General features: G+C 67.7%; 36 protein-coding genes. 25 read left to right on the forward strand and 11 right to left on the reverse strand.

What is annotated here, in order from left to right:
* The first annotated feature begins 68 nt into the window (after positions 1-68).
* Entirely contained in the window at positions 69-866 is a 798-nt protein-coding gene (locus ABW137_RS31175; RefSeq protein ID WP_526405999.1) for an SDR family oxidoreductase, read from the forward strand.
* A 20-nt stretch (positions 867-886) separates the two neighbouring features.
* On the opposite strand, the gene ABW137_RS31180 is transcribed toward ABW137_RS31175, so the two are convergent.
* On the reverse strand, positions 887-1,144 hold the full coding sequence (locus ABW137_RS31180) for a deoxyribodipyrimidine photolyase (protein ID WP_526406001.1): 258 nt from the start codon (positions 1,142-1,144) through the stop codon (positions 887-889).
* Between the two features lie 179 nt (positions 1,145-1,323).
* Between ABW137_RS31180 and ABW137_RS31185 the strand changes: the two genes are divergently transcribed.
* From ABW137_RS31185 to ABW137_RS31235, 11 genes are all read left to right on the forward strand, one after another.
* The gene (locus ABW137_RS31185) at positions 1,324-2,418 is read left to right on the forward strand and encodes a phenylacetate--CoA ligase family protein (protein WP_526406003.1); all 1,095 of its coding nucleotides are present in this window, start codon (positions 1,324-1,326) and stop codon (positions 2,416-2,418) included.
* 2 nt (positions 2,419-2,420) lie between these two features.
* A complete protein-coding gene (locus tag ABW137_RS31190) occupies positions 2,421-3,845 on the forward strand; it encodes an aldehyde dehydrogenase family protein (RefSeq protein WP_526406005.1) in 1,425 nt (474 codons plus the stop codon).
* Positions 3,846-3,921: 76 nt separating this feature from the next.
* The gene (locus ABW137_RS31195) at positions 3,922-4,551 is read left to right on the forward strand and encodes a hypothetical protein (protein ID WP_526406006.1); all 630 of its coding nucleotides are present in this window, start codon (positions 3,922-3,924) and stop codon (positions 4,549-4,551) included.
* 132 nt (positions 4,552-4,683) lie between these two features.
* Positions 4,684-5,802, forward strand: a complete 1,119-nt coding sequence (locus ABW137_RS31200) for a putative sulfate exporter family transporter (protein WP_526406008.1) — start codon at positions 4,684-4,686, stop codon at positions 5,800-5,802.
* Positions 5,803-5,818: 16 nt separating this feature from the next.
* On the forward strand, positions 5,819-6,799 hold the full coding sequence (locus ABW137_RS31205; protein ID WP_526406010.1) for an ABC transporter substrate-binding protein: 981 nt from the start codon (positions 5,819-5,821) through the stop codon (positions 6,797-6,799).
* A 38-nt stretch (positions 6,800-6,837) separates the two neighbouring features.
* Positions 6,838-7,530 carry a queuosine precursor transporter gene (locus ABW137_RS31210; protein ID WP_526406012.1) on the forward strand — a complete coding sequence of 231 codons (693 nt, stop codon included), beginning with the start codon at positions 6,838-6,840 and terminating at the stop codon, positions 7,528-7,530.
* Between the two features lie 74 nt (positions 7,531-7,604).
* Positions 7,605-8,288, forward strand: a complete 684-nt coding sequence (locus ABW137_RS31215) for a 5-oxoprolinase subunit B family protein (RefSeq protein ID WP_526406014.1) — start codon at positions 7,605-7,607, stop codon at positions 8,286-8,288.
* Between the two features lie 5 nt (positions 8,289-8,293).
* Positions 8,294-9,169 (forward strand): 5-oxoprolinase/urea amidolyase family protein, encoded by an 876-nt coding sequence (locus ABW137_RS31220; RefSeq protein ID WP_526406016.1) that lies wholly within the window; start codon positions 8,294-8,296, stop codon positions 9,167-9,169.
* A gap of 37 nt (positions 9,170-9,206) precedes the next feature.
* The gene (locus tag ABW137_RS31225; protein ID WP_526406018.1) at positions 9,207-9,752 is read left to right on the forward strand and encodes a GNAT family N-acetyltransferase; all 546 of its coding nucleotides are present in this window, start codon (positions 9,207-9,209) and stop codon (positions 9,750-9,752) included.
* 140 nt (positions 9,753-9,892) lie between these two features.
* A complete protein-coding gene (locus ABW137_RS31230) occupies positions 9,893-11,038 on the forward strand; it encodes a uroporphyrinogen-III synthase (RefSeq protein WP_526406020.1) in 1,146 nt (381 codons plus the stop codon).
* On the forward strand, positions 11,035-11,718 hold the full coding sequence (locus ABW137_RS31235; RefSeq protein WP_526406022.1) for a sirohydrochlorin chelatase: 684 nt from the start codon (positions 11,035-11,037) through the stop codon (positions 11,716-11,718). The genes ABW137_RS31230 and ABW137_RS31235 overlap by 4 nt, the downstream gene beginning before the upstream one ends.
* Before the next feature lie 59 nt (positions 11,719-11,777).
* On the opposite strand, the gene nirD is transcribed toward ABW137_RS31235, so the two are convergent.
* The 3 genes from nirD to ABW137_RS31250 all read right to left on the reverse strand — a co-directional run bounded on the left by nirD (position 11,778) and on the right by ABW137_RS31250 (position 15,545).
* Positions 11,778-12,131, reverse strand: coding sequence for a nitrite reductase small subunit NirD (gene nirD / locus ABW137_RS31240; RefSeq protein ID WP_526406024.1), 354 nt, complete (start codon positions 12,129-12,131; stop codon positions 11,778-11,780).
* Between the two features lie 11 nt (positions 12,132-12,142).
* Positions 12,143-14,674, reverse strand: a complete 2,532-nt coding sequence (gene nirB / locus ABW137_RS31245) for a nitrite reductase large subunit NirB (protein WP_526406026.1) — start codon at positions 14,672-14,674, stop codon at positions 12,143-12,145.
* Between the two features lie 112 nt (positions 14,675-14,786).
* Positions 14,787-15,545, reverse strand: a complete 759-nt coding sequence (locus ABW137_RS31250; RefSeq protein WP_526406028.1) for an isocitrate lyase/PEP mutase family protein — start codon at positions 15,543-15,545, stop codon at positions 14,787-14,789.
* Between the two features lie 113 nt (positions 15,546-15,658).
* Between ABW137_RS31250 and ABW137_RS31255 the strand changes: the two genes are divergently transcribed.
* The 5 genes from ABW137_RS31255 (at position 15,659) to ABW137_RS31275 (ending at position 19,824) form a co-directional block, all read left to right on the forward strand.
* Positions 15,659-15,964: an Rv0250c family protein gene (locus ABW137_RS31255; RefSeq protein ID WP_526406030.1), complete on the forward strand. Its 306-nt coding sequence runs from the start codon at positions 15,659-15,661 to the stop codon at positions 15,962-15,964.
* A 46-nt stretch (positions 15,965-16,010) separates the two neighbouring features.
* The gene (gene sdhC, locus ABW137_RS31260; protein WP_526406032.1) at positions 16,011-16,832 is read left to right on the forward strand and encodes a succinate dehydrogenase subunit SdhC; all 822 of its coding nucleotides are present in this window, start codon (positions 16,011-16,013) and stop codon (positions 16,830-16,832) included.
* Between the two features lie 32 nt (positions 16,833-16,864).
* Positions 16,865-18,838, forward strand: a complete 1,974-nt coding sequence (locus ABW137_RS31265) for a fumarate reductase/succinate dehydrogenase flavoprotein subunit (protein WP_526406034.1) — start codon at positions 16,865-16,867, stop codon at positions 18,836-18,838.
* Positions 18,835-19,584, forward strand: coding sequence for a succinate dehydrogenase/fumarate reductase iron-sulfur subunit (locus ABW137_RS31270; protein WP_526406036.1), 750 nt, complete (start codon positions 18,835-18,837; stop codon positions 19,582-19,584). Before ABW137_RS31265 ends, ABW137_RS31270 begins: the two co-directional genes overlap by 4 nt.
* 78 nt (positions 19,585-19,662) lie before the next feature.
* Positions 19,663-19,824 carry a hypothetical protein gene (locus ABW137_RS31275; protein WP_526406038.1) on the forward strand — a complete coding sequence of 54 codons (162 nt, stop codon included), beginning with the start codon at positions 19,663-19,665 and terminating at the stop codon, positions 19,822-19,824.
* Between the two features lie 89 nt (positions 19,825-19,913).
* On the opposite strand, the gene ABW137_RS31280 is transcribed toward ABW137_RS31275, so the two are convergent.
* Positions 19,914-20,399, reverse strand: coding sequence for a flavin reductase family protein (locus ABW137_RS31280; RefSeq protein WP_526406040.1), 486 nt, complete (start codon positions 20,397-20,399; stop codon positions 19,914-19,916).
* Between the two features lie 128 nt (positions 20,400-20,527).
* A complete protein-coding gene (locus ABW137_RS31285; RefSeq protein WP_526406042.1) occupies positions 20,528-21,517 on the reverse strand; it encodes an isopenicillin N synthase family dioxygenase in 990 nt (329 codons plus the stop codon).
* 175 nt (positions 21,518-21,692) lie between these two features.
* Here ABW137_RS31285 and ABW137_RS31290 point away from each other — a divergent pair, with 175 nt between their 5' ends.
* The 3 genes from ABW137_RS31290 (at position 21,693) to ABW137_RS31300 (ending at position 25,316) form a co-directional block, all read left to right on the forward strand.
* The gene (locus ABW137_RS31290; RefSeq protein ID WP_526406044.1) at positions 21,693-23,426 is read left to right on the forward strand and encodes a fatty-acid--AMP ligase; all 1,734 of its coding nucleotides are present in this window, start codon (positions 21,693-21,695) and stop codon (positions 23,424-23,426) included.
* 28 nt (positions 23,427-23,454) lie between these two features.
* Positions 23,455-24,105, forward strand: coding sequence for a GAP family protein (locus tag ABW137_RS31295; RefSeq protein ID WP_526406046.1), 651 nt, complete (start codon positions 23,455-23,457; stop codon positions 24,103-24,105).
* 128 nt (positions 24,106-24,233) lie between these two features.
* Positions 24,234-25,316, forward strand: coding sequence for a PE-PPE domain-containing protein (locus tag ABW137_RS31300; RefSeq protein ID WP_526406048.1), 1,083 nt, complete (start codon positions 24,234-24,236; stop codon positions 25,314-25,316).
* A 105-nt stretch (positions 25,317-25,421) separates the two neighbouring features.
* On the opposite strand, the gene ABW137_RS31305 is transcribed toward ABW137_RS31300, so the two are convergent.
* The 4 genes from ABW137_RS31305 to ABW137_RS31320 form a co-directional block, all read right to left on the reverse strand.
* Positions 25,422-28,451 (reverse strand): MMPL/RND family transporter, encoded by a 3,030-nt coding sequence (locus ABW137_RS31305; protein WP_526406050.1) that lies wholly within the window; start codon positions 28,449-28,451, stop codon positions 25,422-25,424.
* 27 nt (positions 28,452-28,478) lie between these two features.
* The gene (locus ABW137_RS31310) at positions 28,479-29,894 is read right to left on the reverse strand and encodes a condensation domain-containing protein (RefSeq protein ID WP_526406052.1); all 1,416 of its coding nucleotides are present in this window, start codon (positions 29,892-29,894) and stop codon (positions 28,479-28,481) included.
* A 64-nt stretch (positions 29,895-29,958) separates the two neighbouring features.
* Entirely contained in the window at positions 29,959-36,282 is a 6,324-nt protein-coding gene (gene pks2 / locus ABW137_RS31315) for a sulfolipid-1 biosynthesis phthioceranic/hydroxyphthioceranic acid synthase (protein WP_526406054.1), read from the reverse strand.
* A 320-nt stretch (positions 36,283-36,602) separates the two neighbouring features.
* Entirely contained in the window at positions 36,603-37,688 is a 1,086-nt protein-coding gene (locus tag ABW137_RS31320; protein WP_526406055.1) for an NAD(P)H-dependent amine dehydrogenase family protein, read from the reverse strand.
* 248 nt (positions 37,689-37,936) lie between these two features.
* On the opposite strand from ABW137_RS31320, the gene ABW137_RS31325 reads away from it, so the two are divergent.
* The 3 genes from ABW137_RS31325 to ABW137_RS31335 all read left to right on the forward strand — a co-directional run bounded on the left by ABW137_RS31325 (position 37,937) and on the right by ABW137_RS31335 (position 42,629).
* Positions 37,937-39,772 (forward strand): acyl-CoA dehydrogenase C-terminal domain-containing protein, encoded by a 1,836-nt coding sequence (locus ABW137_RS31325; RefSeq protein ID WP_526406057.1) that lies wholly within the window; start codon positions 37,937-37,939, stop codon positions 39,770-39,772.
* Between the two features lie 588 nt (positions 39,773-40,360).
* A complete protein-coding gene (locus ABW137_RS31330; protein WP_526406064.1) occupies positions 40,361-41,299 on the forward strand; it encodes an alpha/beta hydrolase in 939 nt (312 codons plus the stop codon).
* Positions 41,300-41,495: 196 nt separating this feature from the next.
* Positions 41,496-42,629, forward strand: coding sequence for a TDT family transporter (locus ABW137_RS31335; RefSeq protein ID WP_526406059.1), 1,134 nt, complete (start codon positions 41,496-41,498; stop codon positions 42,627-42,629).
* Between the two features lie 113 nt (positions 42,630-42,742).
* Here ABW137_RS31335 and ABW137_RS31340 read toward each other — a convergent pair whose 3' ends face one another.
* Positions 42,743-44,041, reverse strand: a complete 1,299-nt coding sequence (locus ABW137_RS31340; RefSeq protein WP_526406061.1) for an acetyl-CoA C-acetyltransferase — start codon at positions 44,039-44,041, stop codon at positions 42,743-42,745.
* A 172-nt stretch (positions 44,042-44,213) separates the two neighbouring features.
* Between ABW137_RS31340 and ABW137_RS31345 the strand changes: the two genes are divergently transcribed.
* Positions 44,214-45,578, forward strand: coding sequence for a 3-oxoacyl-ACP reductase (locus ABW137_RS31345; RefSeq protein WP_526406062.1), 1,365 nt, complete (start codon positions 44,214-44,216; stop codon positions 45,576-45,578).
* Positions 45,579-45,580: 2 nt separating this feature from the next.
* On the forward strand, positions 45,581-46,413 hold an 833-nt coding region (locus tag ABW137_RS31350; RefSeq protein ID WP_526406066.1), incomplete at its 3' end, for a MaoC/PaaZ C-terminal domain-containing protein.

The following is a 46,413-nucleotide window of genomic DNA, read 5'->3' on the forward strand; positions in this document are numbered from 1 at the left end:
TTGAGTCGCATGGTCACTCCTAAGTGGTGCACACCAAGCATGCACCTGGACAAGACATCATTGCCACTATGAACAAACCCAAGTCGGTATTCATTACCGGCGGCGCGGCAGGCATCGGGCGGGCGACCGCACTGTCCTTTGCGAAGAAGGGCTACCTCGTCGGCGCTTACGACGTCGACGAGGTTGGCTTGTCGTCCCTCGCCGACGCGATCGAGGACCTTGGCGCGACGGCGGTGACCGGCCACCTCGACGTCACCGACGCCGACGAGACGTCCAACCGGGTGGCCGAGTTCGCCGAAGCCGCAGGAGGGCGCCTCGACGTGATGGTCAACAATGCGGGCATCCTGGTCGCCGGCCGGTTCGAGGACATCCCCGTGGCGACGCACCACGCGGAAATCGACGTCAACGCCAAGGGCGTGGTCAACGGACTGCACGCGGCGTTCCCGTTCCTGAGGTCGACGCCCGGCTCCGTCGTGGTGAACCTCGCGTCGGCCTCCGCCATCTACGGCCAAGCCGAACTCGCGAACTACAGCGCCACCAAGTTCTTCGTCCGCGCCATCACCGAGGCACTCGACATCGAATGGAGCCGCTACGACATCCGTGTCATCGCGATGTGGCCCCTGTACGTGCAGACCGCCATGACCGACGACATCAAGACGGGCACCACCGAGTCACTCGGCATCCGGCTCACGGCACAGGACATCGCCGACGACATCGTCAAGGCCGTCGAGCCGTCGTTGCCGCGGCGACTGATTCACCAGGTGCACTTCCCCGTTGGGCAGCAGGCGAAGACCATGGCTCTTGGCGCCAGGTTCTCCCCGGCCTGGTTGACGCGACTGGTCAACAAGCGACTCGCCCACCCCTGACGCGGAAGCGGGGCAATCGATCAGCTCTTCTTGCTGGGAATCACGATCACGACGATGAGTGTGATGATGCTGAAGAACAATCCCAGGATGCCCCAGCCGATGGCACTGCGGCCCTTCGTCGCGGCTATCACCCCGCAGATGACGGCCGCGATGACGCTGCCGATCGCCACGAAGATGCCCTTGATGCCGCGCAGGATGAAACCGGCAGCCACGGTGTTGTCCGAAGCCATGAGTACGACGTTGTGCAGCATGGGACTGCCACCTCCGCGTTGAGACATCCGGCGACGTTCGCCGATCGTGGTCAATTACCCACCGCGTCGCCATCGAACCGCGTATTCAGCTGCCTCACAGAGAATTCGTGTTCACCCGCCAGACAGGCTGCATTCGCCGTTGCGCCGGGCAATGTTTCGCCGTCGCCTGATCTCCACACCCCGCCGATTGCGACAGGATTGGCGTCGTGACCGAGATCGACTTCGCCATCCTGGACGTGCCGCGTGACACCGCGCCCCCCGACGCCGACGCCTACCTGCGCGCAGCGATGGCGTGGCACTTCGGCCAGGACACCGGGTCGCCGTTCTGGCTCCGGGCGGCAGAGCACCTGGACTTCGATCCGTGTTCCGACGTGCGGACGTTCGACGACCTGCGACTCTTCCCGAACGTGGTCGACGAATTGCGCTGCGTGCCTGTGGAAGATCTCATCCCACGCGGCTACGGCACGCCCCTCCCGCTACCGCGGATCTACGAGTCGGGGGGCACGACGGGTGCTCCCAAGCGCACCGCCCAACTGCCCGACTGGGTGGAACAGGTCACCCGGTGGCAGGTCGAGGACTTCACCGCCGGTGGCTTCGTCGCCGGCGGCGGGCTGCTGTGCATGATGCCGAGCGGTCCACACGGCGTCGGACACTTCGACCGGGAGGTCGCCGAACGGCTCGGGTCGACGTTCCACGCCATCGACCTCGATCCCCGCTGGGTCAAGAAGCTGGCCGCTCGCGAGGCCACCGCCGACGTGCAGGCGTATGTGGAGCACCTGGTCACGCAGGCCAGGTTCATCCTCCAAACCCAATCCGTGGTCAACCTGCATGCCACGCCGCCACTACTGGAAGCCCTTGTACGACAGGACGATCTGGTCGAATTGCTGAACGCCAAGATTCGCTACGTGCTGCTGAGCGGCGCGCACGTCGAGCCCGACACCATCGACGTCATCCGTGACGTGTTTCCCGACACCGCCGTCGCCACGGTGTTCGGCAGCACGATGATCCTGTCGCAGGCGGCCACCCGAATCGGCGACGACGGCGACGTCGTGTTCGACCCACGGTCGCCGTACGTCCTGTTCTGGGTGGTCGATCCCGACACCGGTGAGCGCGTACCGTACGGCGACCGTGGCCAGGTGGTGATGAACCACGTCAGCAAGGGGATGTTCATCCCGAACAACCTGGAACGAGACACGGCCGTCAGAATGCGGTCCCCCGCAGGACATCTCGGAGACTCCGTCAGCGAAGTCGCGCCGGTATCGGTGTTCGACGGCGAGCGAGTCATCGAAGGCGTGTACTGACCGTGGACCTCGTTCCGCTCGATGCACTCGGGCCGCGTGGCGAATACCGTACGCGCAAGACCGAATTGATCTTCGATACCCGCAACAGTCCGGTCGCCGAGTTGAGCATGGTGCCGACGATGTTCGTCAGCCGTTCGATCAGCACTCAACGCAAGGCCCGTCCCCTCCCGTTCGCTGAACGGGAGGCAGCGTTGACCCGCGCCGCCGACCACTTCCTGACCTCGACGATCGCCGGACTCGACTTCGACGAGTACGTGGCTTTGACGTGTCGAGTCTCGGGCCTGCCGATGGCGGTGGCCCGAGCAGGCGCCCACGCCGTCGCCGAAGGACTGGCCACCGCCTTCGACGCGCTACGACCGGCACGGCCTGCAGGCGCGGTCCTGGACTGGCGCGACGTCGCGGCGACCGGTGGGGCGGTGTGGACCCGCCGCGGCGAAGTACTCGCGGTGCACGCACCCGGCAACGCGCCGGGCGTGCACGGAGCGTGGCCGCAGGCGCTCGCGCTCGGCTACCGGATTGCGGTCAGGCCGTCGCGCCGGGAACCCTTCACCGCGCACCGGGTGGTCACGGCATTGCGCCACTGTGGCTTTCGCCCCACGGATGCGCTGTTTCTGCCCACCGACCATCACGGTGCGGAGGAGCTGATCCGCGCTGCCGACCTCGCAATGGTGTACGGCGGTCAGGACGTCGCCGACCAGCACGCGGGAGATCCCACCGTGCTACTCAACGGTCCCGGCCGCACCAAGATCCTCATCACAGCCGAATGCGACTGGCGCGACCATCTCGACGTCATCGTCGAATCCATTGCCGGGCTGGGCGGCATGGCCTGCGTGAACGCCACCGCGGTCCTGTACGAGGGCGATCCGGAACCGCTCGCCGATGCCATCGCCGAACGTCTGGCGGTGTTGCCTTCGCTGCCGAACACCGATGAGGCGGCCGTCCTTCCGACAACGACGGTCGCGACCGCGCACGCGATCGCCGCACACCTCACCCGTGCTGCGGCGAAGGCCCGACCGATACTCGGTGCCGATCAGGTCGTTGCCGATCTCCTCGACGGCAACGCCGTACTTCGGCCTGCCGTCCACCTTCTCCGCGAGGTGGACGTGGACACCATCAACGTCGAGTTGCCGTTCCCCTGCGTGTGGGTGTCGGCGTGGTCCAGGTCCGACGGCCTCGCCCCGCTTCGGAAGTCGTTGGTCGTCAATGCGATCACGACCGACGACGACCTGATCGAGGACCTCGTCCACGACGCGTCGATCACCAACGTCTACCGCGGCCACTGCCCAACCCAGTTTGCGGCGCCCCACGTCCCACACGAGGGGTACCTGGCGGACTTCCTGATGCGCAATAAGGGCTTCGTCCACCGGGGGCAGTCCCTTCCCTCGGCGAGCACGGCTGACCGCAACGTCGGGTTCATCCGCACCTAACCTCCGCGCCCGCCGCGAGTCGCCCGGGGCATGTGGACTGGCGGCAGTCCGAAGATCCCGCCGGAAGGAACCCGACATGCCAGAGCAGGACACCACCACCGTCGACCGCGGGGCCACCGTCGGCGAAGCCGGCGAGACCAGCACCGTCGGCGTCGTCGAAGTCGTCCAGTCCGAGGTCGACGACCTCGTCGAGGAAGCCACGGCGGGCGGGCTCGTCATCCGGCACGTCCTGGGGCGGCAGCTCGTCGCAGGCCACGGCCTCAGCGCCCAACTCCTCGACGCTGCCACCGAGGTGTCCGTCGCCGTCGCCCATGCACCCGCCACGGTCGTTGCCGAGATCCGGGGCGGAGCCACCCTGCCTGCGGCGCTCACACACTCCGGCACCGAGGTTCGCGGCGTCGTCGCGCATGCGGGCAGCCGCGTCCGCACCGCCGTCGGCGAATACGTCGGAAACCAGGCGGTCCTGCCCAACGCCTTCGTCGTCGGAGCCGTCGACGTCGTCGAATCGGTACTGCGCGCACAGGGTTCGGTCGCCGCCTGCACCGTCGACGCGGTGTTCACCGTCGCCGCGGCGACCACCAACGGCACCGACGTCCGCGCGACCATCGCCGGTGAACGCGCGGAGATCGGCAATCGCGTAGACGCGTCTCGCGACGAGATCGGCGAAGCCTGGGCCCGCGCCATCGACGAGTTACGTTCGCGCTGATCACAACCGGCGTGACGGCGCCGGACCGACGGTAGCGTCGCGAGCCGTGAATGAGGACTGGCTCGCCGTCATCGTCGGCCTGGCATTGCTCGCGCTCGTGCTCGTCGGTGTCATCCCCGGCAGCGTGATTCCGTGACCGAGCAGAGCACCGACGCCGAGGAACACGCAGAGCTGTCGCGCCCCGGCCTCGGCTACGCGATCGCGGGCGTCCTCGTCGTCGTGGTGCTCGGCGCCGGGACTCGCTACCTCGAGGCGCAGGTCCCGCAGTGGGCGGCGGGCACGCCGCTGGCCAAGGTCGCCAAGTCGATCGAATTCCCGATCTACGCAATCGCTCTCGGCCTTCTAGGCAACTTCGTGTTGACCAAGCTGGCGATCCGCGACGCGCTCTCGCGCGGCTTCCGCACCGAGTTCTTCATCAAGACGGGGCTGGTGCTCCTCGGCGCCTCGATCAATCTCAAGGTGCTCGCGACCGCCGCCGTGCCCGCGATCATCCAGGCGCTGTTGCTGATCACGATCGTGTTCGGCTTCACCTGGTGGCTCGGCGGGCGCCTCGGACTCGACGACAAACTCCGCGCCCTGCTCGCTTCGGCGGTATCGATCTGCGGCGTGAGCGCCGCCATCGCCGCCGCCGGTGCCGTGCAGGCCAAGCGAGAGCAACTGGCGTACGCCGCGTCCCTCGTCATCGCATTCGCGCTGCCCTCGATATTCCTGCTGCCATGGCTCGCAGGCGTCTTCGGCCTCTCCGATGCGGTCGCGGGCGCATGGATCGGCGGCAACATCGACACCACCGCCGCCGTGGCGGCGTCCGGCGCCATCGCCGGCGAGGACGCATTGGCGATCGCCACCATCGTCAAGACCACCCAGAACGCCCTCATCGGCTTCGTCGCCATCGCACTGACGGCGTACTTTGCGCTGAAGGTGGAGCGCAAGGATGCATCGGAGGCCCGGCCGACCATCGGCCAGTTCTGGGAGCGGTTCCCGAAGTTCGTCCTCGGGTTCATCGCCGCCTCCGTCATCGGCACCCTCTACCTGCAGTGGGGCGGCGACAAGGACGCCATCACGACCGTCAACGACCTGCGCACCTGGTTCTTGATCTTCGCGTTCGTCGCGATCGGGCTGGAGTTCAGCCTCAAGGGTCTCCGCGAGGCTGGCTGGCGACCGGTCGCACTGTTTGCGTCGGCCACGGTCGTCAACGTCGTCGTCGCCCTCGGTCTGGCCCTGCTCCTATTCGGTCACTTCACAATCGACTAGCCACTACGCTCGCGTCGTGCCATCTACCTGGTCCCGACGGAGTTTCCTGGCGATCACCGCGGGTCTGGCGGTCACCGCCGCGTCCTGCAGTTCGGACGAGCCGGGCACCGTGGCCGACGACGGGTCGGTCACCGTCACCCACGTGTTCGGCGAGACCAAGATTCCCGCACCGCCCAAGCGCGTCGTCAGTGCCGGGTTCACCGAGCAAGACGACCTGCTCGCCGCCGGCGTCGTGCCCATCGCGATCACCCAGTGGTTCGGTGACCAGCCGTTCGGCGTATGGCCTTGGGCGCAAGCCAAACTCGGCGGCGCGCAACCCCAGGTGCTCAATCTGTACGACGGCGTTCAGGTCGACGCGATCGCCGCGCTCAAGCCCGATCTCATCGTCGCCACCAATGCAGGCCTCGACGCCGACACCTACGCACGACTCGCCGCCATCGCTCCGACCATCGCGCAGTCCGGGCAGGCGACGTTCTTCGAGCCGTGGAAGGACCAGGCCACCATCATCGGCCAGGCGGTGTTCAAGGACGCCGACATGCAGAAGCTGATCGCCGACGTCGACGCCAAGTTCACCGACATCGGCAAGAACAACCAGCAGTTCAATGGCAAGAAGGTGGTCATCACCAGCGCGACCTTCTTTCAGGACAAGGCCGACGTCACCCCGCCCGGGTGGCGCACTGAGTTCCTCACCCAGATGGGCTTCGTCATCCCCGACGGCGTCACCGAGTTCGTCAAGGACGACCGGGCGCAGGTGCCCCGCGACCAGCTCGCCGCCCTTCTCGACTCCGCCGACGTCGTCGTCTGGAAGACCGAGAACGACGCGGAACAAGCCAGCCTGACCGCCGACCCCCTCTTCGCGGGACTCAAGTCGACCCGCGCCGACAAGAACGTCTTCACCGGCAACGAACTCGCCGGCGCGCTCGCGTTCGGCACAGTACTGTCCTACCCCGTGGTGGCCGACCAGCTGACGCCGCTGCTGACGAAGGTGCTTTCCTGAGATTGGGATGCACCGAGCCCGGGTGACAAGATGTCCGGGTGACGAGGACGGACCAGGACGAACAGGACTTGCTGACCGGGTTTGCTCGGGTGGGCTCGGCCTACTATCCGATTCTCGTCGCGGTGTTCACCGCACTGGTCATCATCTCGAACGTCACCGCCACCAAGGGCGTGGCCTTCGGGCCGATCATCACCGACGGCGGCTTCATCGTCTTTCCGCTGACCTACGTCATCGGGGACGTGCTGTCCGAGGTCTACGGCTTCAAGGCCGCCCGGCGCGCGATCCTCCTCGGCTTCTCGATGAACGTGCTGGCGGCCGCGGCCTTCTGGGTGACCATCTACCTTCCCGCCGCCGACTTCTACGAGAACCAGGCGGCGTTCGAGAACGTCGTGCACGCCTACACCCAGCTCATCGTGGCCGGGCTGGCCGGCTTCATCGTCGGCCAGACCATCAACGCGTGGGTCGTCGTGGCGATCAAGGAGCGCACCAAGGAGAAACACCTGTGGGCGCGCCTGGTGGGGTCGACGTTCGCCGGCCAGCTCGGCGACACCCTGGTGTTCTGCGCGATCGCCGCCAGCGCCATCGGCATCACCACGTTCCGCGACTTTGCCGTGTACACCGCACTCGGCTGGCTCTACAAGACCGCCGTCGAGGTCGTGCTGCTGCCCGTCACCTATCGGGTCATCGCGGTCATCAAGCGCCGCGAGCCCACGTATCAGCCCGCCGTCTGAAGCATCTCTGAGGCTCTTCTGGCGAGCTCCTAAGGGTCGCGCCAAACGTTGCTACCGATGGGTAGCTTGTGGCAATGACGCTCGCAGCGGAACCGATCGACGCGGTACTGGTGGACCCGGTGGCCCTCGGCCGCATTCACGACTACGGGGACCAGGCCCTGCTACTGGAGTTCGAGGGCACCGGCGAAGTGCTGGCGTGGACCGAGGCGCTGCGGCAGGCTGACCTGCTCGGCGTGCTCGACATCGTGCCCGCGTCGCACACCGTGTTGTTGAAACTCGCCGCCCCCCGATACCGCGACCGCACCAGGGTGCGCCTCGGCAAGCTCCGGGTGGAACGGCCCGCCGTGGACGTCGAGGCGGTGCCGACAGGGCGTCCGGCGGACGTGACGATCGACGTCGTGTACGACGGCGAGGACCTCGCCGAGGTCACCAGGCTGACCGGGCTCTCGACCGACGAGATCGTCGCAGCGCACACCGCGGCCCCGCTCCGCGTCGGGTTCGGCGGGTTCGCGCCCGGCTTCGCCTACCTCGTCGGTGGCGACACCAGACTGCACGTACCGCGCCGAGCCGAGCCTCGCACCAGGGTGCCCGTGGGCTCCGTCGGGCTGGCAGGCGAATTCAGCGGTGTCTATCCGAGGGAATCACCCGGCGGTTGGCAGCTGATCGGGCGAACCGACGCGGTGCTGTGGGACGTGGACCGCGACCCGCCCGCGCTACTGACTCCCGGTGCGACGGTCCAGTTCCTGGCGATCGGATAGCCACCATGACCACCCTGGAAATCCTCAAGACCGGCCCCCTGGCGCTGCTCGAAGATCTGGGCAGGCCCGGGCTGGCGCACATGGGGGTGACGCGTTCCGGCGCCGCCGACCGTCGCTCCCACACCCTGGCCAACCGGCTGGTGGCCAACCCACACGACCGCGCCACCATCGAGGTGATGTTCGGCGGGTTGTCCGCCCGGGTTCACGGTGGTGACGTCGCCATCGCCGTCACCGGCGCGGACGCCGATCCGTCGGTCAACGGACTTCCGTTCGGCACCAACAGCATTCACTACGCACGCGACGGGGCCGTGATCTCACTGGGTGCGCCGCGGTCGGGTCTGCGCAGCTACCTGGCAGTCCGCGGCGGGATCGACGTCACCCAGGTCCTCGGCTCCCGCAGCTACGACGTGATGTCGGCCATCGGACCACAGCCCCTCAAGGCGGGGGACGTCCTGACCGTCGGCGAGCACACCGACGAGTTTCCCGAACTCGACCAGGCACCCGTCGCCTCGATCGCAGACCACCTGCTGGAACTCTCGGTGGTGCCGGGCCCCCGCGACGACTGGTTCGCCGACCCCGATGCCCTGGTGCACACCGACTGGGTGGCATCGGATCGCAGCGACCGCGTCGGCATGCGACTCACGGGACGTCCGCTGAAATACCGCTGGCCCGACCGCCAGCTGCCCAGCGAAGGCGCGACCCGCGGGGCAATACAGGTGCCTCCCAACGGCTTACCCGTCATCCTCGGACCGGATCATCCGGTCACCGGTGGCTACCCGGTGATCGGTGTGGTCGCCGAGAAGGACATCGACAAGGTTGCCCAGGTGCGTCCCGGCCAGCACGTGCGGATGCACTGGTCGCGGCCTCGCCGCCCCATCTAGAGCCCGCAACGCGCCGCACCCTGGTAGGAACTTAGGTGTGCACCACACCGCACGCCTGGTTCACACCTCCGATCTCGACGTCGAGACCCGCGAGGGTGCTCGCCGCATGGTCATCGAGGCGTTCGACAAGGGCGAAGTCGACTTCACCGACGACGATTGGGAGCACGCCCTCGGCGGCATGCACGCCTTGATCGTGGTTCACGGCACGCTCATCGCCCACGGCGCGGTGGTGCAACGCCAGCTGTACCACGGGGCGGGGGCACTGCGGTGCGGTTACCTCGAAGCCGTCGCGGTACGCGAGGAGTGGCGCGGTCGAGGGCTGGCAAGAGCGGTGATGGACGCCCTCGAACAGGTCTTGCGCGGCGCCTACCAGCTGGGCGCCCTGAGCGCCTCCCAGGACGGCCGCCCCCTGTACGAGGCGCGCGGCTGGCTGCCGTGGACGGGCACGACGTCGGTGCTCGCGCCGTCCGGTGTGACCCGCACCCCGGCCGATGACGGGTCGATCTACGTGCTGCCGCTCACGGTCGACCTCGACACCGGCGGCGACCTCGCGTGCGACTGGCGCAACGGTGACGTGTGGTGACCGGCAGATGAGCACCTCACGGGATCGTCGAGCCCGCCGTGAGGCGAAGTTCACGGCAGGGTGACGGTCGCCGCGTTGCGCCATCCCGCGGCAACGCCTGGGTAACCGCCATGCAACACATGAACTCTTCACTAGGTGGTATGCGCGACCCCGATTGGGCACCACTCACTGGTTTCCGGGTGGCGGTGACCTCGGCCCGCCGCGCCGACGAACTCAGCACCCTGTTGTGCCGGCGGGGCGCCACCGTGACCAGCGCCGCTGCGATCGCCATGGTCCCGCTCCCCGACGACGATGAGTTGCACGACCACACGGCGGCGCTGATCGCGTCGCCTCCGGACGTCGTCATCGCGACGACGGGCATCGGCTTGCGCGGCTGGATCGCCGCCGCCGATGGCTGGGGCCTGGCCGGTGACCTGATCACCGCCCTCGGCAAGGCCCGCGTCGTGTCACGAGGCCCCAAGGCCACCGGCGCACTGCGCGCCGCGGGCCTACCCGAGGAGTGGTCCCCCGAGTCCGAGTCGTCCCGCGAGGTCGTGCAGTATCTGCGCGCAGGCGGCATCGCGGGGCTTCGCATCGCCGTCCAGCTGCACGGCGCCACCGAGCAGTGGGATCCGTTCCCCGAGTTCCTCGACGAATTGCGCGGCGCGGGCGCCGAAGTCGTCCCCATCCGCGTGTACCGCTGGCGTCCGGCTCCGCGCGACGGCGGATTCGACGCGCTCGTCGCAGGCATCGCCGAGCACAGGTTCGACGCCGTCAGCTTCACCTCGGCACCAGCGGTGGCCGCGATGCTGATGCGGGCGGTCGAGATGGGCATCGAGGACAAGGTGCTGGCCGCGCTCCGCACCGACGTCCACGCCATGTGCGTCGGCCCTGTCACCGCACGCCCGCTGGTGCGCCTGGGCGTACCCACGTCGGCGCCGGAACGGATGCGTCTCGGCGCCCTGGCCAGGCACATCACCGACGAGCTCCCGCTTCTGCAGTCACGGACCGTCAAGGTGGCGGGCCACGTGCTCGAGATCCGCGGCACCTGCGTCCTGGTCGACGGGGTGGTCAAGGAGCTGCCACCCGCGGGCATGGCGACCATCCGTGCGCTGGCGCACCGGCCCGGCAACGTCGTGTCGCGCAATGATCTGCTCAACGCACTTCCCGGCGGGAGCACCGACACCCACGCGGTCGAGACCGCCGTGCTTCGACTGCGAACGGCGTTGGGCGACAAGCACATCGTCTCGACCGTGGTGAAACGCGGCTACCGCCTCACCGTCGACGAGTACCCGGTCGGCGCGTGAATCCGCTGCTGGTCGCCCACGGCACGCGCAAGACGGACGGCGTCGCGATGATCGCCGACCTCGCCGAACGGGTCGGCGTCGTACTGGGACAGCCGGTGCGCACGTCGTTCGTGGACGTGCTGGGCCCTACGCCTGCGGACGTGCTGACGAGCCTGCCCAACGGACTCGCCGTCGTGGTGCCGGCCTTTCTCGCCAGCGGGTATCACGTCCGGACCGACGTGCCCGCGTTCGTCGAGGCCAGCGGCCACCCCAACGTGGTCGTCACCGAAGCACTCGGACCGTCGACGCACGTAGTCCGGGTCATGGTCGACCGACTCGTCGAATCCGGCTGGCGCCCTTCCGATTCGGTGATCATGGCCGCAGCGGGAACCTCCGACGACCATGCGCGTCGCGACCTGCGGATCACCGCGGCGCTGTTATCGGCCGCAATCGGCAGCCGCGTCGAACTGGCCTACGCCGCCACCGGTGAGCCGCGCGTCGCCGATGCCGTCGCCGCACTGCGCTCTGGCGGCGCCCCGCGGGTGGTCGTCGCGTCATACCTGGTGGCGGACGGGCTGTTTCAGGACCGGCTGCGCACGTCGGGCGCCGACTTGGTCACCGAGCCGCTTGGCACGCACCCCGGCATCGTGCGGCTGATCGCGAGTCGGTTCCGAAGGGCCAGGCTGCCGATCACCGTCTGACGCTCATCGGGACTGCACTTGAATGGCGACCGTGGGCCGAAGAGGCCGAAACCGCCTGACTAGGCGCCGACCTCGACGAGTCCGTCGCCGGTGATCCTGGTCCGGTAGACCTGCAGCGCGACGGCGGGATCGTCGAGACACGTCCCGTCGTCGAAGGCGAAGGCCTGCTTCTTGATCGGGGACTGTATGCATGCGCGTCCCGACCGGTCACCGACGATGCCACGCGACATCACCGCCGCCCCCGAGAACGGATCGACGTTGCCGACCGCGCTCAGCGAGCCGTCAGCGAGCCGGAACAACGCGACCTGCGTACCGTCCGGCAGCAGGACGCCCGCGCCACGGCCTGGGAGCAGACGGTCGTAGGCGCACGCGACCGTCCACACCCCGGTGTCCTTGTCGTCGAGCAGTGTCACTCGTGCTTCTCCTATCTGGGCCGAACGGCGGGGACGCCGAGAGCGGTCGGCACCTTGCGCCCGGACCGTTCGGTGAACTCGACGGTGGGGTCGGCGTCGTCGGGGGCGTTGACGAACGACACGAACCGCGACAGCTTGTCGGGATCCTCGAGCACGCCCTTCCACTCACATGCATAGCCGGCGACGTGGCGCTCGACGGCCTCCTCGAATTCCGCTGCCAGCCCGAGGGAGTCGTTGCAAACCACGTCGCGCAGATGGTCCAGCCCGGTCCGATCCGGTTGGCCGAGGCCCTCCACCCACGGCGCGGTGCGCTGCAGTCGGTCCGCCGTCCGGACGTAGAACATCAGGAACCTGTCCACGTAGCGGACCAGGGTGGCGTCATCGAGATCGCCGGCGAGCAGTTGTGCGTGCTTCGGTGTCGCGCCGCCGTTTCCCCCGACGTAGAGGTTCCAGCCGGTTTCGGTGGCGATGACGCCGACGTCCTTGGCACGCGCTTCCGCGCACTCCCGCGCGCACCCCGAGACGCCCATCTTGATCTTGTGCGGGGCACGCAGCCCGCGGTAGCGCAGTTCCAGGTCGATGGCCATCTGCACCGCGTCCTGTTGGCCGTAGCGGCACCAGTCGCTACCGACGCAGCTCTTCACCGTTCGCAGCGCCTTGCCGTAGGCGTGCCCGGACTCCATGCCCCCGTCGACGAGCCTGCGCCAGATCTCCGGCAACTGGTCGACCGTTGCGCCGAACATGTCTATCCGCTGGCCGCCGGTGATCTTCGTGTACAGGCCGAAGTCGCGGGCGATCTCACCGATCAGGATCAGCTGGTCGGCCGTGATGTCTCCGCCGGGCACCCGCGGCACCACCGAGTAGCTGCCGTTGCGCTGGATGTTGGCGAGGAAGTGGTCGTTGGAGTCCTGCAGCGAGGCCTGCTCACCGTCGAGGATGTGTTCGGAGCTGGTCGACGCCAGGATGGATGCGACGACGGGTTTGCAGATGTCACAACCACTTCCGGTGCCGAATCGCTCGACCAGCCCCGAGAAGGTGCGAATCTCGGTGGCCGAGACGATCTCGAACAGCTGAGCCCTGGACTGGGAGAAGTGCTCGCACAACGCTTTGCTCTGCTCGACGCCCTCGGCCTCCAGCAGCTGCTTGAGCAGGGGCACGCACGACCCGCACGACGTGCCCGCCAGGGTGGCTCCCTTCAAGGCGGCCACGTTCGCGCAGCCGCCCGCGATCGCCTCGGTGAGATCACCCTTGGTGACGTTGTTGCAGGAACAGATTTGGGCTGCGGCGGGAAGTGCGCCGACGCCGAGTTGGGTTGCGCCCGAATCGGATCCGCCCGGCGCGATGATCGCGAGCGGATCTCCTGGGAGTTGTTCACCGACCATCGGGCGGAGCACGCCGTAGGCCGACGCGTCGCCGACGAGGATGCCCCCGAGCAGGGTGGTGGCATCGTCGGACAGCACCAGCTTGGCGTAGGTCCGCTTGACGGCGTCGTTGACGACCACGGCGAGGCTGCCCGGTGTGGTCCCCATCGCGTCGCCGAAGCTGGCCACGTCGACGCCGAGCAGCTTGAGCTTGGTGGACATGTCCGCCTCACCGAATTCGGCCGAGCCGCCCAACAGCCGGTCGGCGACCACCTCGGCGCTGGTGTAGCCGGGGCCGACCAGTCCGTAGCACCGGCCCTCGATCGCCGCGACCTCGCCGATCGCGTACACGTCGGGAACCTCGGTTACGCAGGACGAATCGGTGAGTACCCCGCCCCGCTCGGCGACGGGCAGCCCAGCTGCGCGAGCCAGCTCGTCGCGTGGCCGCACGCCCGCGGCGAAGACCACCACGCCGGCATCGATCGTCGAACCGTCGCTGAGAGAGACGCGGAGGTGTTCGTCGCGGGCTTCGATCGCATCCGTACCCACGTCCAGGTGCACCGCGATACCGAGGTCGGCGACCATCCTCCTCAACAATGCCCCACCGGCCTCGTCGAGTTGCTGACCCATCAGGCGCGGGAATCGTTCGACGATGTGCGGCGCCAAACCGAACTGGCGCAACGCATTCGCGGCCTCCAGGCCCAACAGTCCGCCGCCGATCACCACCCCTGCCGCGCCGTCGCCCGCGCCGAGTGCGGCCTCGCGGATCGCGTCGAGGTCGTCCAGGGTGCGGTAGACCTGGCAGCCGGGCAGGTCGTGGCCGCGCACCGGCGGGACGAACGCGTACGAGCCGGTGGCCAGCACCAACGCGTCATAGGACACGCGGCGACCCAGCCGGGTGCTGACGTACTTCCGCGCGGTGTCGATCCGCGTCACGCGGTCCCGAAGGATCAGCTCGACGTGCTCGTCGCCGGCGTAGTCGTTGCCTGGCAACGCCAGTCGCCCGCGATCCCAGTGCTCGGTGTAAGCAGTCAGCCCGACCCGGTCATAGGCGGCGTCACCCTCTTCGGCGAGGACGGTAACCCACCAGACGCCGTCCCCGTCGCGTGACCGCAGGGCCTCCACGAAGCGGTGCCCGACCATGCCGTGCCCGACGACCACGACACGCTTCTGCGACTGCATGGCCCCAAGCTAGGCAGCCGAGGTTTCGGCCACGTCGCCTCGCGTGAAGCGTCCGTGACGGTGTCCTCACCCGACGGGTGCGCGTCGTGTGAGCCTCAGACGTCCGCCTCGCTCACTTCCAGCGTCCGAGCAACTCCTCCGCGCGGCCAGACAGGGCGCGCTGAAAGAATGGTCCGAAACTGATCCGGCCGACGCCGAGCGGGCCGAACGACGCCGGATCGTCGGTATCGGGCAGGGCAATCGCGTTGACCGGCAACGGAAGTTCCGACGTCAGGCGTCGGGTGGTGTCGGCGTCATGCCGCCCAACGGGGTACAGACTGTCGGCTCCCGCGTCGGCGCACAGCGTCAAGCGCGCGATGGCGCGGTCCACGCGGTCGGCGTCGTCCCCGTCATTGCGGAGGAACAGGTCGGTCCTGGCGTTGATCACCACGTGCACCCCGGCCGCGTCGGAGGCCTTGCGCAACTCGCCGACGAGCGCGGCGTGCTCCTCGGCGGACCGCAGCCGCTTGTCCTCCTTGTGCACCGTGTCCTCGATGTTCAGTCCGACCGCGCCCGCCGCGAGAAGCCCCTCGATCAACCGCTGCGGCGCTTCGCCGTACCCCGACTCGATGTCAACGGACAGCGGTACGTCGACGGCACCGGTGATCTGAGCGACCCGCGTCGTCAGATCGTCGAAGGACATGCCCTCGCCGTCCTCCTTGCCCACCGAATCGGCCACCGGATGGCTCCCGACCGTCAGTGCGGCAAATCCCGCATCGACCGCCAGCTTCGCCGACCACGCGTCCCACACCGTCGGAAGGACGACGGGATCACCGGGCACGTGCAGCGCCTTCAGCGTCGTCGCGCGCTCCTGAAGCACCTCACTGGACACTGCTCAACCTCCATCTTCGACGTGACCTGTGTCACTCTGAACTCGGTCTGTGACTAGCATCGATTGTCGTACTGTGATTCATGACACCCTTCAGCCCAAGGAGGTCAACTCCCTTGTCAACTACCACCGAACTCGACCAGCTACACGAGTTGATTGGCAATCTGCGCCGCTGCGTGACGTCACTCGCCTCACGTTACGGGGACAGCCCCGCGATGCGGCGAGTCGTCAACGACGCCGAACGCATCCAAAACGACCTCGACCGGCTCGACATCGACGCCGAGGACTTGAACCTGGCCCGCGGAGTGAGCCAGCACCACCACCACGCCGTCGAGAAGATCGGCATCCCCGACACCCAATACGCCAGCGACTTCTGGCAGGACGTCGACGACGACGGCCCGATGACGTCACCGTTCGACTGACGGAAACGAACCACCCGACACATCACGACGAAGTGAGGCAAACCCCTTGAGCGCACCCACCGCCGACCGCCCCGGCACAGGTGTCTTCTCTGCAACTCGAGCCCAGATCGAGCAGCGCACGCTGCGTACCGATCAGTGGTGGCGCTCGCCGCTCATCACCGATCTGGGCTTCGCCGCCTTCGTGATCTACGCCACGGTGCGGGCATTCCTCCAGAACAACTACTACGTCGCCGAGTACCACTACCTGACGCCGTTCTACTCGCCGTGCATCAGCACGGGGTGCGTCCCGGAAGCCAGTCACTTCTGGCCGCAGATCCTGCCCAACGTGTGGTGGCTGCCGTACGCAGCGCTGTCGCTGCCGTTCCTCTTGCTGTTCCGGCTGACGTGCTACTACTACCGGGGGGCCTACTACCGGTCGGTGTGGCAATCGCCGACCGCCTGCGCGGTCGCCGAACCCCACGCGAAATACACTGGTGAGACCCGACTTCCACTGATCATTCAGAACACCCACCGGTACTTCTTCTACATCGCGGGGATCATCTCGGTGATCAACACCTACGACGCAATCGTCGCCTTCCAGTCACCGTCGGGCTTCGGATTCGGTTTGGGCAACGTCATTCTCGTCGTCAACGTGGTGATGCTGTGGATCTACACGCTGTCGTGCCATTCGTGCCGTCACGTCGTCGGTGGTCGGCTCAAGCACTTCTCCAAACACCCCGTCCGCTATTGGATGTGGGGCCAGGTGAGCAAGCTGAACACCAGGCACAAGCTGTACGCCTGGATCACGCTCGGCACGCTGATGCTCACCGACTTCTACGTCATGCTGGTCGCAAGCGGCACCATCTCAGACCTCAGATTCATCGGCTGACAACATCATTCACAACGTAGGGGTACGAATTCATGGCTGAACCCGCCGCTCGTCACGCAAGCGGCTCATCGGAGCTGGAGCGTCTCGAGTACGACGTCGTCGTGATCGGGGCCGGCGGCGCCGGACTACGTGCGGTCATCGAAGCACGCCAACGTGGCCTGCGCGTCGCCGTGGTGACCAAGTCGCTGTTCGGCAAGGCACACACGGTGATGGCCGAGGGCGGCTGTGCGGCCTCGATGAAGAACGCCAACGCCAAGGACTCCTGGCAGGTCCACTTCGCCGACACCATGCGCGGCGGAAAGTTTCTCAACAACTGGCGGATGGCCGAACTGCACGCCCAGGAGGCACCCGACCGGGTCTGGGAGCTGGAGACCTACGGCGCACTGTTCGACCGCACCAAGGATGGCCGCATCAGCCAGCGCAATTTCGGCGGCCATACCTACCCGCGGCTGGCCCACGTCGGCGACCGCACCGGGCTGGAGATCATCCGCACCATGCAGCAGAAGATCGTCTCGCTGCAGCAGGAGGACAAGGCCGAACTCGGCGACTACGAGGCCCGCATCAAGGTCTTCCACGAATGCAGCGTGACCGAGCTGATCTTGGACGAGGGGGCAAGCGGAGCAACGGGGGAAGGACAACCCAGGATCGCCGGTGCGCTGGCCTACTGGCGTGAGTCCGGCAACTTCGTCCTGTTCGACGCCCCCGCGGTGGTGCTGGCCACGGGCGGCATCGGCAAGTCGTTCAAGGTGTCGTCGAACTCCTGGGAGTACACCGGCGACGGCCACGCGCTGGCTCTGCGGGCCGGCGCGTCGCTGATCAACATGGAATTCATCCAATTCCACCCGACGGGCATGGTCTGGCCGCTTTCGGTGAAGGGCATCCTCGTCACCGAGGGCGTGCGCGGCGACGGCGGAGTGCTGAAGAACTCCGAGGGCAAGCGCTTCATGTTCGACTACATCCCGGAGGTCTTCAAGGGGCAGTACGCCGAGACCGAGGAAGAAGCCGACCAATGGCTCAAGGACAACGACTCGGCGCGCCGCACCCCTGACCTGCTCCCCCGCGACGAGGTGGCCCGTGCCATCAACTCCGAGGTGAAGGCCGGTCGCGGCAGCCCACACGGCGGCGTCTACCTCGACATCGCCTCGCGCATCCCGGTCGACGAGATCAAACGCCGGCTGCCGTCGATGTACCACCAGTTCATGGAGCTGGCCGAGGTCGACATCACCAAGGACGAGATGGAAGTCGGCCCGACCTGCCACTACGTCATGGGTGGCATCGAGGTCGACCCCGACACCGGGGCGGCCACCACGGCTGGGCTGTTCGCGGCGGGCGAGTGCTCGGGCGGCATGCACGGGTCCAATCGGCTCGGCGGCAACTCGCTGTCGGACCTCTTGGTGTTCGGCCGCCGGGCAGGCGTCGGCGCGTCCGACTACGTCCGGTCGCTGACCGACCGGCCGAAGGTGCTCGAACACGCCGTCGACTCCGCGGTCACGGCAGCTCTGGCCCCCTATGACGACCACCCGAACCCGGAGAACCCGTACACCCTGCACGCCGAGCTTCAGCAATCGATGAACGACCTGGTCGGCATCATCCGCAAGGAAGCCGAGATCCAAGAGGCGCTCGACAAGCTCGAAGAGCTCAAGAAGCGGATGCACAACATCACCGTCGAGGGCGGTCGCCACTTCAACCCCGGCTGGCACCTGGCCATCGACATGCGCAACATGCTGCTGGTCAGCGAATGCGTCGCGAAGGCGGCGCTGATGCGCACCGAGAGCCGGGGCGGCCACACCCGCGACGACTACCCCGACATGGACGCCGAGTGGCGCAACACGCTGCTGGTCTGCCGGTCGGGCGGCGGCGATCCCATCGTCCCGGACATCACGGTCACGCCCGAACCACAGACGCCGATGCGGCCCGACCTACTGGGATGCTTCGAGCTGTCCGAACTCGAGAAGTACTACACCGATGGCGAACTGACCGAGCATCCGGAACGGAGCAGTAAGTGACCAGCTATCAGGCGAGCATGCGGGTCTGGCGCGGCGACGACACGGGTGGCGGACTGCGGGACTACACCGTCGAGGTCAACGAAGGCGAGGTGGTGCTCGACATCATCCACCGCATTCAGCAGACCCAGGCAGGCGACCTTGCGGTGCGATGGAACTGCAAGGCGGGCAAGTGCGGATCGTGCTCGGCGGAGATCAACGGCCGTCCGCGACTGCTGTGCATGACGCGGATGTCCACGTTCGGCGAGGACGAGGTCGTCACCGTCACCCCGATGCGGACGTTCCCCGTGATCCGCGATCTGGTGACCGACGTGTCGTTCAACTACACCAAGGCGCGCGAGATCCCGTCGTTCACCCCGCCGAAGGACCTGCAGCCCGGGGAGTACCGAATGCAGCAGATCGACGTCGAGCGCAGCCAGGAGTTCCGCAAGTGCATCGAGTGCTTCCTGTGCCAGAACACCTGCCACGTGGTGCGCGATCACGAGGAGAACAAGCAAGCGTTCTCGGGCCCCCGCTACCTGATGCGCGTCGCCGAACTCGACATGCACCCGCTCGACGTGGTCGACCGCAAGGACATGGCGCAGGAGGACTTCGGGCTTGGATATTGCAACATCACCAAGTGCTGCACCGAGGTCTGTCCTGAGAACATCAAGATCACCGACAACGCGCTGATTCCGATGAAGGAACGCGTCGCCGACCGCAAGTACGACCCGATCGTGTGGCTGGGCAACAAGCTCTTCAAAAGGTGACCCGTAGACACGTGTGACGCACGCCGCAACGAGCGTAGGCTCGGTGCCAGCAGCCGATCAACGAAGAAGGGCGGCCGTATGAGCACTGGAGAAACCCAGAGCATCAACGACATTCGCACCGCAATCCGCGAACTCACCGCACGCGCCGAGCTGGCCCGCAAAGAGGGCAGGCCGGAGGACGCCGCAGAGATCGACCGGCGGGTGCAGGGCTACCGAGAAGAGCTGGGCGCGCGTCCGTAACGCCGTGAGACCTGCACCAGGGTCGTGACCATGCACGACTGCGCGGCCCGCACGCAGAACTCAGCGAGGCCGGGCCTGCGCACGGCCCGTCAGGCGCCCAACCGCCGGAACGTGCTGCGGTGGAACACGATCGGAGCAACCGCGTCGTTCACCGCGATGTCGTGCACCCGCAACACCACGATCGTGTGATCCCCGGCGAGCACTAGCTGCTCGATGGCGCTCTCCAACCACACGCTGGTGCCGTGAATGAAGACGGCCCCGCGGTCGGTCGAACTCGTCTCCAGACCCGCGAAGCGGTCACCGGTCTTGGCGGCCAGCGTCTTGGCCGCGGCATCGTGGGATTCACCGAGCACGCTGATCCCGAGGAACGGCAGGTCCTTGAGCTTCGGCCACGTCGTGGACGTGTTCTGCACACAGAACGACACCAGCGGCGGATCCAGCGACACCGGCACGAACGTGCTGGCGGCCAACCCCACCCTGACGCCGTCGACTTCGGCGGCGATCGCGATGACGCCGGACGGAAAGTGTCCGAACGCCTCCCGAAGCGAGGTCGGGCTCAAGTCAGTGCCGGTCATGACCACTTCATCTTCACACAGGCTCCATTCATTCCCACCGGGTCATTTCCTTCACGTCATTCCCCATCACGTCATCCCCGTCACGTCGTTCCCCATCACTTAATTCCCCATCACGTCATTCCTGTGCGCTATCCCCGCAGGTACCCATGGGCGGCTGCCACGTCCGGATGCGCCCGCAACCTGCTCTTCCATGCATTACGGCCGTAGGTCGAGAAGATCCGTTCGTTCGACGGGTCGGCGGTGACGCCACGGGCCCGCGCCGCCAGTTCGTCGGGCAGGGTCAGCACCGGGAACTGCGCATCCAGGCGCGGGTTGAAGAAGTACGGCACGGAGATGCGCTCCCGTGCCGACAGTGCCACCCGATGCTCGGTGGCGCGAAGGTAGCCGCCACTCGCGATCTCGAGCATCTTGCCGATGTTCACGATGAACGCGCCGGGCAGCGGGTCCACGTCGATCCACTGCCCGTCCGGCGCGCGTACCTGCAACCCGCGGCTCCCCGGCTCGACGAGCAGCAGCGTCAGCACGCCCGCGTCGCGGTGCGCGCCGACACCTTGGTTTCCCGTCGCTTCGGCCGGATAGCGCACGATCTTGATCAACGTCGCCGGGGATTCGGCGAAGGCCTCGTCAAACGCATCCTCGGGGCTGCCCAGCGATGCGGCCCAGTGCCGCAACAACCTTCGCCCCACGTCGGCCAGCGCGGCGTCCCACTCCGCGATGACGGCGGGGAGCTCGGGAAGTTCGGCGGGCCATTGATTTGGGCCCTGCAGCCGCAGGTGAGGTTCGGCGGCATCGTCCAGCGGCGGGCGCTCCGGCCCGATGTCGATCTGCTCACGCCAATCGACGGCGCCGCCGGTCAGTTCGCCACCGAGCCGGGTGTAGCCACGAAAGTGCGGGCTGTTGACCATCGCCACCGCATCCTTGGCGGCCTGCGGCAGCGCGAACAGCCGTCGGGCCGACGCGAGGACCCGCTCGGTCAGCTCGTCGGGGACGCCGTGACCCGTCAGGTGAAAGAAGCCGACCTCGTGCGCGACGGACCGCAGACGCTCACGCACCGAGTCGGGTTCGTCCCGCAGGTCGACGACGGGCAGTGCGGTCTGGACACTGGGCACGACGTCCATGATCGCCGCCAACCCGTCCCACGGCCAGTGTCTTGATCGTCATGAACGCAAGTCGACACGACGGCCGAGCAATACCCATCAGCTGGTTCCCAGATTTGCTGAGGAACGCCGGGCGCGTCGGCTACCCCGTAGCCACGGAACACGCGCCCGCGCGACGGGCGGTAATCTTTCGCCCATGTCCGCACCGACTCTCCTCACCCTCTTGCGCGAGCGTGCCGGCCTTCAACCCGACGACAAGGCATTCACCTATACCGACTACAACCACGACTGGTCGGGAGTAGCGGAGACCTTGACGTGGTCGCAGGCCTACCGCCGGACGCTCAACGTCGCCCACGAACTCCGTCGCCGCGGCGCGGTCGGCGACCGGGCCGTCATCCTCATCCCCCAGGGCCTCGACTACATCGCGGCGTTCCTCGGGGCCATGCAAGCCGGGTTCATCGCCGTGCCACTTTCGGTTCCGGCGTTCGGCGCGCACGACGAGCGGGTCAGCGCGGTGCTCGCCGACACGTCGCCGACCGCCATCCTCACGACCACCGGGGTGGCCCCCAGCCTCACCGAGTACCTTCCGAAAGGGCCGGACGCGCCGCTGGTCGTCGAGGTCGACGCGCTCGACCTGGACGCCCGGATCAGCGCGGGCGGAAGGCTGCGCAACGCGCCTGAAACCGCCTACTTGCAATACACGTCCGGCTCGACCCGGCTGCCGGCGGGCGTGATGATCTCGCACCGCAACCTTCAGGCGAACTTCGAGCAGCTGATGGCGCACTACTTCGTCGAATACGGCGGCATCGCCCCACCCGACACCACCATCGTGTCGTGGCTGCCGTTCTATCACGACATGGGACTGATCCTCGGAATCTGTGGGCCGATCCTCGGCGGCTACCGCAGCGAGCTCACCAGCCCCGTCGCATTCCTGCAGCGACCGGCGCGCTGGGTCCAGGCGATGGCCTCCAACAGCCACGTCTTCTCGGCAGGCCCCAACTTCGCCTTCGAGCTGGCCGTCCGCAAGACGTCGGACGAGGACATGGCGGGCCTCGACCTGGGCGACGTGCTCAGCGTCGTCAGCGGCGCCGAGCGCGTCCACCCGGCCACGCTCGACCGCTTCTGCGACCGCTTCGCCAAGTTCGGTCTCAAGGAGCACATGATGCGCCCCTCCTACGGCCTGGCCGAGGCCACCGTCTACGTGGCGGCCCGGCCGTCGGGTCAGCCGCCTGAGGTCGTCGACTTCGAATCCGACGAGCTGTCCGAGGGCACCGCAAGGCGCGTCCCGAGCGGCACCGGGACCCCGCTGATCAGCTATGGCGTGCCCCAGTCCCCCCTCGTTCGGATCATCGACACGGAGACCAACCTGGAGTGCCCGGCGGGCGGCATCGGCGAGATCTGGGTTTCGGGTGACAACGTCGCCCAGGGGTACTGGCACAAGCCCGAGGAGACGCAACGGACGTTCGGCGGCGCGATCGCCTCCCCAACTCCCGGCACCCCGGAGGGCCCATGGCTGCGCACGGGCGACCTCGGCTTCATCTCCGAGGATGAACTGTTCATCGTCGGACGCATCAAGGATCTGCTGATCGTCTACGGCCGCAACCACTATCCCGAGGACATCGAGGCGACCGTCCAGGAGATCACCGGCGGCCGCGTCGCCGCGATTTCCGTCTCCGTGGACCACATGGAGAAGCTGGTGACCTTCATCGAACTCAAGAAGCGCGGCGAGACCGCCGAAGAGGTGATGGCCAAGTTCGGTGTCGTCAAGAACGACGTGACGGCCGCGATCTCGGCAGCACACGGCCTCAACGCCGCCGACCTGGTCCTGGTCGCGCCCGGCTCGATCCCGACCACCACCAGCGGCAAGGTGCGTCGCGCCGCGTGCGTCGAGCAGTACCGAAGCGGGCAGTACGCCCGGTTGGACGCGTAGCGAGCGAGGCGAAACCGACAGACCGGCCATGTGGCTGACCCTTCTGGTGATGGCCGTCGCCGTCAGCCTGGAGCCGTTCCGCATCGGCATGGCGGTCCTGATGCTCAACCGACCGCGGCCAATGCTGCAACTGCTCGCGTTCCTCATCGGCGGCTTCGCGATGGGCATCGCCGTCGGCCTTGCCGTCCTCTTCCTGTTCCGGTCGACGTTGCTGGGTTCGCCGCACTTCACCTTGCCCAAGGTGCAGATCGTGATCGGCGCAACCGCCCTGCTGCTGGCGGCCGTGCTGGCCAGCGGCGTGCGGCTGCGCCGCACAGGTGAGCCGGGGAGGGTGTCCTCGCATGCCCGACGTCTGGCAACGGGTGGCTCGTTGTGGGTGGCGGCCGGCGCAGGCCTTGGCCTAGCCCTACCGTCGGTCGACTACCTGGCAGCGCTGGCCGTCATCCTCGCCTCGGGTAGCTCGGCAGCCACGCAGGTTGCGGCCCTGCTGATGTTCAACGTCCTGGCCTTCGCGCTCGTCGAGATCCCGCTGCTGGCCTACCTGGTGGCGCCCGCGCGGACTCGCGTCGCGATGGAGAATCTGGATCGCTGGATTCGGTCGCGTCGACGCCGCGACGTGGCCCTTCTCCTCGGCGTGGTCGGCGTCGTCCTGGTCGTCGCGGGCATGGTCGGTCTGTGACGCGTTTCCCAGCGGGCTCGCAGTGATGCACCGCTTAGCCGACTAAAGTAACGTGGTGACGAAATCCGGCAATTGATCCCGCTTTTCACGTGTCACCGCCAGCGGCCGGACTAGCCAGGAAGAAGTGCATGAGACGTCTACTCGCGGGAGCGATAGCCCTCGGACTCGTCGGCTCGGCGGGTGGACTCGGCACCGGCATCGCAGCCGCCGACCCCGCCAACCCGTGGCTCCCCAGTCCCGCGCCGTCCCCCGTCGGCGAAGCCTCCACCGCGCGGGTGGTCTACGCGCTGGGTGGCGCGCGGCCGCCGGGCATCCCCTGGGTCGACTACACCAACCGGGCTGGCAACCAGTACTTCCCAGGAGCGCAGCGCGACCTCATCGACTACCCCGCGGGCGCCCCGTTCAGCTGGGTGCCGTCGATGCTGCTGCCCGCCGGCTACACGCCCGACCGCGTCTCGATCGGCCACGCGGCCGACGAGGCGACCGCCAGCTTGAACACGGCGATCCGCAACGGCAACCAGCCCGCGGCGGCCGTTGGACTGTCCCAGGGCACGCTCGCACTCGATCAGGAGCAGGTCCGCCTCGCCAACGACCCCAACGCGCCGTCACCGGACAAGCTGCAGTTCACGACGATCGGCGACCCGACCGGCTACCACGCGTTCGGCAAGAGCTTCCTGGCAGGCCTGTTCCCCCCGGGCAGCTACATCCCCTTCATCGACTACACCATGCCGAAGCGGGTGGACAGCCAGTACGACAGCAACCGCGTCGTCGCCACCTACGACGGCCTCGCCGACTTCCCGGACCGGCCGGACAACCTGATCGCAGGCGCCAATGCCTTCGCCGCGTCGGCGATCGTCCACACGCCTGCCGCCTTCACGGGCCCCGGTGACGTGCCGCCGCAGAACATGCGCACCATCGTCAACTCCAGGGGTGCGACCGAGACCACGTACCTGATTCCGGTGAACCACCTCCCGTTGACGCTGCCGCTGCGCTACATCGGCATGTCCCCCGGCTTCGTGGACCAGATCGACAGTGTCTTGCAGCCGATCGTGGACTCCGGTTACTCGCGCTACGACGACCCGGCGAACCGGCCCGTCTCGGTAGATCCGGTGCACGGGATGGATCCGATCGGCATCCTCGATCCGGCGACGCGCGACACCATCGAGGGCACGTTCGCCCAGGTGCGTAGCTTCATGCCGCCGCTGCCCTAGCTTCGCCTCCCCGTTCAGACGGCGGGTGATCGCGACGTCGACGAGAAGTGCGGTCCCACCACGGTTTCGGTGCGAGTTTCGGCGCGCCCCCGCGGGCCAGGCCTGCTAGCTTTCGCTCACCGCGTCGAACACCGTCTTGGGCTCGTCGGGGGTCTCCGATGACGGCTGGAGCCACGGCTTCGACGGCCACCAACTGGCCCTGCCGAGCAGCGCGGCGATCGCGGGCACCGTGATGGTTCGCACCAGGAACGTGTCGACCAGGATGCCGACACCGATGACGAAGCCGCCCTGCACGACGGTGCCGATGCTGGAGAACAACAGACCGAACATCGAGGCGGCGAAGATCAGGCCGGCCGCGGTGATGACGCCGCCCGTCGAACGAACCGTGCGGATCACGCCCGACCGCATGCCGCCAGAGGCCTCCTCCCGCAATCGGGATGCCAGCAGCATGTTGTAGTCGGCACCGACCGCGACCAGCACCACGAACGCCAATCCTGGCACGCTCCAATGCAATTGGTCACCCAGAATGACCTGGAAGAACAGCACGCCGATGCCGACGGCCGACAGGTAGGAGATGATCACCGACCCGACGAGGTACAGCGGCGCGACCACGGCCCGCAGCAACACCATGAGGATCAGCAGCACGACGATCACCGTGATGGTGACGATCAGCTTGATGTCCCGGTCGTAGTAGTCGCGGGTGTCGCGCAGCGTGACCGGGTAGCCGGACATCGAGATCGACGCGTCAGACAGCGTGGTGTTGGGCTGGGCGCCCTTGGCGGTGTCGACGATGGCGTTGACCTGATCCATCGCCTCAGTGCTGAACGGGTTCAGATCGGTCTGTACGAAGTACCGTACGGAGTGCCCGTCCGGTGAGATGAAGAGCTGGGCCATCTTCCTGAAGTCGTTGGTGCCCAACACTTCCGGCGGAATGTTGAAACCCGCCATCGACGGGTCCGACGCGTTCTGACCCATCGCCATCAGGAAGGTCGACGCCTGATCGAGGCCGACGCCCATCCGCTTGGTCTGATCGACGAGCAGGGTCACGCCGTCGGCGATCTGACGACTGGCGCCCGCCAGGTCGTTGGCACCCTTCTGCACCGTGACGATCTGCCCCTGGGCACTCTTCGCATCGACCACGCCCAACTTGCGCAGGGCGCCGGACGCGGTCTCCACCGACCGGCTCAGTCCGTCGATCGTCGTCGAGAGCTTGTCGAGCGGCCCCGTGTTCTGCAACTGCTTGGCAAGCGTGACCAGCCGCTGGAGCGATCCGTCGTCGCGGGCGGCCTGCAGGCGCACGAACTGCCCGCGCGCGGTCACGCACACGGGGTTGACGTTGCAGACGGGGCTGTCGTTCAGGGAGGCGATCACCGGGTCCAGCCAGGCGAAGTCGGCGTTGTACCCCGCGAAGTTCGCCTCCATGATCTGGCCGAGCTGACGAATGCCCGCGATGATCTTGGTGGCATCACCCAGCTGCCCCATCGTCGTGCCGCCGCCGAACTGACTCTGAATGGTCGCCAGAGCGTCGACGAGGCTGCGCACGCTGCCGATCGACTGGTTGATCTGGCCGCGCGCGGTGCCGAGACCCGTGGCGAGCTGGTTGGCGCCCGAAGCCAGCCGGTTGAGGTCGCCGGTGCTGCCGTTGATCAGGTTCGACGCTCCGCCGAGCTGGTTGCCGACCTCGCCTGCCTGGTACGTGGCCCTGGCCTGCTCCAGCGATTCGCCCGTCGGGCGGGTGACGCCACGAACCATCGCGATGCCGGGGAGCTGACTGACGCGCTGCGCCATCTGCTCGAGGTCGGCGAGCGCGCGCGGAGTGCGCAGATCCTGCGGCGACTGAATGAACAGATACTCCGGGATGGTCTGATTCACCGGGAAGTGCCGCTCAAGCGCGGCGTAGCCGATCGAGCTGTCGACGTCGTCGCCCAGCTGCTTGCGGTCGTCGTAGTTGAACTTCACCAGGCCCGCGCAGCTGGCCAGGGCCAGCAGGACCACCAGGCTGGCCACCAGGTGCCTGGCGGGCCTGCGGACGATTCGCACGCCCATCGCACCCCACAGTCTTGCGGTGCGCTCGGCGCGGGGGGCGATCCAACCGCGGGGCCCGGCGAGCGACAGGATCGCGGGCAGCAGCGTCACCGCGGCCAGGAAGGCCACCGCAATGCCGATGGCCAGCGCAACGCCAACCGTCGAGAACACCCCGAGCTTGGCGAAGCCCATGCCGAGGAACGTCACTCCCACCGTCGCGGCGGACGCGGCCACGACCTTGCCGATGGACGTCAGCGCCCGCCGCACGGCTTGGAGCGGATCGTCGCCGAGCCGGATGTAGTCGTGGTAACGACTGACCAGGAACACCGCGTAATCGGTTCCCGCGCCGGCGATCATCGCGCTGAGGAAGATGATCGTCTGATTGGAGATCGCCAGCCCGGTGAACAGCGACACCGCGGCGACCACCCCCTGCGCCGTGAGCAGGGACGCACCGATCGTCACCAGCGGCAGCATCATCGTGACCGGGTTCCGGTAGATGATTGCCAGGATCAGCAGCAGCAGCACCGCGATCGCCAGCTCGATCGGTAGCCGGTCCTGCGCACCGGCGACGGTCAGGTCGGCGACGGTCGCGGCCGGACCCGTCAGGTTCGCGGTGAGGGTCGTGCCGTCGACGGTGTGCTCGACGATGTCGGCGACCCGCGTGTACGCGGCGTAGGACTCCGGTGTGCCGAGTTCCCCCGTCAGGCCCACCGGCAGAATCCAGGCCTTGCCGTCCTGACTCGCCAGCACCTGCTTGAGCTCGGGCGTGCTGAGGAAGTCCTGCAGCATCACGACGTCGCCGTTGTTGCGCCGCAGGTTCTCGACCAACGTGGCGTAGGTCTTCTCGTCGGCAGGCCCGAGTCCGGCATCGTTGGTCAGGAGGACGACGAGCACGTTCTCCGAGCCCGCCTCCCGGAACGTCTCGCTGATCTCCTTCGCCGTTGCCGACGACGGTGCGTCGGCGGGCAGGATCGCGACCGGATTCCGCTCGGACATCACCGTCAGCGACGGGACCGTCAACGGCAGCGCCAATGCGATGACGAGCCAGCATCCGACGACGATCCACGGCCTGCGGGTGATGAAGTCCCCTAGCCGGCCGAAGATGCGCACACCCCCGGGCTCGGTGCGGTCGGCAACCTACGCGACATTGCGCCAGTGCCCGCTCTCCGCCACCCGCTCGAAGACCGACTTCAGCGCAGCCAAGTACTCGGCCACCGACTTCTGAGCCTCGGGGTTGTCCGGGAACATCACCGCCACCGCAGTCTCGTTCTCGACCCGCATCACGTAGATGGACAGCTGGTAGGAGAACCGGCCGTCGCTGAAGATGCCGATGTTCAGATCGGACAGGTCGGCGGTCAGCAGCACCGACAGCGGAGCGGTTCCCGCGTCGAGGAAGTTCACCACCGGGAAGTTGGGCCTTGGCTTGTTCAGTTCGGGCGCCAGCTCCAGAACCCGACCGTAGGGCACCTCGGCGAGACTCATCCCCGAGTCGAACGACACCTGTGCCGCGCGCGCGGCCTCGCCGAACGAGACGCCCGCGATCGGCACGGTGATGGGAATCAGCCCGGTGAACCAGCCCTGCGTCAACGCATCGGTCGGCGTCTTGCGGGTGTCACTCGGCGTGAGGCCGTAATAGGTGTCTGCGCCGGTCAATTCGTGCTCGGCAAGCGCGCCGCACGCCATCACTCCGCCGATGAAGCGGGCGCCCGCGGCCGTACACGCGGACTCGAACCTGGCCGTCTGCTCCGCATCCATGACCGTGACGGTGACGATGTCACCAGGATCGTGCACGTACGGATCACCAAGGGGCAGAGGGAAACTGGGCATACTGCCGTCGTTGCCCTCGGCGAACTGGATCCACGACTTCACCGGCGCGGAGTCTGCGGTGAGAGCGCCGAGCCGGTCGGCCTGCTTGCGGCAGAACTCGTCGTAGCTTCCCGCCTCGGGCAGCGGGACCGGTGGGTGACCACCGACCAGCGCCAGGTACATCATGTGGAACTCGATCAGCGTGGTCCCCACGATCATCGCGTCGACGTGGACGTGGTCGACGCTGAGGAAGAAGGTGAAGTGGTCCTCACCCTGGATGATGCCGAAACGAAAGCAGTCCCACTGCAACGGATCCGGCGTCGCCGCCAGCAACTCGCGCGTCTCGTCGAGCGTCATGGCGCCACGTCGCTTGGCCACGAACTCGATGTCAGCGGGATCTTCGAGGGTGCGCCTGCCGATCGGGCCGTCGCCGTCGTAGGAGAACATGCTGCGGTAGGTGTCATGCCTGCGCAGGTGGGAGTTGATGACGTAGGTCATCGCGCGGACGTCGCACCGGCCTGGCGCATCGCAGCTGACGATCATCAACCGTGAGTAGTCCAGGCCCTCGGCCCGCTGGTCGTAGAACCCGCGGATGTGCTGTGCCTGCATGTAGCTGACCGGCACGTCGCTGCTCGGCGCCTGCGCCGCCGCGGCGAGCGACGCGGGAGACGGCTCCCACGACACGACCGACCCCGTGGTCGGTTCCCAGTCGGCGAGTGTTCCCACCGCCAGAGGCCCTACGCGCAACGTTCTCTCCTTGATTCAATCCCACCGATTCCCTCGGCCCCGGCGGACGTCGACAGCCCTGACATCAGTTCGCTGCTACGGCAGCTTCCTTGGTCTCCAGCTGTTCGCACAGATGCTCGGCCAGTCCCCGCACCGTGGTGATGTGCGTGGGACCGATGCGGACACCCGTCTCGGTTTCGATCCTGGTGCGCAGCTCCAAGTTGCCAAGCGAGTCGAGACCATAATCCGACAGTGGCCGGTCCGGGTCAATGCTGCGCCGCAGCAGCAGGCTGATCTGGTCGGAGACCAGCCGCCGGATCATGCTCGGCCACTCCTCACGGGGCAGCGCGAGGAGCTCGGCGCGGAACTTGCCGGTGTCCGCGTTGCCCTTCCCCATCGACTGGAACGCCTCGGCGAACTTGCTGCGTTGAGCGAAGGACGTCAGCCACGGCGTCCCCATCAGCGGGGCGTAGCCGGTGTAGGTGCGGTGGTAGCTCAGTACCGTCGACAAGGCCCGTGCGCCCTCGGTCGACGTGATCGCGGCACCCGCAACCTCCGCAAAGTCCGTCGCCCGACCGACCTCGCCCCACGCGCCCCACGCGATCGAGGTGGCGGGCAGCCCCTGGGAGCGGCGCCAATGCGAGAACGCGTCGAGCCAACTGTTGGCCGCCGAGTAGGCACCCTGGCCCGGCGACCCCACCAGCGCTGCCGCCGACGAGAACGAGCAGAACCAGTCCAGTGGCTGACCGTCCGTCGCCTCGTGCATGTTCCACGCGCCGTACACCTTCGGCGCCCAGCAACGGTCGATGAGTGCGGGACTGATGTTGGTCAGCGTGGCGTCCTCCACCACGGCGGCGGCGTGCAGCACGCCACGAACGGGCAGCCCGGATGCGGTCGCCGCCGCGACGAGCCGGTCCGCCGTCCCCGGCGCTGCGACGTCGCCAAGCTCGACCTGGACGTCGGCACCCGTGGCCCGGATGCGATCGATCGCCGCCTGCGCGTCGGGATTCGGCGCCGACCGCGAATTGAGCACGATGCGCCCGGCCCCCGCGGCCGCCATCTCGCCGGCGAGGAACAGTCCGAGGCCGCCGACGCCGCCGGTGACGATGTAGGACCCGTCGGACCGGTAGACCGGCGCCTGCTCCGGCGGCAGCACCGCAACGCTGGTGCCTTCACGCGGCACGTCGAGCACGACCTTGCCGGTGTGGCCCGCACCGCCGACGAGGCGCACGGCGGTGGTGGCCTCGCCCATCGGATAGTGCGTCGTGGTGGGCATGGGAAGCGTGCCGTCCGCCGTGCGTTCGTAGACGGTGGTCAGCAGATGCTGCACGACCTCGGGATGGCTGTGCGTCATCAGCGCGAGGTCGACCGCGTACAGCGAGAGATTGCGCCGGAATGGGAAGAGCCCGAGCCGGGTGTCGCCGTAGATGTCGCGCTTGCCGATCTCGACGAACCGCCCGCCGAAGGCGAGCAGCTCCAAGCCTGCCCGCTGCGCCGCACCGGGCAGGGAATTGAGCACGACGTCGACACCGTAACCGCCGGTGTCGTTGCGAATCTGCTCGGCGAACTCGACGCTGCGGGAATCATAGACGTGCTTGATCCCCATGTCCTGCAACAGTTGTCGCCGCTTTGGGCTACCTGCCGTCGCGAAGATCTCGCAGCCGACGGCACGCGCGATCGCGATCGCCGCCTGCCCGACACCGCCGGTACCCGAGTGGATCAGCACCTTGTCGCTCGCCGAGATCCTGGCCAGGTCGTGCAGGCCGTACCAGGCGGTCGCGGATGCGGTGGGCACCGCGGCGGCCTCGGTGAGCGGCACGGCGGCGGGCAGGGTGATGGCCAACCGGGCATCACAGGTGACGTACGTGCTCCAGCAGCCGTTCGGGGACATGCCCCCCACGTGGTCGCCGATGCGATGGCCGGTGACGTCGGGACCGATCGCGGTCACCACGCCTGCGAAGTCGATGCCCAACTGCTGGCGGTACCCCTCGAAGGTCGGATACCTGCCGAAGGCCACCAGGACGTCGGCGAAGTTGATGCTCGACGCGGTCACCGCGACCTCGATCTCGCCAGGGCCAGGGGCGACGCGGTCGAACGCGGCGAACTCGAGCGACTCCACGTCGCCGGGGTTGCGGATCTGCAACCGCATGCCATCCCGGTCGTTCTCGACGACTACCTGGCGACGCTCGGCGGGACGCAGCGGACCGGGACGCAGCCGTGCGGTGTACCACTGGCCGTCGCGCCATGCGGTCTCGTCGTCCTCGACGCCGCTGCGCACCTGAGTCGCCACCTCCGTCGCCTGTTGCGCCACGGAAGCCGTTGCCTCGACGTCGATCTGAGTGGCACCCAGATGCGGATGCTCGGAGTCGATGACCCTCATCAGGCCGCGCAGGCCGCCGAGCTCCAGGTTGGCAGTGTCACCGTCGAGCACGGTCGCCGCGTTGGTGGTCACCACGAAGAGCCGCGGAGCCTCACCCGGCAGCTCGGCCAATTCACTTGCGATTCCCACCAATTGGCCGACGTACCCGCGGCCGAGCTGCGCTTCGGCGATGCCGTCGGTGTCGGTGTCGGGCGCACCCGCGACGACGATCACGCCGGCCAGCCCCTTCAGGCGGTCAGATCCGTTCGCGGCACTCGCGTCGGTGCCGTCGAGGATCCACTTCAACGGCCCAGCGTCGCCTGCGAGCCACGACGCCGTCGCGCACTGTCCACCGTCTGCCGAAAGCGCTTGGGCCAGTTCGCCCGTCAGCGCATTGGCCGAGTCAGACAGGCCGAGTAGCAGCCAGGAGCCCGGATCGCTCGCGCCGTCGGGCAGGTCGCGCTGCTCCCACTCGATGGTCAGCAATCGTTCGTTCATCAAACGGTCGGCGTGCTCGGCGTGCGAGCCGCCGCCTGCGAGTCGCAGCCCCTCGACGGACAACAGCACGTTGCCGAACTGATCGAGCACGTCGAGATCGGCCTCGCACTCACCCACCCGCGACTCCGTCACGCGGGTCAGGCAGTAATGCGCGTTGCGGGTCGGCTGATAGCAACGCAGTCTGCGCACTCCGACCGGCAGCAGGAGACCACCGCCGCCCGCCTTCTGCACCTCGGGGTGCACGACGACCGACTGGAAGCAGGCGTCGAGTAGGGCCGGATGCGTGGCGTAGGCCGACTGCTGCGAGCGGATCAGGCCGGGCAGCGCCACCTCGGCCAGCACGCTGGTGACGTCGCCTTCGGCGGTGTGCACCGCGGTCAGGCCCGAGAACGCGGGACCGTACTGAATGCCGACGCTGTCGAACGCCTTGCGAAGTTCGGCGCCGTCGAGGCTGGTCGGGTGGTCGGCCACCAACTTCGCCACGTCGTACGCCGGCGGGAGCACGCCGGTGTGGTCCTGGTCGAGGTCGTGCAGTACCGCACTGGCCCGACGAATGCGTTCCCCGTCGACGTGTGTCTCCACGGCGAAGTCCAGCACTCCGGGCGCCACCACCGAAGCGTCGGCGGACACCATGGTCTCGTCGTCGAGAAGCAGGGTCTGCTCGAAGCGGACGGCGCGGACCTCGGATGCCTCGCCGAGGGTGGTCAGCGCCGCCGTCAGTGCCATCTCGCAATACGCGGCGCCGGGAAGTGCTGCGACGCTGTGGATCTGGTGGTCGGCGAGCCACGGGTGCACCAGGGTGCCGACTTCGGCCTGCCAGACGTGGCGCTCGGGCTCCTCGAAGAGGTGCACGTGCGCGCCGAGCAGCGGATGCACGGCCTGGACGGAGGCACCGTGCTGCTGGTCCTGGTCGTCTCGACTGAGCATCAACTCGCGGTGCGTCCAGGTGGGCAGCGGCGCGTCGACGAGGTGACCGTCGGGATACGTCACCGAGAAGTCCACGGCCGCACCCGCGGCGAAGACGTCGGCGACGAAACCGCGCAGCCCGATCGGCAATTCCTGCTCGCGGCGCATCGCGGCCAGTGCGGCGATCGGCATGTCGAGGCTGCCCGCGTTCTGCTGCACGGCGTGCGTCAGCAGCGGGTGCGGCGACATCTCAGCGAAGACGCGGAAGCCGTCGTTCAGCGCCGCTTGGACGGCCGCGCCGAATCGCACGGTGAAGCGGAGGTTGTCGGCCCAGTAATCGGCGTCCCACGTGGGTCGGTCGCGTGGATCCCACAGTGTCGCCGAGTAATACGGGATCTCCGGCTTGCGGGGCTCGAGCTCGGCGAGCAGGTCGATCAGGTCGTCGAGGATGGGGTCGACCTGGGGCGAATGCGATGCCACGTCGACGGCCACCTCGCGGGCCATCACGTCCTTGGCCTCCCAGGCGGCCACCAGGTCGCGGACCGTCTGCGTGTTGCCGCCGATCACGGTCGACGTCGGCGAGGCGACCACGGAGATCACGACGTCACTGATGCCCCGAATGGAGAGCTCTGAAAGCACTTGCTGTGCAGGCAGTTCCACCGAGGCCATGGCACCGGTACCGGAGACCCGCTTCATCAACGTGGAACGACGGCAGATGACGCGCAACCCGTCTTCGAGCGACAGCGCACCAGCGACGACGGCGGCGGCCGCCTCTCCGAGGGAGTGCCCGATGACGGCGCCGGGAACCACACCGTAGGACTTCATGGTCTCGGCCAACGCCACCTGCATCGCGAAGATGGTCGGCTGCACGCGGTCGATGCCGGTCACGGTCTGCGGCGCGGTGATGACCTCGGTGACGGAGAAGCCGGACTCGCTGGCGATGATCGGCTCGATGGCGGCGATCGTCGCCGCGAACACCGGCTCGCTGGCGAGCAGTTGGGCACCCATCCTCGGCCATTGCGACCCCTGACCGGAGAACACCCACACCGGCCCACGGTCGTCCTGGCCGACCGCAGCCTCCAGCGGCACGTCGGAGTCGGCGACCTGCCGCAGCGCAGCACTCAGCTCGGCATGGGTGCCTGCGGCGACGGCGGTGCGGACCGGCCGGTGCGCACGCCGACGCGCCAGCGTGTAGCCCAGGTCGGCGAGTGGCGTCTTGTCGTCGGCGCCGGCGTCCACCCAGTCGGCGAGTCGGCCCGCGGTGACGCGAAGCTGCTCGGCGGACGTCGCGGACACCGGAAACAGCAGCGGACCCACCGGGGCCTCAATGTCGGCCTGCGGGGCGGGCGCCTTCTTGGGGGCCTGCTCGAGGACGGCGTGCACGTTGGTGCCCGACATTCCGTACGACGAGACCGCGGCCCGGCGCGGCCGGTCGCCGTTGTGTGGCCACGGCGTGCGCTCGGTCGGCACGAAGAGCCCCGTCTCAATCGAGGCCATCTCGTCGGGTAGTTGGTTGAAGTGCAGGTTCTGCGGGACGACGCCGTGCTGCAGCGCGAGGATCGCCTTCATCATGCCCAGTGAGCCGGACGTGGACTGCAGATGCCCGAAGTTGGTCTTCACCGAGCCAAGCACGGTGGGGCCGTCGGTGCCGTAGACCGCCGCGAGGCTGGCGTACTCGATGGGGTCACCGACGGGCGTTCCGGTGCCGTGGGCCTCGACGAACCCGACGGTCACCGGGTCGACGCCGCCCGCAGCCAGCGCGGCTTGGTAGCACGCGACCTGCGCGTCCTCCGACGGGGTCGCGATGTTGGGCGTGCGACCGTCCTGGTTGGCCGCGGTGCCCTGGACCACGGCGAGGATCCGGTCGCCGTCCCGTTCGGCGTCGGGCAGCCGCTTGAGTAGCAGCACGACGCATCCCTCGCCGGAGACGAACCCGTCGGCATCGACGTCGAACGTGTGGCATCGGCCGCTGGGCGACAGCATCCCCTGCAGCGACCCGGCAATCGACTTGCGCGGTTCGAGTGCGACCGCGACGCCGCTGGCGACGGCGAGGTCGCTCTCGCCGTCGTGAAGGCTGCGGCAGGCCAGGTGCACTGCCATCAGCCCGGAGGAGCACGCCGTGTCGACCGTGAGCGCCGGTCCCTGCAGGCCGAGGGCGTACGAGACGCGACCGGAGGCGAAGCTGTTGCTGGTGCCGCTGAACCCGTACGGCCCCTCTGCCGCACCGATGTCGGCGGACAGCAGTTCGTAGTCGCCGTGGGTCAGGCCGACGAACACGCCGGTCTGCGTCTTGGCCAGCGACGACGGGTCGATGCCCGCGTGCTCGAACGCATCCCAGGAGGCTTCCAGCAGCAGCCGGTGCTGTGGATCGACGGCCGTCGCCTCGCGCTCGGTCATGCCGAAGAAGTCGCAGTCGAAGCCGCCGACGTCGTCGAGGAAGGCTCCCCATCGGGTGATCGAGCGGCCCGGTACGCCGGGTTCCGGGTCGTAGTAGACGTCCGCGTCCCAGCGGTCGGCGGGGATCTCGCCCACCAGGTCGTCGCCTCGCAGCAGCGCCTCCCACAGACCTTGGGGAGAGTCGATCCCTCCGGGGAGCCTGCAGGACATGCCGATCACGGCGATGGGCGTGGCAGTCGCTTCGCGCAAGTGCGTTCTCCCTGTTCTCGCCCGATTGTCTGGGCAGCTCAGTTGCCAGTGCGAATGCCGCAAAGCCCTCGCGGTGGCGCGCCCGAAGATGCCGCGCTGCATCAGGGCTCAGGATTCGTCAACGTCAGCGGTAGCTTAGCGACTCGAGCTGCGGTGGGCTCGTTCACGTCGGCGCAGGCCCGGTGGACTGCGAAAACCGTGGTGCGCATGGGGTTTGCGTGCGCCGCGGGATCGCGCGGCGGCGGTGGCGCCGCGAGCACCGCGGCGGGAGCGATAGCTCGACTAGATAGCTGGCAAAGCGTGCGCCAGCAACCACGCGATCAGTAGTCGGCCCAGCGAGTCGCCTCCACGGCGGCGGGCCCGGGAGTATGCAGCGGGACGTCGAGCCCGTCGTAGAGGCCCGGCTTCTGCGTGGCGAGCCATTCGATGGCACCGAGCAGGCGGTTGGCTGCGGTGGTGTTGCCACCATCGGCGCGAGTGCCGCCCACTACGTCGGCTCGGCTGACGATGGTCAGTTGCGGATCGCCGTCGACGATCACGCGGTGATCACCGACGCCCTCGTCGGGCTGTGGCCACTGCGGCGCGCACGCCGGGTCGATGCGGGTGATGTGGTCGACGACGATGCGTTCCCTGCCGTCGGCCCATCCGATGACCTTGAGCCAGAACGCGCCCTGGGTGCCCTTCTCGAAGCGACCCATCACGTTGTCCACCGACTCCTCGAGCGGCAGCCGTTCGACCACTTCGGTGATCTCGTCGATCTGCAGACCGAGGCCGCGGCCGATCAGGCGAATGTTGCCGCCCCAGACCATCGTTGGGATCGACGGAAGCAGCATCATCGGCACCTCGTCCATCGGCCCGCCGAAGCCGCAGCTCACACGGACGGCTTGGGGCTGGTCATAGGTCGAGTAGTCGAAGATCTCCTGGCAGTGGATGGTCTTGATGCGCGTGCACAGTCCTGCGGCCATCACCGCCAGCGCGTCATTGGCCCAGCCGGGATCGACGCCACTGACCAGCAGCGTGGCGCCACCCTCCTCGGCGGCCGCGGTCAGCCGGTCGATCCAGGCCTTGGGTGCGGATCTGGGGTCGTACAGCGAGTACAGCGACGGCGTGACGACGTGCGCCCCGGCGCGCAGACACCGCTCGATGTCGTCGACCGCATCGTCGGGCCGGATGTCGCCGGATGCCATGTAGGCGACGGCGTCACATCCAGCCAATGCCGCGGTGACGTCCGTGGTGGCGGTGACTCCGGTGTCGGCGTCCAGGCCAGCGAACGTCGCGGCATCCCGGCCCGCCTTGTCCTCCGAGGAGGTGATGACGCCGACCAATTCGAGGCCGGGAAACGCGACCGTCGACCGGATCGCCGTCGACCCCATGTTGCCCGTTCCCCATACCACGACTCGCCTCATCCGAGTGACCCTAGTTGGCGTGCTGGACGTTCTAGTGGTCGACATCACACGGTGAGGAAAACCCAGGTCAGCGGGTATCAACCAGTCGGTTGGCCGCCCCAATCAACCGCCGGGTTGGTTAGCCAGCACAAATTAGCTCGACAGCGCTTTGCGATCAAGTTACCCAACGGTATAGTCGTTGGCAGTTACTGGTGGGTAACTTAACCCTAGTACCCAACCGCAGACGGCATTCTCATCGAGGAGACATCGTGAGCCACTACAAGAGCAACGTCCGTGACCAGGTATTCAACCTCTTCGAGGTGTTGGGCGTCGACAAGGCCTTCGGCGAAGGCGACTACACCGACCTGGACGCCGATACCGCCCGCGAGATGCTCGAAGAGATGGCCCGTCTGGCCGAGGGGCCCGTCGCCGAATCGTTCGCCGACTCGGACCGCAACCCCCCCACGTACGATCCCGAGACCTACACCGTCACGCTGCCAGAGGGGTTCAAGAAGTCCCTGCGGGCCGTCATCGAGGGCGGCTGGGACCGCGTCGGACTCGACGACGCCCTCGGCGGCACCCCCGCCCCCAAGGCACTCATGTGGGCACTCAACGAACACGTCCTCGGCGCGAACCCCGCCGTGTGGATGTATGGCGGCGGCGCGGGCTTCGCCAACATCTTCTACGACCAGGCCACCGAGGAGCAGAAGAAGTGGGCCATCCTCGCTGCCGAGCGCGGCTGGGGCTCCACCATGGTTCTCACCGAGCCCGACGCGGGCTCCGACGTCGGCGCGGGCCGCACCAAGGCCGTCCGGCAGGAGGACGGCTCCTGGCACATCGAGGGCGTGAAGCGCTTCATCACCTCCGGTGACTCGGGCGACGCCTTCGAGAACATCTTCCACCTCGTGCTGGCCCGCCCGGAGGGCGCAGGCCCCGGCACGAAGGGTCTCTCGCTGTTCTTCGTACCCAAGTTCTTGTTCGACTTCGAGACCGGCGAGCCCGGCGAGCGCAACGGCGTCTACGTCACCAACGTCGAGCACAAGATGGGCCTCAAGGTCTCCGCGACCTGCGAGCTGTCCCTCGGCCAGCACGGCGTCCCCGCCAAGGGATGGCTCGTCGGCGAGGTGCACAACGGCATCGCGCAGATGTTCGATGTCATCGAGCAGGCGCGAATGATGGTGGGCACCAAGGCCATCGCCACGCTGTCAACCGGCTACCTCAACGCGCTCGAGTACGCGAAGACCCGCGTGCAGGGTGCCGACCTGACCCAGATGACCGACAAGGCCGCCCCGCGCGTCACCATCACGCATCACCCGGACGTCCGCCGCTCGCTGATGACCCAGAAGGCGTACGCCGAGGCGCTGCGCGCGCTGTATCTCTACACCGCCACGTTCCAGGATGCGGCGGTCGCCAAGGCCGTCCACGGCGTCGACGCCGACCTGGCCGTCAAGGTGAACGATCTGCTGCTGCCGGTCGTCAAGGGCGTCGGCTCCGAGCAGGCGTACGCCAAGCTCACCGAGAGCCTGCAGACCTTCGGTGGTTCCGGCTTCCTGCAGGACTACCCGATCGAGCAGTACATCCGCGACGCCAAGATCGACTCGCTCTACGAGGGCACCACCGCCATCCAGGCCCAGGACTTCTTCTTCCGGAAGATCGTCCGCGACAAGGGCGTTGCGCTGGGGTACGTGGCGAACGAGATCGAGCAGTTCGTCAAGAGCGAGGCGGGCAACGGTCGGCTCAAGGCCGAGCGCGAGATCCTGGCGACGGCGCTGGCCGACGTCCAGGGCATGGCCGCCACCCTCACCGGCTACCTGATGTCGGCTCAGGAGGATCCCAAGAACATCTACAAGGTGGGCCTTGGCTCCGTGCGCTTCCTGATGAGCGTCGGCGACCTGGTGCTCGGTTGGCTGCTGCAGAAGCAGGCCGCCGTCGCCATCGCCGCACTCGACGAGGGTGCCACCGGTGCCGACAAGTCCTTCTACGAGGGCAAGGTCGCCGTGGCGTCGTTCTTCTCGAAGACCTTCCTGCCGCTGCTCACCAGCACGCGTCTGACCATCGACACGATCGACAACGACCTGATGGAGCTCGACGAAGCCGCCTTCTAGGATTCCTAGTGCGTTGAGTGGCCCGTTATCACACGCCAATTGGCGTTTTGCGTGTGATAACTGGCCACTCGGCAACAGGAACCGCACAGGATCCGTTGCCACGATGTAACGGTGAACCTCATGGCCGCCGACGCACCCGCGACCTATCACCGGGGATTGTCGTTGCTGCAGGGGTGGCTACCCATCACCGTGCAGATCGTCGCCGCCGTCGTTCTGGTCGCGGCGGTCGGTTGGCGCACCCGGCGCTGGCGGCTGATGTGGCTCCCCACCGCGATGCTCTTCGGCGCGGCGGTCGCGGCGTGGGCGCACTGGTACGTCGAATCCCAGGGCATGGCAGGCGATCCCGCCCCAGACGCGCTCTGGGCGTGGACCGGGCTGACGGGGTTCGCCGTCGGTGTGGCCGTGCTGGGGTGGCGCGGGATCCGGTGGCGCCGAGCGGCCGCCATCGCCGCGGTCCCGCTGTGCCTGCTGAGCACGGCGCTGGCCCTCAACACCTGGGTTGGCTACTTCCCCACCGTGCAGCTCGCCTGGAATCAGCTCACCGCGGGGCCCCTGCCCGATGAGACGGACCCCGACACCGTCGCCGCCATGCAGCGGGCCGGCACCGTGCCTTCGCACGGCAGCGTGATCAGCGTCGACATCCCTTCGACCGCTTCGGGTTTCAAGCACCGCACCGAGCTCGTGTACCTGCCGCCGCGATGGTTCGCCAGCAACCCGCCACCCAGGTTGCCGGTGGTGATGATGATCGGTGGTGAATTCAACACGCCCGCCGATTGGCTGCGCACCGGTAACGCGGCCGCGATCATCGACGACTTCGCGGCGGCCCACGGCGGCAATGCCCCCGTGTTCGTCTTCGTCGACGCAGGCGGGTCGTTCAACAACGACACCGAATGCGTGAACGGCGTGCGCGGCAACGCCGCGGACCATCTGACCAAGGACGTGGTGCCGTACGTCGACACGACCTTCGGCACCAGCACCGCCAGCGCCGACTGGGGCATCGTCGGCTGGTCGATGGGCGGCACCTGCGCCGTCGACCTGACCGTGATGCACCCGGAGTTGTTCGGCAGCTTCGTCGACATCGCGGGCGACATGGGCCCCAACGCCGGTACCCACGATCAGACCGTCGACCGGCTGTTCGGCGGTGACACCACCGCATGGGCGGCTTTCGACCCGACCACGGTCATCTCCAAACACGGTCCCTATCAAGGGGTTTCCGGGTGGTTCGCCATCTCGACGGACGCTCCGACCCAGCACAGGAACGCCGGGGGTGACGGAGCCATCGGACTCGGCGGCCGCGACGCGGCGGGCAATCCTGGCGACCAGACTCAGGCCGCCAATGCGCTGTGCGGCCTCGGTCGCGCCAACGGCATCACGTGCTCGGTGGTCCCCACGACGGGTCGGCACGACTGGCCGCTCGCGACGCAGGTCTTCACCGCCGCGCTGCCTTGGCTGGCGGGGGCGGTGCACACCCCCGACGTACCTGCGACGCCGCTGCCCTTCGCCGCTGCGCCGTTGAGCCCTGCCTAGGCTCGCGACTGAATCCCCGTGCTCGCGAGGCGATTCCGTCGGCTGGGGAGCCAGCTTGCGGAGCACGGCTCGCGTCCGGGCCCGGCCCTCCGGGCTGGGTCGAACGTCGCGGCGACGTATTCGTCGACGCCTGCGGCCTCACTCCGTCGAAGCACGGTGAGGACGGCCGACCCGGCAAAGGGTGTTCAATGCCCACATGACGACCGAAGCCGCCCGCCTCCAGAACTTCGGACCCAACTGGTTCGCCTCGGTGATGGGCACCGGCATCGTCGCGACGGCGGGCGCCACGCTGCCGGTCCAGGTCCCCGGCCTGCACGTGTTCTGCCGCGTCGTGTGGGTCGCCGCGGCCCTGCTGCTGGTGGCCCTGGTGATCGCCGTGAGCATCCAGTGGTTGCGGCACCCGACGGTCGCCCGCAGTCACTCCCGCAACCCGCAGATGGCCCACTTCTACGGCGCAGCGCCGATGGCCCTGCTGACGATCGGGTCGGGCGCCTTGCTGATCGGCAAGGACCTCATCGGCGAACGCATTGCGGTCGACCTGGCCTGGGCGCTGTGGACCGCGGGCACCGTCGGGGGCCTGTTCACCGCCGCGACCATCCCCTTCCTGATGTTCACCCAGCTGAACGTGGAGCCCGACGCGGCGTTCGGCGGTTGGCTGATGCCGGTGGTGCCGCCGATGGTGTCGGCGGCCTCGGGAGCGCTTCTCATTCCTCACATGGCGCCGGGCACCGGGCGCACGACGATGCTGTACGGCTGCTATGCGATGTTCGGCCTCTCGCTGATCGCTGCGCTGATCATCATCAGCATGATCTGGAGCAGGCTCGCGCTGTACGGCACGTCGGGCACCGCGCGCGTGCCAACGCTCTGGATCGTCCTCGGCCCGCTCGGGCAGGGCATGACGGCCGCCGGGCTGCTCGGCGCTGCGGCGCACCTGGCCGTGCCTGCCGAACTGGCAGGCGCCATGAACGTCTTCGCCGTGCTCTTCGGCGTGCCGGTGTGGGGATTCGCGGTGCTGTGGATCGCGTTGGCGACCCAGCTGACGGTGCGCACGCTGCGGCGCGGAATGCCGTTCGCGCTGACGTGGTGGAGCCTGACGTTCCCCGTCGGGACCTTCGTCACGGGGACCACGCAACTGGCCAAGCACACGGAACTGCCGGCGTTCGCCGTGGCCGCCGTGATCGCGTACGTCGGATTGCTGTGTACCTGGGGCCTTGTCGCGGTGCGGACGGCGCGCGGCAGCGTTGGCGGAAGTTTGTTCGTTCCGCCGCCTGCGGCCGGTCCGATCAGAGCCCGCAAGGACGGGGACGGCCGGGAGCCGCAGGGGGCCTGAAACGAAGGAGCCCCGTGTTGCCGTCGGGTCGGGGGGTCAGACGGCAACACGGAGCTACCCGAACTATCGACGCCGCGGCGCCGGGCGTTACAGCCCACGCGACGAAGTCTTCGTCACGCCTCCAGGATCGCCGTGACGCCCTGCCCACCAGCGGCGCAGATCGAGATGAGACCGCGAACGGGCTGTCCGGTCTGAGCCTTCTTCTCCGCCAGCTGCTTGGCCAGCTGCGCGACGATGCGGCCGCCGGTCGCGGCGAACGGGTGTCCGGCGGCCAGAGACGAGCCGTTGACGTTCAGCTTCGCGCGGTCGATGGAGCCGAGTGGTGCGTCGAGTCCGAGGCGTTCCTTGCAGTATTCGTCGGATTCCCACGCCGCCAGCGTCGCTAGCACCACCGAGGCGAATGCTTCGTGGATCTCGTAGAGGTCGAAGTCCTGCAGCGTGAGGCCGTTGCGGGCCAGCAGTCGCGGCACCGCGTACGTGGGTGCCATCAGCAGGCCGTCGGGGCCGTTGACGTAGTCGACCGCAGCGGTCTCGCCGTCGACGAAGTAGGCCAGCACGGGCAGGTTGCGTTCGGCGGCCCACTCATCGGTGGACAGCAGCGCGACCGAGGCGCCGTCGGTGAGCGGCGTCGAGTTGCCCGCCGTCATGGTCGCGTCGCCGTTCTTCACGCCGAACACCGGCTTGAGCTTGGCTAGCTTCTCGGCCGACGAATCGGCCCGCAGGTTGTTGTCGCGGTACAGACCGAGGAACGGGCTGACGAGGTCGTCGAAGAAGCCGCGGTCGTATGCCGCCGCCATGTTCTGGTGGCTGGCCGCGGCCAGCTCGTCCTGGTCGACGCGCTTGATGCCCATCTGCTTGGCGGTGATCGCAGCGTGCTCGCCCATCGACATGCCCGTGCGGGGTTCGCCGTTGGTCGGGATCTCCACGCCGAGGGACGCGGGCAGCTTGCCGACGAGCTTGAGCCTGGCGACGTTGCTCTTTGCCCTGCGCAGGCCGAGTAGCACGTGACGGAAGTCGTCGCCGAACGCGATCGGGGCGTCCGAGGTGGTGTCGACGCCGCCTGCGGCGCCGGAGTCGTACTGCCCGAGCGCGATGCCATTGGCGACGGCGATGGCGGACTGCAGCCCGGTGCCACACGCCTGCTGCAGGTCGTAGGCGGGGGTGTGGGCGTCGAGGGAGGTGCCGAGCACGCATTCGCGGATCAGGTTGAAGTCACGGCTGTGCTTGAGCACCGCGCCGCCGACCACGGCGCCGAGTCGTTCACCCTTGAGGTTGAACCGGTCGATCAAGCCACCCAGCGCAGCTGTGAACATGTCCTGGTTCGAGGCGTTGGCGTAGGCGCCGTCGGAGCGTGCGAAGGGGATTCTGTTGCCGCCGAGGATGGCTACTCGGCGGGCGGTCTTTTCAGCCACTGTTACCTCTCGTCATGGACGTCAGTGTCGAGGGTCATACTACCCACCGTTCTTACTCCGGAGTAAGTTCGTGACCGATACGACAGTCCGTGACGATACGACTGACGGGGGTACACCCTCGACCGTAGGACGTACCCGTTTTCTACCCCTTTTCCCGTAGAGAGGCAGCGCAGTGGCTACCGACCTGTTCTCACAAGTGGTCAATTCCGGACCGGGCTCGTTCCTGGCCAAGCAACTCGGCGTACCGCAGCCAGAGGCCCTGCGCCGGTACGAGGCGGGCCAACCCGCGCTGTCGGGCTCCCTGCTGATCGGTGGTGAGGGCCGCGTCGCCGAACCGCTGCGCGCGGCGCTGGCCGAGGACTACGACCTCGTCGGCGACAATCTGGGCGGACGTTGGGCCGACTCCTTCGGCGGGCTGGTCTTCGACGCCACCGGCATCACCACACCGGAAGGGCTCAAGGGGCTCCGCGAGTTCTTCACCCCGTTGCTGCGCAACATCGGCCATTCGGGTCGACTCGTCGTCGTCGGCACCACGCCGGACCAGACCGCCGACGTCGACGAGCACATCGCGCAGCGCGCGCTCGAGGGCTTCACCCGCTCACTCGGCAAGGAACTTCAGCACGGCGCGACGATCGGTCTTGTCTATCTAGCCGCGGACGCCAAGCCCGCCGCCACCGGGCTCGAGTCCACGGTGCGCTTCCTGCTGTCCGGCAAGTCGGCGTACGTCGACGCCCAAGTGTTCTACGTCGACGGCAAGGATTCGGTGCCGCCGGCCGACTGGGACAAGCCACTCGACGGCAAGGTGGCACTGGTGACCGGCGCCGCCCGCGGCATCGGCGCCGAGATCGCCAGGGTCTTCGCACGGGACGGCGCCAAGGTCGTGGCCATCGACGTGGAAAGCTCGGCTCAGGCGCTGGCCGAGACCGCCACGAAGGTCGGCGGCACCGCACTGACGTTGGACGTCACCGCCGCCGACGCGGTCGACCGCATCACCGAACACCTGCGCGAGCACTACGCGGATCATTCGGGCGGCAAGGCTCACATCCTCGTCAACAATGCGGGCATCACCCGCGACAAGCTGCTCGCCAACATGGACGCTGGTCGATGGGACTCGGTCGTCGCCGTGAATCTTCTTGCCCCGCAACGTCTTGCGCAGGGTCTGGTGGACAACGGCACCATTGGCGAAGGCGGCCGCATCGTCGGACTGTCCTCGATGGCGGGGATCGCGGGCAACCGCGGCCAGACCAACTACGCGGCCACCAAGGCGGGCATGATCGGCATGACGCAAGCGCTCGCGCCGGTGTTCGGCGCGAAGGGCATCACCATCAACGCCGTCGCACCCGGCTTCATCGAGACCAAGATGACCGAGGCGATTCCGCTGGCCACCCGCGAGGTGGGCCGCAGACTCAACTCGCTGTTCCAGGGCGGCCTGCCGGTCGACGTCGCCGAGGCCATTGCCTACTTCGCCAGTCCCGCATCGAATGCCGTGACGGGCAACACCATTCGGGTGTGCGGCCAGGCCATGCTGGGGGCGTGAGCATGAATCAGCCCAGCGGTCTGAAGAACATGGTGCTGGCCGCAGCAGGTGCGTTGCCGCTCGTATCCCGCGGCGATCGCCTGCCGGACCGGACGGTCCACGTCGAGAACCTGGCAATCGATCCCGCCAACGTCGCCGACTACGCCGCCGTCACCGGGTTGCGCTTCGGCGACACGGTTCCCCTGACGTATCCGTTCGCCCTGACGTTCCCCTCGATGATGTCGTTGGTCAGCGGGTTCGACTTCCCGTTCGCCGCAATGGGTTCGGTGCACGTCGAGAACCACGTCACCCAGTACCAGCCGATCTCCGTCACCGACGTCGTGAGCGTCGACGTGCACGCCGAGAACTTGCGCGAGCACCGCAAGGGACTGTTGGTCGACCTGGTCACCGACGTCTCGGTAGGCAACGACACCGCATGGCACCAGGTCACCACGTTCCTGCACCAGCAGCGCACCAGCCTGTCCGAGCAGCCCAAGGCCGAACAGAAGAAGCAGCCGAAGTTACCGCCCCCGAACGCGATTCTGCGCATCACACCGGGCCAGATTCGGCACTACGCCTCGGTGGGCGGGGACCAGAACCCCATTCACACCACTTCACTCGGCGCCAAGCTGTTCGGCTTCCCCACCTCCATCGCGCATGGCATGTTCACTGCCGCGGCGGTGCTGGCCAACATCGAAGGTCAGCTTCCCCATGCCGTCAAGTACTCGGTGCGCTTCGGCAAGCCGGTGCTGCTGCCCGCACGGGCCGGCCTGTACGTGAATCGCATTCCCAACGGCTGGGACCTGTCGCTGCGCCACCTGTCCAAGGGCTACCCGCACCTCACGGGCACGGTCAC

This window comes from Mycobacterium sp. (assembly GCF_040509115.1).
GTDB lineage: Bacteria > Actinomycetota > Actinomycetes > Mycobacteriales > Mycobacteriaceae > Mycobacterium.

Excerpts from the sequence above, each read along its gene's own strand:
- ABW137_RS31175 (WP_526405999.1), top strand. The coding sequence starts at position 69 with ATGAACAAACCCAAGTCGGTATTCATTACCGGCGGCGCGGCAGGCATC.
- ABW137_RS31180 (WP_526406001.1), bottom strand. The coding sequence starts at position 1,144 with ATGTCTCAACGCGGAGGTGGCAGTCCCATGCTGCACAACGTCGTACTC.
- ABW137_RS31195 (WP_526406006.1), top strand. The coding sequence starts at position 3,922 with ATGCCAGAGCAGGACACCACCACCGTCGACCGCGGGGCCACCGTCGGC.
- ABW137_RS31215 (WP_526406014.1), top strand. The coding sequence starts at position 7,605 with ATGACGCTCGCAGCGGAACCGATCGACGCGGTACTGGTGGACCCGGTG.
- ABW137_RS31220 (WP_526406016.1), top strand. The coding sequence starts at position 8,294 with ATGACCACCCTGGAAATCCTCAAGACCGGCCCCCTGGCGCTGCTCGAA.
- ABW137_RS31230 (WP_526406020.1), top strand. The coding sequence starts at position 9,893 with ATGCGCGACCCCGATTGGGCACCACTCACTGGTTTCCGGGTGGCGGTG.
- nirB (WP_526406026.1), bottom strand. The coding sequence starts at position 14,674 with ATGCAGTCGCAGAAGCGTGTCGTGGTCGTCGGGCACGGCATGGTCGGG.
- ABW137_RS31265 (WP_526406034.1), top strand. The coding sequence starts at position 16,865 with ATGGCTGAACCCGCCGCTCGTCACGCAAGCGGCTCATCGGAGCTGGAG.
- ABW137_RS31275 (WP_526406038.1), top strand. The coding sequence starts at position 19,663 with ATGAGCACTGGAGAAACCCAGAGCATCAACGACATTCGCACCGCAATC.
- ABW137_RS31280 (WP_526406040.1), bottom strand. The coding sequence starts at position 20,399 with ATGACCGGCACTGACTTGAGCCCGACCTCGCTTCGGGAGGCGTTCGGA.
- ABW137_RS31285 (WP_526406042.1), bottom strand. The coding sequence starts at position 21,517 with ATGGACGTCGTGCCCAGTGTCCAGACCGCACTGCCCGTCGTCGACCTG.
- ABW137_RS31290 (WP_526406044.1), top strand. The coding sequence starts at position 21,693 with ATGTCCGCACCGACTCTCCTCACCCTCTTGCGCGAGCGTGCCGGCCTT.
- ABW137_RS31295 (WP_526406046.1), top strand. The coding sequence starts at position 23,455 with ATGTGGCTGACCCTTCTGGTGATGGCCGTCGCCGTCAGCCTGGAGCCG.
- ABW137_RS31300 (WP_526406048.1), top strand. The coding sequence starts at position 24,234 with ATGAGACGTCTACTCGCGGGAGCGATAGCCCTCGGACTCGTCGGCTCG.
- ABW137_RS31320 (WP_526406055.1), bottom strand. The coding sequence starts at position 37,688 with ATGAGGCGAGTCGTGGTATGGGGAACGGGCAACATGGGGTCGACGGCG.
- ABW137_RS31330 (WP_526406064.1), top strand. The coding sequence starts at position 40,361 with ATGCAGCGGGCCGGCACCGTGCCTTCGCACGGCAGCGTGATCAGCGTC.
- ABW137_RS31335 (WP_526406059.1), top strand. The coding sequence starts at position 41,496 with ATGACGACCGAAGCCGCCCGCCTCCAGAACTTCGGACCCAACTGGTTC.